This window comes from Roseospirillum parvum (assembly GCF_900100455.1).
GTDB classification, from domain to species: domain Bacteria; phylum Pseudomonadota; class Alphaproteobacteria; order Rhodospirillales; family Rhodospirillaceae; genus Roseospirillum; species Roseospirillum parvum.
Genome location: NZ_FNCV01000001.1, coordinates 55999 through 113669, shown reverse-complemented (window position 1 = coordinate 113669; position 57671 = coordinate 55999). Strand labels below are relative to the sequence as shown.

General features: G+C 69.0%; 48 protein-coding genes (2 of these 48 only partly in view). 20 read left to right on the top strand and 28 right to left on the bottom strand.

The annotated features are described in order from the left end of the window. Positions 1-2590: the 5' portion of a DNA polymerase I gene (polA, locus tag BLR95_RS00480; protein WP_092613975.1), read on the bottom strand. It extends 194 nt beyond the left edge of the window; the window shows 2590 of its 2784 coding nt (coding positions 1-2590); it begins with the start codon at positions 2588-2590; its stop codon lies off the left edge, out of view. Beyond that, positions 2590-2805 (bottom strand): zinc-finger domain-containing protein, encoded by a 216-nt coding sequence (locus tag BLR95_RS00475; RefSeq protein ID WP_218119445.1) that lies wholly within the window; start codon positions 2803-2805, stop codon positions 2590-2592. The genes polA and BLR95_RS00475 overlap by 1 nt, the downstream gene beginning before the upstream one ends. Before the next feature lie 140 nt (positions 2806-2945). On the opposite strand from BLR95_RS00475, the gene BLR95_RS00470 reads away from it, so the two are divergent. After that, a complete protein-coding gene (locus tag BLR95_RS00470) occupies positions 2946-3932 on the top strand; it encodes an ABC transporter ATP-binding protein (RefSeq protein WP_092613974.1) in 987 nt (328 codons plus the stop codon). Next, a complete protein-coding gene (locus BLR95_RS00465) occupies positions 3929-4900 on the top strand; it encodes an alpha/beta hydrolase (RefSeq protein ID WP_092613973.1) in 972 nt (323 codons plus the stop codon). Before BLR95_RS00470 ends, BLR95_RS00465 begins: the two co-directional genes overlap by 4 nt. Positions 4901-5105: 205 nt before the next feature. Here BLR95_RS00465 and BLR95_RS00460 read toward each other — a convergent pair whose 3' ends face one another. The 6 genes from BLR95_RS00460 to BLR95_RS00435 all read right to left on the bottom strand — a co-directional run bounded on the left by BLR95_RS00460 (position 5106) and on the right by BLR95_RS00435 (position 10358). Continuing rightward, complete coding sequence (locus BLR95_RS00460; protein ID WP_092613972.1) at positions 5106-6119, bottom strand: glucosaminidase domain-containing protein; 1014 nt, start codon at positions 6117-6119, stop codon at positions 5106-5108. 349 nt (positions 6120-6468) lie between these two features. Beyond that, positions 6469-7020, bottom strand: a complete 552-nt coding sequence (locus BLR95_RS00455; protein ID WP_092613971.1) for a NifU family protein — start codon at positions 7018-7020, stop codon at positions 6469-6471. Between the two features lie 88 nt (positions 7021-7108). Then, positions 7109-7591, bottom strand: coding sequence for a universal stress protein (locus BLR95_RS00450; protein WP_092613970.1), 483 nt, complete (start codon positions 7589-7591; stop codon positions 7109-7111). A gap of 48 nt (positions 7592-7639) precedes the next feature. After that, positions 7640-8407 carry a TIGR02186 family protein gene (locus BLR95_RS00445; RefSeq protein ID WP_092613969.1) on the bottom strand — a complete coding sequence of 256 codons (768 nt, stop codon included), beginning with the start codon at positions 8405-8407 and terminating at the stop codon, positions 7640-7642. Next, positions 8407-9336 carry a sulfite exporter TauE/SafE family protein gene (locus tag BLR95_RS00440; protein WP_092613968.1) on the bottom strand — a complete coding sequence of 310 codons (930 nt, stop codon included), beginning with the start codon at positions 9334-9336 and terminating at the stop codon, positions 8407-8409. Before BLR95_RS00440 ends, BLR95_RS00445 begins: the two co-directional genes overlap by 1 nt. A 101-nt stretch (positions 9337-9437) precedes the next feature. Further along, entirely contained in the window at positions 9438-10358 is a 921-nt protein-coding gene (locus tag BLR95_RS00435; RefSeq protein WP_092613967.1) for a sulfite exporter TauE/SafE family protein, read from the bottom strand. A 239-nt stretch (positions 10359-10597) separates the two neighbouring features. Between BLR95_RS00435 and BLR95_RS00430 the strand changes: the two genes are divergently transcribed. From BLR95_RS00430 to BLR95_RS00420, 3 genes are all read left to right on the top strand, one after another. Beyond that, positions 10598-11716 (top strand): toxic anion resistance protein, encoded by a 1119-nt coding sequence (locus BLR95_RS00430; protein ID WP_092613966.1) that lies wholly within the window; start codon positions 10598-10600, stop codon positions 11714-11716. A gap of 25 nt (positions 11717-11741) precedes the next feature. After that, complete coding sequence (locus BLR95_RS00425) at positions 11742-13169, top strand: NAD-dependent succinate-semialdehyde dehydrogenase (protein ID WP_092613965.1); 1428 nt, start codon at positions 11742-11744, stop codon at positions 13167-13169. A gap of 351 nt (positions 13170-13520) precedes the next feature. After that, positions 13521-13838 (top strand): helix-turn-helix domain-containing protein, encoded by a 318-nt coding sequence (locus BLR95_RS00420; RefSeq protein WP_425438427.1) that lies wholly within the window; start codon positions 13521-13523, stop codon positions 13836-13838. 56 nt (positions 13839-13894) lie between these two features. On the opposite strand, the gene BLR95_RS15410 is transcribed toward BLR95_RS00420, so the two are convergent. Further along, on the bottom strand, positions 13895-16027 hold the full coding sequence (locus tag BLR95_RS15410; RefSeq protein ID WP_143130897.1) for a hypothetical protein: 2133 nt from the start codon (positions 16025-16027) through the stop codon (positions 13895-13897). 520 nt (positions 16028-16547) lie between these two features. Between BLR95_RS15410 and BLR95_RS00415 the strand changes: the two genes are divergently transcribed. Beyond that, entirely contained in the window at positions 16548-18395 is a 1848-nt protein-coding gene (locus tag BLR95_RS00415) for an extracellular solute-binding protein (RefSeq protein WP_245689155.1), read from the top strand. Between the two features lie 148 nt (positions 18396-18543). Here BLR95_RS00415 and BLR95_RS00410 read toward each other — a convergent pair whose 3' ends face one another. From BLR95_RS00410 to arfB, 6 genes are all read right to left on the bottom strand, one after another. Continuing rightward, a complete protein-coding gene (locus BLR95_RS00410) occupies positions 18544-19476 on the bottom strand; it encodes a ribose-phosphate pyrophosphokinase (protein WP_092613964.1) in 933 nt (310 codons plus the stop codon). Between the two features lie 251 nt (positions 19477-19727). Beyond that, entirely contained in the window at positions 19728-20495 is a 768-nt protein-coding gene (gene pgeF / locus BLR95_RS00405; protein ID WP_092613963.1) for a peptidoglycan editing factor PgeF, read from the bottom strand. A gap of 148 nt (positions 20496-20643) precedes the next feature. Continuing rightward, on the bottom strand, positions 20644-21552 hold the full coding sequence (gene sseA / locus BLR95_RS00400; RefSeq protein WP_092613962.1) for a 3-mercaptopyruvate sulfurtransferase: 909 nt from the start codon (positions 21550-21552) through the stop codon (positions 20644-20646). A gap of 148 nt (positions 21553-21700) precedes the next feature. After that, positions 21701-22681, bottom strand: coding sequence for a cysteine synthase A (locus BLR95_RS00395; protein WP_092613961.1), 981 nt, complete (start codon positions 22679-22681; stop codon positions 21701-21703). A 75-nt stretch (positions 22682-22756) separates the two neighbouring features. After that, positions 22757-23389 (bottom strand): DNA-3-methyladenine glycosylase family protein, encoded by a 633-nt coding sequence (locus tag BLR95_RS00390; RefSeq protein WP_092613960.1) that lies wholly within the window; start codon positions 23387-23389, stop codon positions 22757-22759. Positions 23390-23401: 12 nt separating this feature from the next. After that, positions 23402-23833, bottom strand: a complete 432-nt coding sequence (arfB, locus tag BLR95_RS00385) for an alternative ribosome rescue aminoacyl-tRNA hydrolase ArfB (protein WP_092613959.1) — start codon at positions 23831-23833, stop codon at positions 23402-23404. A 654-nt stretch (positions 23834-24487) separates the two neighbouring features. On the opposite strand from arfB, the gene BLR95_RS00380 reads away from it, so the two are divergent. The 5 genes from BLR95_RS00380 (at position 24488) to BLR95_RS16180 (ending at position 31590) form a co-directional block, all read left to right on the top strand. After that, positions 24488-25216 (top strand): gamma-glutamyl-gamma-aminobutyrate hydrolase family protein, encoded by a 729-nt coding sequence (locus tag BLR95_RS00380; RefSeq protein WP_092613958.1) that lies wholly within the window; start codon positions 24488-24490, stop codon positions 25214-25216. A gap of 135 nt (positions 25217-25351) precedes the next feature. Beyond that, positions 25352-26908 (top strand): 2,3-bisphosphoglycerate-independent phosphoglycerate mutase, encoded by a 1557-nt coding sequence (gpmI, locus tag BLR95_RS00375; protein ID WP_092613957.1) that lies wholly within the window; start codon positions 25352-25354, stop codon positions 26906-26908. Then, complete coding sequence (locus BLR95_RS00370; RefSeq protein ID WP_092613956.1) at positions 26905-28200, top strand: murein hydrolase activator EnvC family protein; 1296 nt, start codon at positions 26905-26907, stop codon at positions 28198-28200. Before gpmI ends, BLR95_RS00370 begins: the two co-directional genes overlap by 4 nt. An 84-nt stretch (positions 28201-28284) precedes the next feature. Beyond that, positions 28285-29601, top strand: coding sequence for a S41 family peptidase (locus BLR95_RS00365; RefSeq protein WP_092613955.1), 1317 nt, complete (start codon positions 28285-28287; stop codon positions 29599-29601). A gap of 72 nt (positions 29602-29673) precedes the next feature. Next, positions 29674-31590 (top strand): divergent polysaccharide deacetylase family protein, encoded by a 1917-nt coding sequence (locus BLR95_RS16180; protein WP_092613954.1) that lies wholly within the window; start codon positions 29674-29676, stop codon positions 31588-31590. Positions 31591-31597: 7 nt separating this feature from the next. Here the strand turns inward: BLR95_RS16180 and BLR95_RS00355 are convergent, their stop codons facing one another. Together BLR95_RS00355 and BLR95_RS00350 are read right to left on the bottom strand one after the other, a co-directional pair. Continuing rightward, positions 31598-32446, bottom strand: a complete 849-nt coding sequence (locus BLR95_RS00355) for a 2-hydroxyacid dehydrogenase (protein ID WP_245689154.1) — start codon at positions 32444-32446, stop codon at positions 31598-31600. A gap of 410 nt (positions 32447-32856) precedes the next feature. Continuing rightward, positions 32857-34836 carry an acetoacetate--CoA ligase gene (locus BLR95_RS00350; RefSeq protein WP_092613952.1) on the bottom strand — a complete coding sequence of 660 codons (1980 nt, stop codon included), beginning with the start codon at positions 34834-34836 and terminating at the stop codon, positions 32857-32859. A gap of 169 nt (positions 34837-35005) precedes the next feature. Between BLR95_RS00350 and BLR95_RS00345 the strand changes: the two genes are divergently transcribed. The 3 genes from BLR95_RS00345 (at position 35006) to cysQ (ending at position 38051) form a co-directional block, all read left to right on the top strand. Next, positions 35006-36454 carry a TrkH family potassium uptake protein gene (locus BLR95_RS00345; protein ID WP_245689153.1) on the top strand — a complete coding sequence of 483 codons (1449 nt, stop codon included), beginning with the start codon at positions 35006-35008 and terminating at the stop codon, positions 36452-36454. A gap of 30 nt (positions 36455-36484) precedes the next feature. Continuing rightward, complete coding sequence (locus tag BLR95_RS00340) at positions 36485-37138, top strand: glutathione S-transferase family protein (RefSeq protein ID WP_092613951.1); 654 nt, start codon at positions 36485-36487, stop codon at positions 37136-37138. Between the two features lie 79 nt (positions 37139-37217). Continuing rightward, complete coding sequence (gene cysQ, locus BLR95_RS00335; RefSeq protein WP_092613950.1) at positions 37218-38051, top strand: 3'(2'),5'-bisphosphate nucleotidase CysQ; 834 nt, start codon at positions 37218-37220, stop codon at positions 38049-38051. A 388-nt stretch (positions 38052-38439) separates the two neighbouring features. On the opposite strand, the gene rpoH is transcribed toward cysQ, so the two are convergent. The 3 genes from rpoH to BLR95_RS00320 form a co-directional block, all read right to left on the bottom strand. Beyond that, positions 38440-39336 carry an RNA polymerase sigma factor RpoH gene (rpoH, locus tag BLR95_RS00330; protein WP_092613949.1) on the bottom strand — a complete coding sequence of 299 codons (897 nt, stop codon included), beginning with the start codon at positions 39334-39336 and terminating at the stop codon, positions 38440-38442. Between the two features lie 143 nt (positions 39337-39479). After that, positions 39480-39956 carry an Hsp20 family protein gene (locus BLR95_RS00325; RefSeq protein WP_092613948.1) on the bottom strand — a complete coding sequence of 159 codons (477 nt, stop codon included), beginning with the start codon at positions 39954-39956 and terminating at the stop codon, positions 39480-39482. Between the two features lie 492 nt (positions 39957-40448). After that, positions 40449-41999 carry a hypothetical protein gene (locus BLR95_RS00320; RefSeq protein ID WP_092613947.1) on the bottom strand — a complete coding sequence of 517 codons (1551 nt, stop codon included), beginning with the start codon at positions 41997-41999 and terminating at the stop codon, positions 40449-40451. Positions 42000-42299: 300 nt separating this feature from the next. Here BLR95_RS00320 and BLR95_RS00315 point away from each other — a divergent pair, with 300 nt between their 5' ends. The 6 genes from BLR95_RS00315 to BLR95_RS00290 all read left to right on the top strand — a co-directional run bounded on the left by BLR95_RS00315 (position 42300) and on the right by BLR95_RS00290 (position 48980). Next, positions 42300-43085: a DeoR/GlpR family DNA-binding transcription regulator gene (locus tag BLR95_RS00315; protein ID WP_092613946.1), complete on the top strand. Its 786-nt coding sequence runs from the start codon at positions 42300-42302 to the stop codon at positions 43083-43085. Further along, positions 43082-44218 carry an ABC transporter ATP-binding protein gene (locus BLR95_RS00310; protein ID WP_092613945.1) on the top strand — a complete coding sequence of 379 codons (1137 nt, stop codon included), beginning with the start codon at positions 43082-43084 and terminating at the stop codon, positions 44216-44218. The genes BLR95_RS00315 and BLR95_RS00310 overlap by 4 nt, the downstream gene beginning before the upstream one ends. A gap of 102 nt (positions 44219-44320) precedes the next feature. Further along, entirely contained in the window at positions 44321-45592 is a 1272-nt protein-coding gene (locus BLR95_RS00305) for an ABC transporter substrate-binding protein (protein WP_092613944.1), read from the top strand. Positions 45593-45662: 70 nt separating this feature from the next. Next, positions 45663-46541 carry a carbohydrate ABC transporter permease gene (locus tag BLR95_RS00300; RefSeq protein ID WP_092613943.1) on the top strand — a complete coding sequence of 293 codons (879 nt, stop codon included), beginning with the start codon at positions 45663-45665 and terminating at the stop codon, positions 46539-46541. Next, the gene (locus BLR95_RS00295; protein WP_092613942.1) at positions 46538-47344 is read left to right on the top strand and encodes a carbohydrate ABC transporter permease; all 807 of its coding nucleotides are present in this window, start codon (positions 46538-46540) and stop codon (positions 47342-47344) included. Before BLR95_RS00300 ends, BLR95_RS00295 begins: the two co-directional genes overlap by 4 nt. Positions 47345-47531: 187 nt before the next feature. After that, positions 47532-48980 carry an aldehyde dehydrogenase family protein gene (locus tag BLR95_RS00290; protein ID WP_092613941.1) on the top strand — a complete coding sequence of 483 codons (1449 nt, stop codon included), beginning with the start codon at positions 47532-47534 and terminating at the stop codon, positions 48978-48980. Positions 48981-49519: 539 nt separating this feature from the next. Here BLR95_RS00290 and BLR95_RS00285 read toward each other — a convergent pair. The 8 genes from BLR95_RS00285 to BLR95_RS00250 all read right to left on the bottom strand — a co-directional run. Beyond that, entirely contained in the window at positions 49520-50884 is a 1365-nt protein-coding gene (locus BLR95_RS00285) for a cryptochrome/photolyase family protein (RefSeq protein WP_092613940.1), read from the bottom strand. Next, positions 50881-51483 carry a hypothetical protein gene (locus BLR95_RS00280; protein ID WP_092613939.1) on the bottom strand — a complete coding sequence of 201 codons (603 nt, stop codon included), beginning with the start codon at positions 51481-51483 and terminating at the stop codon, positions 50881-50883. The genes BLR95_RS00285 and BLR95_RS00280 overlap by 4 nt, the downstream gene beginning before the upstream one ends. Further along, positions 51480-52517: a histone deacetylase family protein gene (locus BLR95_RS00275; protein WP_092613938.1), complete on the bottom strand. Its 1038-nt coding sequence runs from the start codon at positions 52515-52517 to the stop codon at positions 51480-51482. Before BLR95_RS00275 ends, BLR95_RS00280 begins: the two co-directional genes overlap by 4 nt. A gap of 291 nt (positions 52518-52808) precedes the next feature. Next, the gene (locus BLR95_RS00270; RefSeq protein ID WP_092613937.1) at positions 52809-53738 is read right to left on the bottom strand and encodes a nitrilase-related carbon-nitrogen hydrolase; all 930 of its coding nucleotides are present in this window, start codon (positions 53736-53738) and stop codon (positions 52809-52811) included. Between the two features lie 191 nt (positions 53739-53929). Beyond that, the gene (locus BLR95_RS00265; protein WP_092613936.1) at positions 53930-54979 is read right to left on the bottom strand and encodes an extracellular solute-binding protein; all 1050 of its coding nucleotides are present in this window, start codon (positions 54977-54979) and stop codon (positions 53930-53932) included. 72 nt (positions 54980-55051) lie between these two features. Beyond that, a complete protein-coding gene (locus BLR95_RS00260; RefSeq protein WP_092613935.1) occupies positions 55052-55831 on the bottom strand; it encodes an ABC transporter permease in 780 nt (259 codons plus the stop codon). A 15-nt stretch (positions 55832-55846) separates the two neighbouring features. Continuing rightward, complete coding sequence (locus BLR95_RS00255) at positions 55847-56749, bottom strand: ABC transporter permease (protein ID WP_092613934.1); 903 nt, start codon at positions 56747-56749, stop codon at positions 55847-55849. A gap of 8 nt (positions 56750-56757) precedes the next feature. Next, a protein-coding gene (locus tag BLR95_RS00250) for an ABC transporter ATP-binding protein (protein ID WP_092613933.1) crosses the window boundary here: on the bottom strand, positions 56758-57671 show its 3' portion. The gene runs 196 nt beyond the window's last position; the window shows 914 of its 1110 coding nt (coding positions 197-1110); its start codon lies beyond the right edge, outside the window; its stop codon occupies positions 56758-56760.

The window sequence follows — 57671 nt, the reverse complement described above, 5'->3', positions numbered from 1 at the left end:
CGGGCAGGGCGATCATGGCCCGCTTGATGATGTCGGCGGCGCCGCCCTGGATCGGGGCGTTGATTGCCGCGCGCTCGGCAAAGCCGCGCAGGTTGGGGTTCTTTTCCGAGATGCCGGGGGTCATGCACTTGCGCCCGAAGGGGGTGCGCACGTAGCCGCGTTTCCGGGCGAAGGCCTTGGTGGTTTCCATGTAGGCCAGGATTTCGGGGAAGGCCTCGAAATAGTCGTCGATGAAGCGCTTGGCGGCGCCCCGGTCGATGCCCAACTGGGCGGCCAGCCCGAAGGCCGAGATGCCGTAGATGATGCCGAAGTTGATCGCCTTGGCCTGACGCCTCAGGCCGCTGTCCACCTCGTCGGGCTGCTTGCCGAACACCTTGGCGGCGGTGATGGCGTGGATGTCGCGCATGTCGGCGAAGGCCTGCTTGAGGCCTTCCACCTGGGCCACGTGGGCCAGGATGCGCAACTCGATCTGGCTGTAGTCGGCGCTGATCAGGCGGTGCCCCGGGCTGGCCACGAAGGCTTGGCGGATCTTGCGCCCTTCCTCGGTGCGGATGGGGATGTTCTGCAGGTTGGGATCGCTCGACGACAGCCGCCCGGTGGAGGTGACGGTCATCGAAAAGGTGGTGTGGACGCGCCCGGTGCCGGGGTCGATGGCGGCGGCCAGGGCGTCGGTATAGGTGCTCTTGAGCTTGGCCAACTGGCGCCAGTCGAGCACCCGGGCGGGCAGGTCGTGGCCCTCGGCGGCCAGCGTTTCCAGCACCTCGGCGCCGGTGCCCCAGGCCCCGGTCTTGCTGCTTTTCTTGCCGCCCTTAAGGCCCATCTCGTCGAACAGCACCTCGCCCAGTTGCTTGGGCGAGGCGAGGTTGAATTCCCGCCCGGCCAGCTCGTGGATGTGGCTTTCCAGATCGGCCATGCGGCGGGCGAAATCGCCGGAGAGGTCCTTCAGCACCGCCGCGTCGACCCGGATGCCGGCGGCTTCCATCTCGGTCAGCACGCCGACCAGGGGGCGGTCCAGGGTCTCGTGGACGGCGGTCATCTTCTCGGCGCGCAGACGGCCCCGCAGCAGTTGATACAGGCGCAGGGTGATATCGGCGTCCTCGGCGGCATACGCGGTGGCCTGATCGAGCGGCACCTCGGCGAAGCTGATCTGGCTCTTGCCCTTGCCGCAGACCTGGCTGAAGGGAATGGTCTTGTGGGCCAGATGGAGCTCGGCCAACTCGTCCATGCCGTGGCCATGGGCGGTGCCGTCCAGCACGTAGGACAGCACCATGGTGTCGTCCAGCGGGCTGACGGTCAGCGGCCCGTCGTCGGTCAGGCGCCGGCCGGCCCCGGCCAGCACATGCAGGTCGTACTTGATGTTGTGGCCCACCTTGAGCACCCCGGGATCGGCCAGCAGGGGGCGCAGGCGGGCCAGCGCCTGGGCCGGGTCGAGCTGGCCGGGCAGGCGCTCGGCGGCGGCCTCGGCGGGGCCATCGAACAGGGCGCCCTGCTGCTTGCCGGCCGGGGCGCGGTGGGCCAGCGGGATGTAGCAGGCCCGCCCCGGCGCGGTGGCCAGCGAGACGCCGACCAGCCCGGCGCCGCGGGCATCCAGGCGGTCGGTTTCGGTATCGACGGCGACCACGCCGGCCTCCTCGGCCTCGGCGATCCAGCGGTCCAGGGTGTCGAGGTCGGCCACCGTCTGGTAGGCCGCCTCGACCGGCGCGCGCGCCGCCTGGGGGCTGTCGGCGTCGAGGCGGGCGGTGATCTTGGCGAGCAGGCTGGAGAAGGCCTGCGCCTCGAGGAAGCCCAGCACGGTCTCGCGCTCGGGCTTTTGCACCGCGAAGTCGGTCAGCGGGATGGGCACCGCCACGTCATCGCGCAGGGTGACCAGTTGCCTGGAAACGCGGGCCTGCTCGGCGAACTCGATCAGCGACTGGCGGCGCTTGGGCTGCTTGATCTCGTGGGCCCGCTCAAGCAGGGTTTCCAGGTCGCCGTATTCCTCGATCAGTTTGGCCGCCGTCTTGATGCCAATGCCCGGCACCCCGGGCACGTTGTCCACCGAATCGCCGGCCAGGGCCTGGACGTCGATCACCCGGTCGGGCGGCACGCCGAACTTCTCGACCACGGCGGCGGCGTCGATCGACCTGTTCTTCATCATGTCGACCATGCCCACCTTGTCCGAGACCAGTTGCATCAGGTCCTTGTCGGAACTGACGATGGTCACCTCGGCGCCGGCCTCGGTGGCCTGGCGGGCGTAGGTGGCGATCAGGTCGTCGGCCTCGAAGCCCTCCATCTCCACGCAGGCCACGTTGAAGGCGCGCACCGCCTCGCGGATCAGCGGGAACTGGGGCACCAGGTCTTCCGGCGCGTCGGGGCGCTGGGCCTTGTAGTCGGGGTAGATGTCGTTGCGGAAGCTGCGCCGCCCCTTGTCGAAGATCACCGCCACGTGGTCGGCGCCGGTCTCCTCGATCAGCTTGATGAGCATCGAGGTGAAACCATAGACCGCGTTGGTCGGCGTACCGTCGGCCCGGTTCATGGGCGGCAGGGCATGGTAGGCCCGGAAGATGAACCCCGAGCCGTCGATCAGGTAGACATGACGCGGCGCGGCCATCAGGCGGCCCGGTCGCCACGGTCCAGCACGAAGCGCCGCGAGCAGTAAGGGCAGATTTCCTCGCCCACGTCGGGGCGGATGGACAGATAGACCGCCGGGTGGCCCAGCGGCCCCTCGCCGCCGTCGCACATGACGCGGGTTTCCCTGGTCATCACCGTGCGCTCGGCGGGATCAACCTGATTGGCCTGGGCCGGGGTGTCGGGCAGCGTGGTCATTGGGTCCGTCAAGCCTCCTGGTCGTTCGGGGGCGGGGTTTCGGCGCCGCCCGGGGTGCTTTATATGAAAGGCACTCCTTCCCTGTCGGCCCTTAGATTCGTCATTCGGCCGCCGCCCCGCAAGCCGCAAAGTGTTCGTTGATGTCGATCCCCCCGCTTCCCGACAACGCCATCTCGCTCCGCCAGTTGACCAAGACCTACAAGGGCGAGAAGGGCCGCCCCGGCCGCCGGGCCCTGGACGCGGTCGATCTGGACGTGCCCCGGGGCGCCTTTTTCGGCCTGCTCGGGCCCAACGGGGCGGGCAAGAGCACGCTGATCAACATCCTGGCCGGGCTGGTCCGCAAGACCGCCGGCGAGGCCCGCATCTGGGACCGCGACATCGTCAGGGAGGAGCGCGCCGCCCGCTGTGCCATCGGCATCGTGCCCCAGGAGTTGAACCTCGACCCCTTCTTCACCCCGCGCGAGTTGCTGGAGATGCAGGCCGGCCTGTACGGCGTGCCGCCAAGGGAGCGCCGCACCGAGGAGATTCTCGACGCCGTCGGCCTGGGCGACAAGGCCGATGCCTACGCCCGCACCCTGTCGGGCGGCATGCGGCGCCGCCTGCTGGTCGCCAAGGCGATGGTGCACAGCCCGCCGGTGCTGATTCTCGACGAGCCGACCGCCGGCGTCGACATCGAGCTCAGGCGCCAGTTGTGGGACCATGTGCGCGAGCTGAACCGCCAGGGCACCACCATCCTTCTGACCACCCACTACCTGGAAGAGGCCGAGGAGCTGTGCGACCGCATCGCCATCATCAACCATGGCCGCGTGGTCGCCTGTGATTCCACCCCGGCCCTGTTGCGCCGCTTCGACAACAAGACCATGACCCTGACCCTGAAGCAGCCCCTCGACGCCCTGCCGGCGCCGCTGGCCGCCCTGGGCGCCGAGTTGCGCGAGGGCGGCAGCCAGATCCATCTGGCCTACCGGGCGGCCAGCCAGCCGGTGGACCAGATCCTGGAGGCGGTGCGCCAGTCGGGCCTGTCCATCCACGACCTGTCGACCGAGGAAGCCGACCTGGAGGACATCTTCCTGCAGGTCACCCGGGCCGACAACGCCGCCACCAACGGACAGGGGAGCGCCGCCGCGTGAGGCGGGCGCGCCGGATCGCCGCCGGGCTGCTCTGTCTGCTCGCCGGCGCCTGCGCCCCGCGCCTGATGCCGCCCGGCCCGGGTGCTCCGCCCGACACCCCGGCCCCGGCACTTCAGCGCAACGTCTTCCGCACCGCCGACGGGATCCCCCTGTTCCTGCGCCACTGGCAAGCCCAGGGCGAGGAAAAGGCGGTCGTCCTGGCCCTGCACGGCTTCAACGACCATTCCGGCGCCTTCGCCGGCGGCCCCGAGGTGATCGGCGTCGGCCCTTTCCTGGCAGACCGCGGGATCACCGTCTACGCCCCCGACCTGCGCGGCTTCGGGACCAGCCCGAACGCCGGTCTGTGGCCCGGGGTCGAGGCCCTGACCCGCGACCTCGCGGACCTTTCCTGGCTGATCGCCGCCCGCCACCCACAAAGCCCGCTGGTGCTGCTCGGCACCAGCATGGGCGGCGCCACCGTGCTGGCCGCGCTGGCCGACCCCCACCCGCCGCCGGCCGACAAGGTGGTGCTGATCGCGCCGGCCCTGCGCGCCCGCAGCACCCTGCCGCCGGGGCTGGCCATCGGGCTGTTCCTGGTCGCCCACAGCGTGCCCTGGTACAGCGCCACCGGCGAGGGATTGGACATCCGCCCGTCCGACAACCTGCCCATGCTGCGCGCCATGGGGCGCGACCCGCTGGTCCTGAAGGAAACCCGCATGGATGCCCTGTGGGGGCTGGTCAACCTGATGGACGCCGCCTTCAAAAGCCCGCCCCACCTCAAGGGCCTGCCGCTGCTGATCGCCTACGGCAGCCACGACGACCTGGTGCCCGAACAGCCCCTCAGACTGTTCGCCAGCCGCCTGCCCGACCCCGACATCCAGACCGTGCGCACCTACCCCGGCGGCTGGCACATGCTGCTGCGCGACCTGAACGCCGAGATCCCCCTCGCCGACATCGCCACCTGGATCACCGCCGGCGAGGTGCCGTGAGCGGCGGCAAAGGGGCGCTGCCCCTTTGATCCCCGCTGGGGAGGCCGGGAGGCCTCCCCAGACCCCACCCTGAATCAAAACCCCACCCAGGGGGGCTTGCCCCCCTGGGTGGGGTTTTAAGTCACGGCGGGGGTCCGGGGGGGCCCCTGGTCCCCCCGGCGGGGGTCAAGGGGGCGGCGCCCCCTTGCCATCGCCCACCGCAGCCCTACAGGCGGGCGGCGAGTTGGTCGGTGACTTCGCCCAGCCAGGCGTGGTCGAGGGTCTTGAGTTCGTTGGCCGAGATGATGGTGCGCAGGGTCTCGACGTATTCCTGGCCGCGTTCGGAGTAGCTGGTCAGGGTGCCGGCCAACTGGTAGCCGTCCAGCCGGCTGGCGGTTTCGCGCAGCACCGCCCGGCGGTCGCGGAAGCCGCGATAAGCGGCGTGGGTGTTGAGGTTGCGCATGTAGGCCTCGACCCCGTGCAGCAGCGACGGGAAGGCGCGCACGGCGTGGCTGGCCCCGTCCGGGCGGTCGGCCGGGACCAGACCGGCTTCCTCGTCCATCGTCCACTGGCCGAACAGGGCGTTGCCCTGGCGGGCGAAGCGCGAGGTTCCCCAACCGCTTTCCTCGGCCGCCTGGGCCAGGGCCAGCGAGGGGGGAATGCCGTCGACCCGCTTCTTGAGCTCGGCCATGTCGATCTTGCCGCCCTCGGCCTTCAGGCCGTACTTGCCGGCCAGCCGTTTGAGCCAGACGCGGTCGGCCGCCGCCAGTTCGCCGCCCTGATCGAGGCGCTGGGCCAGATCGAGCAGACGACCGCGCTCGACCGCGATCTCCTCGTTGACGCGCAGCACCAGGGGCAGGGTCAGGCGGAAGAACAGCGACTTGCGCAACTGGATGTCATTCATGCCCTTGAGGTCGGGCGGCACCTGATCGACGAACAGGCGCGGCACGTCACCACTGCCCTGGCGCACCTCGTTCAGGGTGTAGCCGACGGCCAGGAAGTGACGCCGCAGTTCGGCGGCGGTGATGCGGCCATCCATGACCAGGGGCTTGGCCGGCGGCGGCGCGGCGATGTCGGGGTGGGCCGCAAGGTCGAGGGCCACCGGGCGCTGAGCACCGGCCCCCATCTTGGCCAGATGACCGGGCAGGGCGCTGGCGTACAGCCCCAGCACGGCGACGGCCAACAGGCCAAGGGCCGCCGATTCGAATCGGCGGGGAGCAGGACGGGTGAAGGCGCTCATTCCAAGAACCTCTTTATCGAAGGGGCCGCGTTCAATCCGAATGGGCCACTTTTCAAAACGGGGCCGTCTGGAACTCGGGTGCTCGTGACCTTGTAAGGACGCCCGCCGGTTGAACCGGAGAGGCGTCGCGCCGCTTTCCGCCCTTTGATAGGACGCTCCAGCCGGCCGTTTCCAGGTCGGGTCCAGGTCGGGCGGAGCCGTGATGCCAGCCAACGGTGGCGGTTTTGAGGCGACCGGCGGACTATGCCGGCGGGGGCGGAATCGGTCAACCCACCGAAAATCCTTTGATTTTCGGGCCGTCTCGAGAAGCCGTTGAAAATTTTATGAAACCCGGGCGGCCCGGCGGGGCTCAATTGACCGCCTGAACCCCCTTCACCTGGGGGATGAAGTGGCGCAGAAGGTTCTCGATGCCGTGCTTCAAGGTGGCGGTGGAACTGGGACAGCCGGCGCACGAGCCACGCATGTGCAAAAATACCACACCTTCGCGAAAATCGCGGAAGACGATGTCGCCGCCATCCTGGGCGACCACCGGCCGCACCCGGCTTTCGAGCAATTCGACGATCTGAGCAACCACAGGGTCGCTTTGGTCGCCCCCTGATTCGGCCCCGGCGGCGCCTTCCTCGACCACCGGCAGGCCGGCGGTGAAGTGATGCATCACCGCCCCCAGGACGAGCGGCTTGAGGCTCGACCAGTCGGCCGCCGGCTGCTTGGTCACGGTGATGAAGTCGTCGCCCAGGAACACCCCGGCCACGCCCTCGACCTCGAACAGGGCGCGGGCCAGCGGCGAGGCCGCCGCCGCCGCGGGTTCGGCGAAGTCCAACGCCCCGCCGGGCAGCACCGGGCGGTGGGGCAGGAACTTCAGGCTGGCCGGATTGGGGGTGGTCTCGGTCTCGATGAACATCGGCGGGTTCCCAACTAATTCAGACAAGCACGGTCGGATATATGCGCTTCCCGGCCGGGTGGGTCAAGCTCCGTCAGGTCAACCAGCCTTACGCCAGACGGTCAATCTCGGCGTCCGCGAGATCGCCGGGCACGATGGTGACGGGAATGTGCAGGCGGCCGCTCAGCCGTCCGGCCAGGGCCGAGACCAACGGCCCCGGCCCCTTGCTGCTGGTGCTGGCGGCCAGCACCAGGATGGAGATCGTGGGCTCCTCCTCGATCAGGGCGAGCAGTTCCTCTTCCGGCTTGCCCTCGCGCAGGAAGAGGACCGGCATCTGGCCACTCATCTGGTGGACCTCGGCGGCCAGACGGTTCAGGCGGTGTTCGGCTTCCTCGCGCGCCTCTTCGTTCATCAGGTTGCCGATGGCCGAGAAGTGGTGGAACTCGGCCTGGCCGATGACCGTCAGCAGCGCCACCCGGCCGCCGGTGCGCCGGGCCCGGCGGCAGGCGAACGAAAGGGCGGCGCGCATCTCGTCGCTGTCATCGACCACCACCAGAAAGGTCCGCGGTGCGGGTTTGTCATCGACGCTCATCGGGCGGCACCTCGAAAAAAGGCCGTGGCGGAAGGCATTGATATGGGATCAGGACTTGCGGAAGGCGACCCCGGCCAGCCAGCCGGCGGCCACCGCGACGATGATCGCGGCGATGCCGTAGAGGGCCGGCTGGTTGTGGGCGAAGTCGTAGATGTCGGCCCCGACACCGACCTTGGAGATGATCAGCGGGGTGATCTCGGCGCTCACCACCTCGCCCTCGCGGATCAGGTAGACCTCGACCATGTAGGTGCCGACCGGCACGTTGGAGGGGAAATGCAACTCGGCCCGGAACAGCCGGTTGGCCAGTTGGCGCACCACCCCCTGCTCCTCGCCATAGAGGCCCTCGGCGGTCTTCAGGCGGACCAGGGCGCGGGCGAAGTCGGTTCGGGTCTGGGGCGGGATCTCGGCGAAGTCGGCCACCGGCAGGCGCAGGTTGCCGGTGCCGATCTGGTGGCGCTCGAGCACCGCCGGGTTGGCGAACTCGTCCAGCGGCCGGCTGGTGGCCAGCCAGTAGAAGGCGGGCACGTCCTCGAAATCGACGCTGTCGGCGTTGACCCAGATGATGCCGGCCCGGTCCTTGCGCCGCACCACCTCGCGCCCGGGTGGCCCGCGCACCACCAGCACGATGTCGCCGGGCCCGTCGGTGGCCCCGAAGAGCAGCACGTCGGTACCGGAAAAGCCGGTGGTGATGGCCACCAGATGCTTCGACAGATCAGCCACCAGGGGCTGGGTCTGGGCCCGCGCCGGCGCGGCCAGCAGGGCCAGCAGCAGCAGCGCGCCGAGGGCGGCCCGGGCAACGGCGGCACGCCACACCATCAATGCCCTCCTCCCCGCGCCAGCCCGAACAGGTCGTCGGGCCTGAGAACCAGATCCAGGCCCAGCTTGGCGCACACGGCGAGCACCATCAAGGCCAGCAGGATGCGCAGCTGCTCGCCCTTCAGCCGGGCCCCCGCCTTGGCCCCCACCTGGGCCCCGATCACCGCCCCGGTGAGCAGCAGCAGCGACAGCACCACGTCCACCGTCTGGTTCAGGAAGGCCTGCAGGAAGGTGGTGTTGGCGGTGACGAAAATGATCTGGAACAGCGAGGTGCCGACCACCACCTGGGTCGGCATCCCCAGCAGGTAGATCATCGCCGGCACCATCACGAAACCGCCGCCGACACCCATGATGGCGGCCAGCACGCCGACCAGCAGGCCCACCGCGAAGGGCAGGATGGCGCTGATGTACAGCTTGGATTTGCGGAACCGCATCTTGAACGGCAGGCCGTGAATCCAGTTGTGGCGGCCCCCTGAGCCCTTGGCCTTGGCGCTTTTGCGCGGCCGTCGGCTGCGGAACAGGGTGTTCAGGCTTTCGACGAACATCAGCCCGCCGATGATGCCCAGAAAGACCACGTAGGACAGCGAAATGGCCAGATCGATCTGGCCCAGCCCACGCAGGAAGCGGAACAGCACCACGCCCAGCCCCGAGCCGACCAGACCGCCGAGCAGCAGCACCGTGCCCATCTTCAGGTCGACGTTGCCGCGCCGCCAGTGGGCCAGCACCCCCGACACCGAGGAGGCGACGATCTGGTTGGCCTCGGTGCCCACCGCCACCGCCGGCGGCACGCCGATGAAGATGAGCAGCGGCGTCATCAGAAAACCGCCGCCCACCCCGAACAATCCGGACAGGAACCCCACGCCACCGCCCATGCCGAGGATCAGCAGGACATTGACCGACATTTCGGCGATGGGAAGGTAGATCTGCATGAAGGGGGATGATCCCGGGCCAGCCTGCCATACGTTGTATATTCGACTCAATGAATATGCAAGACTCGGCTGGCGAGTGGGGAGGGCCGGACGGGCCGGAATCAGTCGGCGCGCAGGCGGGTCACGCTGTACAGGTCGTCGGGCTCAAGCATCAAATCAAGGCCCAGCTTGAAGCACACCACCAGCACCATGAGGGCCAGCAGCACCCGCAACTGCTCGCCCTTCAGCTTGGCCCCCGCCTTGGCTCCCACCTGGGCGCCGATCACCGCCCCGACCAGCAGCAGCAGGGCCAGCACCACGTCCACCGTCTGGTTCATCAGCGATTGCAGGAAGGTGGTGTTGGCGGTGACGAAGATGATCTGGAACAGCGAGGTGCCGACCACCACCTGGGTCGGCATGCCGAGCAGGTAGATCATCGCCGGCACCATCACGAAGCCGCCGCCGACGCCCATGATGGCCGACAGCACCCCGACCAGCAGCCCCACCCCGAAGGGCAGCAGGGCGCTGATGTAAAGCTTCGACTTGCGGAAGCGCATCTTGAAGGGCAGGGCGTGGATCCAGCCCCGCCGGTGGCTCTCCGGCTGCGGCTTGCGCGGCCGGCGGCTTTTCAGCAGGGCATTCAGGCTTTCGACGAACATCAGCCCGCCGATGATGCCGAGGAACACCACGTAGCACAGCGAAATGGCCAGATCGATCTGGCCCAGTCCGCGCAGGAAGCGGAACAGCAGCACCCCGAAGCCGGAGCCGACCAGCCCGCCGAGCAGCAGCACCACGCCCATCTTCAGATCGACGTTGCCGCGCCGCCAGTGGGCCAGCACCCCCGACACCGATGAGGCGACGATCTGGTTGGCCCCGGTGCCCACCGCCACCGCCGGCGGAATGCCGATGAACATCAAAAGCGGCGTCATCAGGAAACCGCCGCCCACCCCGAACAGCCCGGAGAGCAGCCCGATGGCGCCGCCCATGCCCAGAACGAGCAGGACGTTCACCGACATCTCGGCGATGGGAAGATAGCTTTGCATCGGTCGCGATCCTGCCCGGGTGGACCTCCGTTTTATATTTCATAGTATTAATATGCAAGCCGCGACCCCTGACATGCCACGTCCGGGTGGTCCGGCGCGGCTTGATGCCGAACCCCACCTTGCCTAATTTGGTCCGGGCCTAACTTGGTCCGGGCCTAACTTGGTCCGGGCCTAACTTGGTCCGGGCCTAACTTGGTCCGGCCCTTCTCTCCCCCCGCCCTTCTGGCCCCGGAGGCGTCATGTCCCTCGATCCCGCGCATCCCCCCGCCTCCGCTGTCGAGCGGGCGATCACCTCGCTGGAAGGCCGTCCCAACACCCCGGACGACGCCGAGCGGGCCCGCATCGAGGAAATCAAGGCCGGCATCGACCTGACCTCGGCCAACAGCGTGCTCGACTTCGGCTCGGCCAGCGAGCAGCGGGTCGGCGCCTTCGCCGATTCGGTGCTCGATCAGGTGCTGGGCCGCGACCTGGGGCCGATGCACGACAAGCTCTCCGAATTGCGTCAGGTGGCCGGCGGCCTCGATCCGGAGCGCCTGAAGGGCGGCGGGCTGCTCAACCGCCTGTTCTTCGACGCCCGGCGCGAGGTGGGCCGCTTCGCCGACAGCTTCCGCTCGGCCCGCCAGCGCATCGACGCCATCGCCGGCGAGTTGGAGGACCGGGTCGACGAGGTGGGCCTGGGCATCGCCCTGCTCGACCGCCTGTTCGAGGAAAACCTGGAAACCTTCCGCGAATTGTCCCTGCACATCGCCGCCGGCCACGAGCTGTTGGCCTATTACACCGACGAGGTGATCCCCGCCGCCGAGGCCGAGGCCCGGGCCAGGGCCGACCAGCCGGACGCCGAGTTGGCCGCCCAAAGGGTGCGCGACCTCAAGGCCGCCGTTGACCGCCTGGACCGCAAGGTGATGAACCTCGAAAAGTCCAAGGCCATCGCCCACGCCGCCATGCCGACCATCCGGCAGGTCCAGCAGACCGGCATCACCCTGATCGAGGAATTGCGCATGGCCATCGCCCATGCCATCCCGGCCTGGAAGTCGACCATGCTGATCCATGTCGAGCAGATGCGCCAGAAGGTGGGGCTGGCGGCGCTCGACGCCATGACCGAGTTCACCAACGCCCAGCTCAAGACCATGGCCCAGCAGCTCGATGCCAATGTCGAGGCGGCCCACCGGCAGTCGCGCCGGGGCATCGCCGACGTGGCGGCGATCACCGAGACCATCGACAGTCTGGTCGGCACCCTGGACCGCATCGACCGCCTGGACGCCGAGGCCCGCAGCGCCCGCGCCGAGGGCCGAAAAGCCCTGGCCGAGGCGGAAGGCGCGCTGCGCCAGCGCCAGATCCAGGGCCCCGAAGCTTCCTGATTCCCCCTCAAGCGAGAACCTTTCCATGTACATCAACGGAGCCTTCACGGCGGCCGCCTCGGGTCGCACCTTCGCGGTCACCAACCCGGCCGACGGCAGCCTGATCGAGGACGTCCCCGATGGCGCGGCCGAGGACGCCCGGGCCGCCGTCGACGCCGCCGCCGCCGCCCTGCCCGCCTGGGCGGCGACCACCGCCCATCACCGGGCCGGGGTGCTGGCCCGCGCCCACGCCCTGATGATGGAACGCCGCGACGCCCTGGCCGAGCTGATGAGCCGCGAGCAGGGCAAGCCCCTGAAAGCGGCCTGGACCGAGGTCGGCTACGGGGCCGACTTCCTCTCCTGGTTCGCCGAGGAGGCCAAGCGGGTCTACGGCGAGACCATCCCCAGCGCCCGCGCCGACCAGCGCTTCATGGTGCTGAAGCAGCCGGTCGGGGTGGTGGCGGCGATCACCCCGTGGAACTATCCCATCTCGATGATCACCCGAAAGGTCGGCCCGGCCCTGGCCGCCGGCTGCACGGTGGTCCTGAAACCGGCCGAGGCGACCCCGCTGACCGCCATCGCCATGATGCGCCTTTTCGAGGAAGCCGGGGTGCCGCCGGGGGTGGTCAACCTGGTCACCGCCGCCGACCCCAGGCCGGTGGGCGAGGTTCTGCTGACCGACAAGCGGGTGCGCAAGATCACCTTCACCGGCTCGACCGCGGTCGGCAAGATGATCGCCGAGCAGGCGGCGCGGCAGATGAAGCGGGTTTCCATGGAGCTGGGCGGGCACGCCCCGTTCATCGTCTTCGCCGACGCCGACCCGGCCCACGCCGCCAAGGGCGCCACCCTGGTCAAGTTCCTCAACACCGGGCAGGCCTGCATCTCGCCCAACCGCATCTATGTGCAGCGCCCGGGCTATCAGGCGTTCCTCGACACCATGACCGCCCGGGTGGCCAAGATGAAGGCCGGCAGCGGACTGACCGAGGGGGTACAGATCGGCCCCCTGGTCAACCAGCGGGCGCTCGAGAAGGTGGCCGCCCAGGTCGACGACGCCCGCGCCAAGGGGGCGCGGGTGCTGACCGGCGGCCATCGGCTGACCGAGGGCGGGCTCGACAAGGGGCACTTCTACGCCCCCACGGTGCTCGCCGACGTCACCCCCGAGATGCTGATCCACCGCGAGGAAACCTTCGGCCCGGTGGCCGCCGTGATGCCCTTCGACGACGAGGCGGACATCCTGGAGAAGGCCAACGACACCGACTATGGGCTGGCTTCCTACGTCTACACCAACGACCTGAAGCGGGCCTGGCGGATGATGGAGGGGTTGGCCTTCGGCATTGTCGGCATCAACGACATCAACCCCACCGCCGCCGCCGCCCCTTTCGGCGGCATCAAGGAAAGCGGCCTGGGCCGCGAAGGCGCCCGCGCCGGCATCGAGGAATACCTCGACACCAAGCTGGTCGGCCTGTCGGTGTAGGGGGGCGGGGCTTTCGGCCTCCCTCGGGGTGGGCCCCGGGGGGAGGGCACGGCATCGGCATGTCCCGCGCCGAAGCCACCGTCACCCTGGCCAACATGGCCTGCAACATGAAGCGATGGTGCAGGCCGACAGACGGCGTGTGCCCACATAGCGGAAAAGCGGACGAAACCGGCCATCCGAAGCTCAGTACACGCCGCAAGCTCCCGCCAAGTGGCCCCTGGCGGCCTGCAAAGGGGCGTTACAGGCGCTGTCCAAGTTCAAAAAACTCTGAACCATTGAATGGCTGGCAGCGCCGGTCAAATGTCCACTTAACCTTCTTTCCATGCTATTTTTGGAAAGGAGGATTTTACGATGGGACATTCACCGATATCGAAGAAGGGCTCGTCGCGTGACGCGGCGAGCAAAATTGCCCGGCAACGCATGAGCGTTCTGGAACTGGCCCAGGAGCTCGGCAATGTCGCCGAGGCTTGCCGACAGCGCGGCATGGACCGGACGAGCTTTTACGAGTGGAAGCGGCGGTTCCAGACACAGGGCCTCGATGGCCTGAAGGACCTGCCACGGATCCACAAGTCGCATCCCCAGACGACGCCACCGGAGATCGTTGAGAAGATCAAGGCCCTGGCGAATGATGAGACCGGCAACGCACACATTACGCCATCTGGCCGATAAGGAGAAGATCAGCAGTCCCTAGCTCGCCCGCCTGCCTCTGCTGGCCCCCAATATCATCAAGGCCACTCTCCACGGCGGGGCGCCGGAGGGAATGTCGCTGGCCGATCTAAAGGGGCCGTTCCCGATGGGATGGGATTAGCAACGAGTGAGGTTCCGGTCCCATTCAAAATCGAGCGAATGAAATCGACGGTTTTTCTGCTGTACTGCCTCCGCACGCAGTCGTGATACGATGCGCCAACCTTATCTGTTAAGACGCCAGGATCCAGAAAATACATTGGGCCTTCCAAGTAAAGGACACCATTTTCGACGAGAGAATCCAGGACGGATTGCCCAACCCCCTTTGTCATCCGCGCATGTTCGATCTTGTCCTTGAAGCGGGCGAGTGAGCCCTTACTGTGGGACCGGAACGAGATAATGAATTTTCGGAAGCGCCTGAGTGCTTCCTGTTCGCGTGGGTCGGTAACCGGTGTCGGTCCAGAGGCGAATGCAGTCCAAGGATGGGCCCGAGATCCTGGCCATGAAACCGAAAGGTGAACATCTCCACGCACGGTCGGCACCGCAACGATCCGGTCGCCTACGAATTGCTCCGCCTCAAGAAAAACGCTGGAATCCTTGCTCCCAACGGGGCTTTCAGCAATGACGCGATCAGAGGTAATCTGAAGCTTCGCACATTGGATCATTACTGGCGAAACAAAGGTTGCCTCCACACCGGATCCAATGTCCACTGTTGCATATGGCGTTGATATCTCAACATTTTCCACATGCGGCCCAAGCAGGATATTGCTTGTCTGATCCGTATCAAAGTTCCATACGCGTGGGTTTTCTTCACCGCGACGCGCCAATGTGATCTCGATTTCGGCGCGGAGAGCATTTTCGTCCGCAGCATCTTCATCGACGTCAATGGTCAAGCCGGCGGTATCGCCGAGCGAGAGCCTTGCACGGAGAGAGTTATAGAAAACGCCAACATGAGCCGTCGGGAAATCTTCGTCACTCTCAGGCTGATAAAATTCCGAGAAAAACGGATTGGCAGCAGCCCCTCGCCCAAGTTCCCGGTGCAGAACCTTCTCTGAAAGGAGCGTGTCACCATTCTTCATAGCCCAGGCGCTGATAATTGCGTCGAAGACGGCCGATGATGGCCGAGCGGAGCCATCAAGGAACGGATGCTCATTAACCCATGCTTTCAACGCTGTGTCATAGATCTCTGCATCCTTCGGAGCCATTGTTAGCGCCTCGGGCGGTGCCACCCCATATATCCTTGCCGCCAAGCGATGAATCTGCTCATCTTTACGATAAAGCTTGTCAGCAACGGACGAATCACCGAAGGGAAGGCCGTTTAGTTTGCTGTGCTCGCGATCCAATATTGCTGAGGTTATCCCTTCAAGACTGACTGGGATAGCGCCTTTCTCAATTTCTGAAACAAGCACCTGTGGGTTTGAAGCCTGCCCGACGCGATCAGCGACGGCCTGAAGGACTGGGGCATACCCTGCAAATCGATTGCCATCGGCATTCGTCTGTTCACTCAGGCCCTTGATAAGCCCTGAGACAGCTTTGCGTTCAGTATCCTCACTCGCACGATCTGGCTTTACCGCGCGGATACGAGCCATTGAAAATTCCACTGCCGGTTCGTGATCGTAATAGCCAATTTCCAGTATCGGCACCTCCACGTTGCGTAAGGCGAACACGAGAAAGGCGTCCTGCACAGCACCTGTTCGACCGAAAAGAACGGTGGGAACAGCGCGGCTTATGGCCAAGTCAGCAACATCGCCCAGAAACGCCTCATATGCTTCCTGGGTTACTCGCAGCCGAGCTTCGTCAAGGCCGTCAATCAATATCGCGGCATTGCCGTTTTGCCAGTTTTCGGACAGGCCGCACTTGAAAATTCCGCCACTAATAGTGTTCCCGCCAACCGGATCCGCCGCAGCCAAATCCAAGTAAACAGCGCCACAAATAGATGAAATCTGCTTGGCTAGAGTTGACTTCCCGACAGCTCCAGGCGCTGAAACCAATATCAGTGCGCTATCATTGGCGGATGCAGAAAATTCTACTTCGTCACTTATTTTAAGCGGCGCCTCAACAAATGTCGCGAGCCCTTGCTCAATGTGGCTCCACCCGCGAATTAAACTTTGCGACACCCGTGAAATGCCTAAAAAGCGGGGCTTCCAAAAGTCTTCGATTGTGAATTCGTCCATAGGCCACCATCGATAATAGCGCTCGGGGTCAGATAACCCTACTTGCGCAGGTCCATCGGTGAAATTTCACCGACCGCCGAAATCCTAACCGAAAAAATTTTAAAACCAAAGCGGGACCCGCAGAAAACTGACATTCCATGCTTTTTCCGTCCCGCCTGCCCTAAGCGGGCCACCAAATCCAACCTCCGGAAACGGCCCTTTGCAGGCCGATGGGTTGGTCTGAAGGGGCCTTTTAGGGCCGCCACGGCCCATTGACCGGCATTTAAGGCGTGCTCTGAGCGTGGGGCGGTCGGTTTTTCCACGTTCGCTATGCCGGCACACCTCGGCTGTCGAGCCCGCCCCCCCTTCATGTTGCAAGCATGTCGGCCAGGCCGTTGTCCTTCTCATAGGCGCGCCGGGCCTTGCCCTCCTTCTGGCCCCAGCATCCGCCCCCACTTCCCCTCCCCGCCCCCTTTGACATCCGTCGCCGGGCGGGGGATCGTGGGGCCGGGTCAACCGTTATTTAAGGAAGGGGTCCGCCATGGCCGTCTGGGTGCGTTGCTGTCTGTTGCTGCTTGGGGTGATGGGGGTCATCGCCCCGGAGCCCGCCCGCGCCGGGGACGCGCCGACACCCGCCGACATCCCGGCGGTCCACGCCCTGGCCATGCACGGCGCGCCGCGCTACGGACCCGACTTCACCCATTTCGACTACGTGGTGCCCACGGCCCCCAAGGGCGGCGAGGCGCGCCTTTCGGCCATCGGCACCTTCGACACGCTGAACCCCTTCACCCTCAAGGGCGTGCCGGCGGCCGGCCTGGGTGGCACCTTCGACACCCTGCTGGAACGCTCCGACGACGAGCCGTTCACCATGTACGGGCTGCTCGCCGAAAGCATCCGCCTGCCCGAAGACCGCGCCTGGGTCGAGTTCACCCTGCGCCCCGAGGCTCGCTGGCACGACGGCCAGCCGGTCACCGCCGAGGACGTGGCCTGGACCTTCAAGACGTTGACCAGCGAGGGCAGCCCCTTCTACGCCGCCTACTACGCCGACGTCACCGAGGTCAGCGCGCCGGCCCCCAACACCGTGCGCTTCACCTTCACTCCGGGCCAGATCAACCCCGAGCTGCCGCTGATCATCGGCCAGTTGCCGGTCCTGCCGCGCCACGCCTGGGAGGGCCGCGACTTCGCCCAAACCACGCTGGAGCCGCTGCTCGGCTCGGGCCCCTACAAGGTGGCCGAGGTCGACCCGGGGCGGGCCATCACCTACCAAAGGGTGGCCGACTACTGGGCCGCCGGCCTGCCGTTGAAACGCGGCCGGCACAACTTCGACCGCCTGCGCTACGACTATTACCGCGACGCCGCCGTGGCGCTCGAGGCCTTCAAGGCCGGCGCCTACGACTTCCGCCAGGAGAACACCGCCAAGGTGTGGGCCACCGGCTACGACTTCCCGGCCCGCGACCAGGGGCTGGTCAAGCTGGAGGCCATCGAGCACAGCCTGCCCACCGGCATGCAGGGCTTCTTCTACAACACCCGCCGCGCCGTGTTCGCCGACCCCCGGGTGCGCCGGGCGCTGGCCTATGCGTTTGATTTCGAGTGGACCAACGCCAACCTGTTCCACGGCCAGTACACCCGCACCCACTCGTACTTTTCCAACTCCGAGCTGGCGGCGCAGGGCGCGCCCCAGGGCCGCGAACTGGAAATCCTGGAAAGCTTCCGCGGCCGGGTGCCCGACAGCGTTTTCGGCCCCGCCCTCAAGGCCCCGGACACCGACGGCCCGGGCGGCCTGCGCGACAACCTGAAGCAGGCGGTGGACCTTCTGAAGGAGGCCGGCTGGGCCATCGGCAAGGACCGCAAGCTGCGCGCCGAGGGCGGCCAGGGCGCCCCCTTGAGCTTCGAGATCCTGCTCTACAACCCGGCCTTCGAGCGCATCTCCGAGCCCTTTGCCCGCAACCTGGAGCGCCTGGGCATCGAGGCCCGGCTGCGCGTCGTCGACACCGCCCAGTATCAGGCCCGGGTCAACGACTACGACTTCGACATGATCGTCTACAGCGCCGGGCAGAGCAACTCACCGGGCAACGAGCAGCGCGACTACTGGAGCTCGGCGGCGGCCGGCAAGCCGGGCAGCCGCAACGTCGCCGGGCTGGCCGATCCGGCGGTCGACGGGCTGATCGATCTGGTCATCACCGCCCCCGACCGGGCCGAGCTGGTGGCCCGCACCCGGGCGCTGGACCGGGTGCTGCGGGCGCACTACCTGTGCATCCCGCACTGGCACTCGACCCAGTTCCGCGTCGCCTACTGGGACAAGTTCGGCCACCCGGACAACCCGCCGCCCTACGCCCTGCCCATCGATACCTGGTGGATCGACCCCGACAAGGCGGCCCGGCTGAAGTAGGGGCGGCATCCGACCCGACGCACCACGGCGCCGGCAGCCGCCGGACCGGGTCCGGCGGCGAGACGGAAAGGGGAATGGGGAAAGAGGGCGGCCTTCCGCCCTCGGCCCGGCAAGCCGGCGCGCGTGACCGCGACCGCGCCGCCGCTGCTCAGTCGAACAGGCTGGAGACCGACTGTTCGTCGCTGATGCGCTGGATCGCCTCGGCCAGCAGGGGGGCCACCGACAGGGGGCGGATGTTGGCCGCCAGACGCACCGCCTCGGTGGCCTGGATGCTGTCGGTGATGACCATCTCCTGGATCGGCGAGCTGGCCACCCGGGCCACCGCGCCGCCCGACAGCACGCCGTGGGTGACATAGGCCGAGACCGAGCTGGCCCCGGCGTTGATCAGCGCCGTGGCGGCGTTGCACAGGGTGCCGGCGGAATCGACGATGTCGTCGATCAGGATGCAGTCGCGGCCCTTCACGTCGCCGATGATGTTCATCACCTCGGAGACGCCGGCCCGCTCGCGCCGCTTGTCGATGATGGCCAGGTCGGCGTCGATGCGCTTGGCGATGATGCGGGCCCGCACCACGCCGCCGACGTCCGGGCTGACCACCATGGTGCGGCCGTTCTCGAAGCGCCCCTGGATGTCCTTCGAGAACACCGGCGCCGAGTAGAGGTTGTCCAGCGGGATGTCGAAGAAGCCCTGGATCTGGCCGGAGTGCAGGTCCAGCGTGACCACCCGGTCGGCCCCCGCCGAGGTGATCAGGTTGGCCACCAGCTTGGCCGAGATGGGCGTTCTGGGGCCGGTCTTGCGGTCCTGGCGGGCGTAGCCGAAGTAGGGCACCACCGCCGTGATGCGCCGCGCCGAGCCGCGCTTCAGGGCATCCAGGGTGACCAGCAGCTCCATCAGGTTGTCGTTGGCCGGGTAGGACGTGGGCTGGACCACGAAGACGTCCTCGCCGCGCACGTTCTCGTGGATCTCGACGAACACCTCCATGTCGGCGAAGCGCCGGATGGAGGCGTTGGTCAGCTCCAACTTGAGATAGGCGGCAATGGCCTCGGCCAGGGGTCGGTTGGCATTACAGGAGAGGACTTTCACCGCCTTCGATACTCCGCCAGCAGGGAACCGGATCGTCCCCGCCAAACCACGGACCCCGCCTCCGGGCAGAACCGGAGCGGGTGGCGCGTCAGGCGCTTCGATAAGCGGCGCATCGACATGGAACCGAGGTCAGGACGGCGGACGCCAGGGGGGCGCCCGAGCCGGGGGCCGGGGACGGGGCGGACTTTATCAACCCGCCTTTTTTCTGTAAACCGCGTTGCCGCCGCCCGGCGGGGGCAAAAACGCCGTCCTCAGCGCTCCAGGAACACCACCGAGAGCATCCGCCCGTAGTCCGCTTCCTGGTTGTGGGTGGCCCGGCGGTAGCTGAAGAAGCGGTTGGCCTCGCGGTAGGTGTCGCACGGCGTCGGCATGACCTCGGTCACCCCATGGCGCGACAGCCGGCGGGCAACGTAGCCGGGCAGGTCGAACAGGGCATGGCCGTCGCGCCGGCTGGGGGCGAAGTAGTCGTCCGAGGCGGGATCCTCGGCCTTGAAGCGCGCGATCAGGTCCGGCCCCACCTCGTAGGAGCGCAGGGCGATGCACGGCCCGATGCCGGCGATGATGCGCTCCTTCTTCGCGCCCTGGGCCAGCATGGCGTCGACCGTCGCCTCCAGCACGCCGGACAGGGCCCCCTTCCAGCCGGCGTGGGCGGCGGCCACCACCTGGGCCTCGCCATCGGCCAGCAGCACCGGGGCGCAGTCGGCGGTCAGGATGCCCAGGGCCAGCCCCGGCTGGCGGGTGACCATGGCGTCGGCGTGCGGGCGCTCGGCCTCGGGCCAGGGCGCCTCGACGGTCACCACCTCGGTGCCGTGTTCCTGGAACAGGGTGACCAGCCGATCCGGCTTCAGGCCCACCCGCGACAACGCCCGGGTCCGGTTCTCGGCCACCCGGCGCGGCTCGTCGTCCGAGCCCGGGCCGCAGTTGAGCGAGGCGTACACCCCTTCCGAAACCCCGCCGTCGCGGGTGAAAAAGGCGTGGCGAACGCCGCTGATGCCGTTGAGGGCGGATACCGTGATCATGCGTGTCTCGGGCTCTTCTCGGGGGCGACCGACACGGCGGCGCGTCGGGGCAGCGAATACGGAACATGCCCCCAACGGAAAGCGGGGCTCCCCTGACTTAGGGGCGCCCGGTGGCCGGCGCAATCGGCCGACACGATTCGTTCATGGTTCAACCCTCCGGCCCGACGATGGGCAGATCGGCGCGGTCGCCCCACTCTGCCCACGAGCCGTCGTAGACGCTGACCGTGTCGTGCCCCAGAAGATGCGCCCCCACCGCCAGCACGCAGGCGGTCACCCCGGAGCCGCAGGCGGCGACCAGCGGCTGGGCCGGATCAACCCCGGCCCGCTCAAAGGCGGCGGCCAGATCGGCCGATGGGCGGAAGGTCATCTCGCGCGGGTCGAGCAGGTCGAGAAAGGGCAGGTTCAGGCTGCCCGGCACGTGGCCGGCGCGCGCCGTCGGCCGGGGTTCGGGCTCGACCCCCTGGAAGCGCCCGGCGCCCCGGGCGTCGACCAGCGGCGGCCCGCCACCGTCCAGGGCGGCCAGCACCTGGTCCACCGCCACCACCCCGCGCGCCGGGCCGCTGGCCGAGAAGGTGCGCGGCACCGGCGGCACCGGCGGCCCCTCCTCGGTCGGCAGGCCGCGCCGCAGCCACGCCGGCAGGCCACCATCGAGCACCGACACCCGGCCATGCCCGAAGGCCCGGAACATCCACCACACCCGGCAGGCGGCGGTGGCCACGCCCATGGCGTCGTAGGCCACCACGTGATCGGTGTTGGCGATGCCCAGCTCCCCCACCCGGGCCGCGAACAGCTCGGCCGAGGGCATCATGTGGGGCAGGTTAGTATGCGGATCGGCGATGGCGTCGATGTCGAAAAAGACCGCCCCGGGCAACCGGCACTCGGTGTGCTCCTCGGCCGCGTCGCGCTGCTGGGTGGGCAGGAAGAAGGTGGCATCGACGATGCGCACCTGGGGATCATCGAGCCGCCCGGCCAGCCAGTCGACATCGACCAGGGCCGGCGGGGCCTCGGGAAAATGGGGGGGAAAATGGGGCGGAGGGGCGGAAACGGACGGATTCATGGTGTCTGCCGAAGACTCCCTGCCATCTGGGGTCGGGGTCCCGGAACGCCGTTCGGCCAGCCCGGGAACACGAAGCCGGGGCTTCTGCCGGCCCCGGTCACGACTTTCTTATACTTGCCGCGACTCTACCCGTTTCGCCCCCCGGCGGCTACAGCCAGTCGGGCACCGGCAGGTCGCGGGCCTTGAGAAACTCGGGATTGTAGAGCTTGCTCTGGTAGCGCGCCCCCCCGTCGCACAGCACCGTGACCACGGTGTGCCCGGGCCCCAGATCGCGCGCCACCCGCATGGCGGCGGCCACGTTGATCCCGCTCGAGCCGCCCAGCACCAGACCGTCGTGACGGATCAGGTCGAACAGGACGCGAAGGGCCTCGGCATCATCGATGCGCACCGCGCCGTCGATGGGGGCGCCCTCCAGGTTGGCGGTGATGCGCCCCTGGCCGATCCCCTCGGTGATCGACGAACCCTCGCTTTTCAGCTCCCCGGTGGTGTGCCAGGCATACAGGGCCGAGCCCATGGGATCGGCCAGCACCACCCGGATGTCCGGATCATGGGCCTTCAGCGCCAGCCCCACCCCGGCCAGGGTGCCGCCGGTGCCCACGGCACAGGTGAAGGCGTCCAGCCGGCCGCCGCTTTGGCGCAGGATCTCGGCCCCGGTGGTGTCGCGGTGGCCGTCGCGGTTGGCCGTGTTGTCGAACTGGTTGACCCACAGCCCGCCCTCCGCCTCGGCCAGCCGGCGGGCCACGTGCACATAGTTGCCGGGGTCGCGGTAGGGCACCGCCTTGACCAGCCGCAGATCGGCCCCGCACAGCCGCAAGGCGTCCTGCTTCTCGCGGCTCTGCGTCTCCGGCATGACGATGCGCACCGGATAACCCAGCGCGTTGCCGAGCAGGGCCAGCCCGATGCCGGTGTTGCCGGCCGTGCCCTCGACGATCGGCGTGCCCGGGGGCAGCGTGCCGGCCGCCTGGGCGGCGCGGATCATGGCCAGCGCCGCGCGGTCCTTGATCGAGCCGCCGGGGTTGAGGAACTCGGCCTTGCCCAGGATGGCGCAGCCGGTGGCCTTCGAGGGGCCCTCCAGGCGGATCAGCGGGGTGTGGCCGATGGCCTCGACCAGGCCGTTGCGGACATGCATCAGGCGCCCTCCGATGGCCGGGTGGCCGGGACCCCAAACGGGACAACAAGAGTGTGACCCGATGGCGCGGGCCGATCAACCGTCCGTCGCGCCCACCCCGTGGGTGCGGATGTGCCACATCATCAGGCAGGCGACCGAGCGCCAGGGGCGGAACGGTTCGCCCAGGGCGCGCATCTCGGCCCGCCCGGGGCGCGCCGGCAGGTCGTAGAGCAGGCGCGCCCCCTCGCACACCGCCAGATCGTCGATCGCCCACACGTCGGGCCGGCCCAGGGCGAACAGCAGGTACATCTCGGCCGACCAGTTGCCAAAACCCTTGAGCGCCGTCAGACGGGCCAGAACCTCCTCGTCGGGCAGGGCGGGCAGAGCCTCGAGGTCCAGATCGCCATCCAGGATGGCCCGCGACAGGCCCCGGGCATAGGCCATCTTGGGGCGGCTCAGGCCGGCCCCGCGCAGGGTGGCATCGTCGGCCGCCGCCAGGGTTTCCGGCCCCAGCGGCGCCAGGGCCGCCTCCAGCCGCCCGAAGATGGCCGCCCCGGCGGCGCGGGACACCTGCTGGTCGACAATGATCCTAAGCAGCGTCGGAAACCCGGCCGGCCAGTGACGCGGCGCCGGCGCCCCGACCCGCTCGATGGCCCCGGCCATGCGCGGACAGGCCGCCGCCAAGTGGGCCAGCCCGCTGTCCAGGGAGTCCGCCAGATGGTCGCTCATAACGCCGCCTCCTCAGTCATCGCGCCCTGGGGCCCGCCGCGCCGCCTTGATCTGGCCGCGCTGCTTCTTGGCCGTCACCCGGCGCTGCCGGGCCGCCCGGCTCGGCTTGGTCGGGCGACGCGGCGGCGGTGGCGGCGCCAGCGCCCGACGCACCAGCTCGACCAGCCGGGCCCGCGCCTCGGCCCGGTTGCGCTCCTGGCTGCGGAACTCCTCGGCCACGATCACAACCTCGCCGGCCGCCGTCCAGCGATGCCCGGCCAGACGCTTCAGCCGATGCCGCGCCGCGCCCGACAGGTCCGGGCACAGCGCCGGTATAAACCGCAACTGAACCGCCGACTCGGTGGTGTTCACATGCTGTCCGCCCGGCCCCCGGGCCCGCACGAAGGACTCACTCAAGGACTCGGACGGCAACACCACCTCCGCCGTCACCCGCACTGGCTCCATCTCACACACCCCCACCGAAACACGCCCGCATGCTGCCAGCCCACCGGGCACAGGGCAAGTCGGGGGCGGGGCGACGACGGCGGCGCCTCGAACAGTCAGGGGCGCCGCCCCCGAACCCCCGCCGGGGACCCTGGGGGTCCCCGGACCCCGCCAGGACATTGATCGAGGCGTAATCGCCAGTCGTGCCCCGGACCGAGGGATGGTTGTTTCGCAGGCCGGCCTTGCCGGCCTGCAACCAAACACCCTCGCGGCCAGGAACTCGGCGTGTCCTGCCCCCCAACGAAAGGAGGGGTCCGGGGAAGCCCAGCTTCCCCGGCGGGGGGTGGGGGACAGAGCCCCCCTTTCGAAAAATCGGGGGCGCCGCCCCCGAACCCCCGCCGGGGACCCTGGGGGTCCCCGGACCCCGCCAGGACATTGATCGGGGCGTAATCATCAGTCGTGCCCCAAACCGAGGAATGGTTGTTTCGCAGGCCGGCCTTGCCGGCCTGCAACCAAACACCCTCGCGGCCAGGCTCCTTGCCGTGTTCCGCCCTCCAACGAAAGGAGGGGTCCGGGGAAGCCCAGCTTCCCCGGCGGGGGTAGGGGGGCAGAGCCCCCCTTGTCTCCGCCTTCGACCGGCCCGATGATGGCCTCGGCAACCATGGGAGTCCCGACATGTCACCGCCGCGCATTGGCTTGTTGTTGGATCATCAGGAGTCGGGGAGTTTTTCCCGGCGCCCGCATCATGCCCTGCGGGTGGCCTATTTCGAGGCCATCTGGGCGGCCGGGGGGTTGCCGGTGGCCATTCCCTATGTGGCCGAGGCGTGGCCGGCCTATCTGGAGCTGTGCCAGGGCTTCGTGACGCCGGGCGGCGACTATCCCTTCCCGGCCGAGTGGTATGTCAGCGCGCCAACCGAGGTGGTTGGCGCGCCGCCGCATCCGCGGTTCCGCTTCGAGGCCCAGGTGACCCGTGACCTGCTGGCCCAGGATCGGCCGCTGCTTGGCATCTGCGCCGGGATGCAGGTGCTGGCCGGGGTGATGGGGGCGCGATTTTATCGCGACCTGCACACCGTGATCGACACCGACATCGACCATCTGGACCAGTGCCCGGCCGAGGAACGGGCGCATGACGTGACCATCACCGAGGGCAGTCTTCTGCATCGGCTGGTCGGTCAGACCCGGATGGCGGTCAACACGGCGCACCGCGAGGCGGCGGCCGAGGCGCCCGAGGGGCTGCTGGTCTCGGCCCGCGCCGAGGACGGGGTGATCGAGGCGGTGGAGGTGCCGGGCAAGCGCTTTGCCCTGGGCGTGCAGTGGCACCCGGAGTTCTTCCCCGAACCGGGCAGCCCGGACCGGCGGATCATCGAGGGGCTGGTGGCGGCGGCGGCGCAAACGCAGACCTGAGATGCCGACGCGGGGCAAACCCAATCTTACAAACCCAATCGTACAAACCCAATCGTAACAGCGGTCATGTTCCCCCGCCGGCCCGGCTGGCCTATATAGGGGGCAGTCATTCCATCAATCAGCGGGGACGACCCAATGACCGCCAAACCCGTCGTGCTGTGCATTCTCGACGGCTGGGGCCACCGCGAGGCCACCGAGCACAACGCCATCGCCCTGGCCGACACCCCCACCTGGGACCGCTGGCAGGCCGAGCTGCCCCATGCCCTGGTCGAGACCAGCGGCGCCGATGTGGGCCTGCCGCCCGGCCAGATGGGCAACAGCGAGGTCGGCCACATGAACATCGGGGCCGGCCGCGTGGTGATGCAGGAGCTGGGCCGCATCGAAACCGCCATCGCCGAGGGGCGCCTCGCCGAGCGGGAGGCGATGGCCGACTTCATCGCCAAACTGAAGAAAAGCGGCGGCACCTGCCATCTGATGGGGCTGCTCAGCCCGGGTGGGGTGCATTCGCATCAGGACCACGGCGCGGCCCTGGTCCGCCTGCTGGCCGAGGCCGGGGTGCCGGTGGCGGTGCACGCCTTCATGGACGGCCGCGACACCCCGCCGCGCTCCGGCAAGGGGTTCCTGGAGAAGTTCCTGGGCGACGTGGGCGACCTGCTGGAAAGCGGCAAGGTGCGGCTGGCCACGGTCAGCGGCCGCTACTACGCCATGGACCGCGACAAGCGCTGGGACCGGGTGGAAAAGGCCTGGCGGGCCATGGTCCTGGCCGAGGGCGAGACGGCGCCCGATGGTCCGGCCGCCATGCAGGCCTCATATGACGCCGACACCGGTGATGAGTTCGTGCTGCCGACGGTGATCGACGGCCACCGGGGCATGGACAGCGGCGACGGCGTGTTCATGCTGAACTTCCGGGCCGACCGGGCGCGGGAAATCCTGGCCGCCCTGCTCGACCCCGCCTTCGACGGCTTCCTGCGCCCGCACCTGCCGCGCTTTGCCGCCGCCCTGGGCATGACCGAGGTTTCCACCGCCCACAACGCCTGGATGGGCACCCTGTTCCCGCCGCAGACCCTGACCCACATCCTGGGCCAGGTGGTGGCCGAGGCCGGCAAGACCCAGTTGCGCCTGGCCGAAACCGAGAAGTACGCCCACGTCACCTTCTTCCTGAACGGTGGCGAGGAGACGGTCTACCCCGGCGAGGAACGCATCCTGGTGCCCAGCCCCAAGGTGGCGACCTACGACTTGAAGCCGGAGATGTCCGCCCCCGAGGTCTGCGACCGGCTGGTCGAGGCCATTTCGGGCCAGGCCTTCGACCTGATCGTGGTCAACTTCGCCAACGGCGACATGGTCGGCCACACCGGCATCGAGGCCGCCGCGATCAGCGCCGTGGAGACCCTGGACCACTGTCTGGCCCGCATCGAGGCGGCGCTGTCCGAGTGCGGCGGCGTCGCCCTGGTCACCGCCGACCACGGCAACTGCGAGATGATGATCGACCCCGAGAGCGGCCAGCCGCACACCCAGCACACCGTGGGCAAGGTTCCCCTGGTGCTGCTCAACGGCCCGGCCGGGATGGGGCTCGAGGACGGCCGGCTGGCCGATCTGGCGCCCAGCCTGCTGACCCTGATGGGGCTGCCCGTGCCGGCCGAGATGACCGGCCGCCCGCTGCTCCACCCGGGCGCCGCGCGGGCCACCGCGTGACCGGGCGGGCCCCGTCGGGCGGCGGGCGCGCCCTGTTCGCGCTGCCGTTGGCGGCGCTGCTGCTGGCCGCCCCGCTGGCGGCGCAGGAGGCGCCGCCGGTCGATACCATCGAGCCGCCCGACCAGGCGCTGGAAAGCCTGGAGCGCTCGATCGCCGAGGAAAAGGCCCGTCAGGCCGAGGCCGAGAAAAGGGCCCGCGCCCTGAAGGCGGAGATCGACGCGGTGCGCCGCGAGCTGGTCGCCGCCGCCGACCGGGTGCAGGACCGCGAGGCCGCCCTCACCTACATGGAAAACGAGCTGTCGCGGCTGACCCGCGAGGCCCGCCAGATGAGCGACACCCTGGACCGCCGGCAGGCCCAGCGGGCCCAGGTGCTGGCCGCCCTGGAGCGTCTGGCCCTGCGCCCCGGCAGTGCCCTCTTGGTGCAGCCCGGCGACCCCGCCGACGCGGTGCGCTCGGCCCTGTTGCTGCGCGCCGCGGTGCCGGCCATCGAGGCCTCGGCGCGCGAGCTGGCCGGCGAGATCGCGCGTCTGGCCGAGGTCCGCGCCGCCCTCAGGCAGCAGCGCGACCGGGTGGCCAGCGCCTCCGACGCCCTGGCCGCCGAGCACCAGCGCCTCAATCACCTGTTCGCCCGCAAGCGCGAGTTGCTGGCCAAGGCCGAGGAAACCAGCGCCGAGGTGGAAGCGCATCTGGCCCAGTTGGCCAACGAGGCGGCCGACCTGCACGACCTGATCGACAAACTGAACGCCGAACGCCTGGCCCTGGCCGCCCGCGCCCTGGCTCCCCGGCCGACCCCGCCCCCGGCCCCCGAGCCGGCCCCGGTCGAGACCGCGGCAGCGTCCCCGAAAAATCCCCCCACCAGCCCCCGGGCCGACCAGTTGGCCGCCCTCTCCGGCCTGTCGCCGGGCGAGGCCAAGGGGCGCATGCCGCTGCCCGCCACCGGCCGGGTGATCCGCCGCTACGGCGCCACCGACCCGGACGGCGGGCCGGCCAGCAAGGGCCTGACCCTGGCCACCCGGCCGGGCGCCCAGGTGATCGCCCCGTTCGATGGCGTGGTCGCCTACGCCGGGCCGTTCCGGGGCTATGGGCGGATCGTCATCATCGACCACGGCGACAGCTACCACACCCTGCTCGCCGGGCTGGGCCGCATCGACATCGCCGTCGGCCAACGCCTGCTGGCCGGCGAGCCGGTGGGCGCCACCCCGGCCGAGGAGGACTCAAACCTCTATCTGGAACTGCGCCGGCAGGGCCAGCCGATCAACCCGCTGCCCTGGATGATGGCCCGCGATGGCTGACCGCTTGACGCGGCGCCGGCTTCCGGCGACCCTTGGCCGGCATCTTATTCGGTACCTTCTTGACCCCTGACTGGTGAGTGGAACATGGCGCGCAAGGTCCTTATCCCGTCGTTGATCGTCCTTCTGGTGGCGGTGGCGGCGCCCTTCACGATTGATCTGGTGCGGCCCCTGACCGCCCGCGCCGACAGCAGCAACGAGCGCACCTTCGAGGCGCTGGAGCTGTTCGGCGACGTGTTCAGCCGGGTCAAGGCCGACTATGTGGAGGAATTGACCGACGAGGAGTTGGTCAAGGCGGCGGTCAACGGCATGTTGACCACCCTTGACCCGCACTCGGCCTACATGCCGCCCACCTCGTATGCCGACATGCAGGTGCAGACCAAGGGCGAGTTCGGCGGCCTGGGCATCGAGGTGACCATGGACGGCGGCTGGGTCAAGGTGGTCTCGCCGCTCGACGACACCCCGGCCGCCGAGGCCGGCATCGAACCCGGCGACTACATCACCCACATCGACGGCGAGTCGGTGCGCGGCCTGTCGCTGGCCGAGGCGGTCGACCGCATGCGCGGCAAGGTCGGCACCGACATCACCATCACCGTGCAGCGGCCCGACACCGACCCCTTCGAGGTCACCCTGACCCGCGCCGTGATCCGCATCAACTCGGTGCGCTGGCGGACCGAGGGCAACGTCGGCTACGTGCGCATCACCACCTTCAACGAGCAGACCGAGGACGGCCTCAAGGAGGCCATCGACGAGCTTGAGGACGAGCTGGGCGACGACATGCAGGGCTTGGTGCTCGATCTGCGCAACAACCCGGGCGGCCTGTTGGATCAGGCGATCCGGGTTTCCGATGCCTTCCTCAAGCGCGGCGAGATCGTCTCCACCCGCTCGCGCCACGACGAGGACACCGAGCGCTTCAACGCCGGCGGCGGCGACCTGATCGACGGCAAGCCGATGGTGGTGCTGATCAACGACGGCTCGGCCTCGGCCTCGGAAATCGTCGCCGGCGCCCTGCAGGACCACCGCCGGGCGGTCATCCTGGGCACCCGCAGCTTCGGCAAGGGCTCGGTGCAGACCATCATGCCGCTGCCCGACGACGGCGGCGCCATCCGCCTGACCACGGCGCGCTACTACACGCCCTCCGGGCGCTCCATCCAGGCCGAGGGCATCGCCCCCGACATCGTCGTCGAACCGGCCCGGGTGGAAGCCCTCAAGGATCACCGCCGGCGCAGCGAGGCCGACTTCGTCAACGCCCTGGACAAGGGCGACGACAGCGCCCCCACCCCGCCCGACGCCGCGCCGGCCGAGGACGCCGCCCCGGGCAAGAAGGCGGCGCAGGATGACTACCAGTTGGCCCGGGCGCTCGACCTGTTGCGCGGCCTGGCCATCTATTCGGCCCAGCACTGAGCCGATCCCCATGACCGGGCGGGCCCCCTCATCGGGCGCCCGCCCCGGTCGCCCGATGAGGGAGGGCACGTCATGGCCCTGTCCTTGAAGTCCCTGCTGCCCAAGGGCCGGCGCGGCAAGAAGCCCGCGCCGGCGGCGGCGGACGACGACCTGCTGGACGACCCTCTGGATGACCCCTTGGGCGCCCCCCTGGATGACCCCTTGGGCGAGCCGGGCGAGGACGGCTTCGGCGGCGATCCCGGCGACGCCTTCGCCGGCGACGACTTTCCCGGCGATGATCTTTCCGGAGACGCCTTCGCCCCCCGCCCGCCCGACGAAACCCGGCGCCTGGGCCGGCGCAAGCAGATCATTGCCGGCAGCGCCGCCGGGGTGGCCCTGATCGGACTGCTCGGCGGCTACTTCATGCTCGGCGGGTCGTCGCCGGAAGCGCCCGACCCGGCCACCCCCGCCGCCGTGGACAGCCACCAGCAGGACGCCGGGGAGGACGCCCACGCGGCCGGCAAGCGGCTGGTCGTCGCCCTGCCGCCACCCTCGCAGCGCACCCCCCGGCCGGCCGAACCGCCCCAACCGCTGAGCGACCCGGTCAGCGAAAGCGCCCAGTCCCCGGACCGCCGGCCCTGGCTGGCCCCTCCAGAGGACAGCGGCGCCCCCGCCCCAACCGACCCCGCCCCAATCGACCACGGCGGGCACGACGCCGCCGCGAACCATGGCGAGACGCCGGCCACGACCGAGGCCCCACAGGACCACGGTGCCCCGCCCGCCGCCGACCATGCCGCCGACCACGGCAACACCAAGGATGGAACCGATCACCCGCCCGGCCCGGCCACCGGCGACCACGGCACCCCGCCCGAGGCGCACGCCGAGGCGACCCACGGCACCGGCCACGACAGCGCCGCGCCCCAAGCCGCCGACACCCACGCCCCCGACACCCACGCAGCCGATACTGATGCGGGCGACACCCACGCCAACTCCGCCCACGACACGGCACCAGACACCGGCCACGGCAGCGCCCCCGCCGATCACGCCCCCTCTCCGCCGGCCGCCGAACCGGCCCTGCGCATCGCCGAGTTGCCCCAGGTGCCCGCGCGCCCCCTGCCCGACCAACCGGTGCCGGCCTACGACGCCCTGCCCGAACCGCCGCCCAACCAGGCCAGCCTGGCCGAGATCCCGGCCGACGGCCTGCACCGCCCGACCAACCTGGGCCAACTGCCGGTGATCGCCGAGGACGGCCGGCAGGCGTGGCAGGTCTACGCCCGCCCGCTGGCCGAAAGCGACCGGGGCAAGCCGCGCGTCGCCGTCATCGTCGGCGGCCTGGGCCAGCGCGAGGACCCGACCGCCGCCGCCCTCAGCCACAGCCACCCGGCCATCACCCTGGCCTTCGATCCCTACGGGGCCCGCCTCGACGCCTGGATCCGTGGGGCCCGCACCGCCGGCCACGAAGTGCTGCTGGAACTGCCGGCCCAGGACGCCGACTTCCCGCACCGCGACCCCGGGCCGCTCGGCCTGCTCACCGGCCTGCCCGAGGCGGCCAACATCGGCCGTCTGGAACGGGTGCTGGCCGACCGCATCGGCATCGTCGGCGTGCTCGGCCGGCCGCTGGCCCATGAAACGCCGCTGGCCAGCGATCCCGAGGCCTTCATCAACCAGCCGAGCCACCTCACGCCGGTGCTCGCCGCCCTGGCCGGGCGCGGCCTGATGTACGTCCACGGCGGCGGCCAAGCCGCCCTCGCCGAGGCCAACAAAACCGCCGGCGCCCCGGCCGTGCGCATTGATCTGATGATTGACGCCGATCCCTTCGCCGAAGCCATCGACGCCCGCCTGCGCCACCTGGAAAAGCTGGCCCGCGACAACGGTCACGCCCTGGGGCTAGCCGACGCCAGCCCGCTGACCCTGGAACGCCTCGCCGTGTGGAGCAGCACCCTGCCCGCCAAGGGCATCGCCCTGGTCCCCACCTCGGGGCTGATCGACCTGCCCGCCCCCAACGGCTGAGAAAAGCTCAGCAGCCCTGTTCGGGATCGACCAGACCGACCGGCGTCTGGCCAGCCTCCAGCCGCCGGATGTTGTCGGCGATCTGCGCAACGGCCGGGCCGACCAGGGTCTGGGCGGCGATGTGCGGGGTGGCGACAATGCGCGGATGGCGCCACAGGGGATGATCGACCGGCAGCGGCTCGACGTCGAACACATCCAGCAGGGCCCCGCGCAGATGACCGGAATCGAGCCCGGCGATCAGATCATCGGTGACCACATGCGCCCCCCGGGCGGCGTTGATCAGGCACGCCCCGGCCGGCAGCATCCCCAGACGCTCGCGGTTCAGCAGCCCCCGGGTGTCGTCGGTCAGCGGCAGCAGGTTGACCAGAATGTCGCAGCCCGACAGGAACGGCGCCAGCGCCTCGGGGCCGTGGAAGGTCTCCACCCCCGCCACCGGCGCCCCGCCGCGCCGCCAGCCGCGCACCGGAAATCCCAGCCCGGCCGCCGCCGCCGCCACCTGCCGGCCCAGCGCCCCAAGCCCCAACACGCCGACCCGGCGCCGCGCCGTCTCCGGGGCCGGCAGCTCCTGCCAACTGCCCCGGACCTGGGCCCGGCGGTAGTCGTCCATGCGGCGGTGGAAATGGAGAATGCCATACAGGCAATACTCCACCATCTGGGCCCCCATGCCGGCATCGAGAAGCCGCAACACCGGCACCCCCGAGGGCAGATCGGGGCGCGCCATCAGCGCATCCACCCCGGCCCCCAGGTTGTGGATGCCAAGCAACCCCGACAGACCCCGGAAAAACCCCGCCGGCGGCTGCCACACCACGGCATGGCGCACCGCCCCGGGATCGAACCCGTCGCCCGCCAGAACCACCCGATGATCCGGCAAGGCCGCCGCCAGACCCTCACACCACGGCGCCGGATCTTCCCCGGCGGAATGCAATAGAATCGTCATGGCTCCACCCTACCCCGGTCCGCCGACACCAACAATGGCGGCGTGACAGGGAGGCAATGGGGCGCATCGGACGGGGGCCTTGCCCCCGAACCCCCACCGGGGGACCGAAGGCGGTCCCTAAGGCCCCCCTCCAGTCGTTGGAGCGGAACGGGGACGTCGAGAACAGGTTAAGGGGTTGATTGCAGGCCAGCTTCGCTGGCCCGCGGAACCGACAAACCGACCATGGACAAATCATGCGCGGAATTGATCCGCGAGTCGTGCCCTGGGGACCGCCTCGGTCTTCCGGTCGGGGCGCGGGGGCAACGCCACCGCACCCGCCGGAGCCCGGCTCAGGTGCCCAGTTCGGGGCGGTTGGCGTAGTCGTCGAGAGCCTCCGGGTTGGCCAGGGCTTCCTTGTTTTTCACCGGCCGGCCATGGATCACCTCGCGCACCGCCAGCTCGACGATCTTGCCCGACTTGGTGCGCGGGATGTCAGAGACCGACAGGATGACGGCCGGCACGTGGCGCGGCGTGCAGTTGGCGCGGATCTGGTCCTTGATCCGCTTGGCCAACGCCTCGTCCAGTTCCACCCCGTCCTTCAGGCGCACGAACAGCACCACCCGGGTATCGTTGTCCCAGTCCTGGCCGACCACGATGCCTTCCATCACCTCGTCCAGCTTTTCCACCTGGCGGTAGATCTCGGCGGTGCCGATGCGCACCCCGCCGGGGTTGAGGGTGGCGTCGGAGCGGCCGAAGACCGTCATCCCGCCGGTGGTCGAGGACAGCGAGACCCAGTCGCCGTGGGTCCACACCCCGGGGAAGCGGTCGAAGTAGGCGGCGTGGAACTTGACCCCGTCGGGATCGTTCCAGAAGCCCACCGGCACGCTGGGGAAGGCCCGGGTGCAGACCAGCTCGCCCTTGTCGTCGCGCACCGGGCGGCCCTCGTCGTCGAACACATCGACCGCCATGCCCAGGCCGCGGGCCTGGATCTCGCCCCGGTACACCGGACCGATGGCGTTGGCCCCCATGAAGCACGACAGGATATCGGTGCCGCCGGAGATGGAGGCCAACTGGACGTCCGGCTTGATCGCCTCGTAGACGTAGTCGAAGCTTTCCGGGACCAGCGGCGAGCCGGTCGAGGCGATGGTGTGCACGCTGGCCAGGCTGTGGGTGTCGCGCGGCCTCAAGCCCATTTTCTTGATGGCGTCGATCCACTTGGCCGAGGTGCCGAAGAAGGTCATCCCCTCGGCGTCGGCGTAGTCGAACAGCACGTTGCCGTCGGGCGCCGTGGGGGCGCCGTCGTAGAGCAGCAGGGTGGCCCGGCTGGCCAGCCCGGTGACCAGCCAGTTCCACATCATCCAGCCGCAGGTGGTGAAATAGAACACCTTGTCGTCCGGCTTGATGTCGGCCTGGAGCTGGTGCTCCTTCAGGTGCTGGAGCAGGGTGCCGCCGTGGCCGTGGACGATGCACTTGGGCACCCCGGTGGTGCCCGAGCTGTACATGATGAACAGCGGATGCTCGGCGGCGACGCGGGTAAACTTCACCTCGGCCGGCGGGAAGTCGGCGATCAGGTCGTCCCACAGCTCGGCCTTGGGGATGTCGGCCAGGGCGTCGCGCACCTCGCCCATGGGCCGGGTCAGGGCGACCACCACCACCTTCTCGACGCTCGGCAGGTTGGCGGCCACCTGGGCCACCTTTTCCAGGCAGTCGTGGGCCTTGCCGTTGTAGAAATAGCCGTCCACCGCGACCAGCACCTTGGGCTCGATCTGCCCGAAGCGGTCGAGCACCCCCTGCACCCCGAAATCGGGCGAGGCGGAGGAGAAGATCGCCCCGCCGGCGCTGGCCGCCAGCATCGAGATCACCGTTTCCGGCATGTTGGGCAGGTAGGCCGCCACCCGGTCGCCCTTGGCCACCCCAAGCCGCGCCAGGGCCTGCTGGAAGCGCGACACCAGGGCGCACAGCTCGCTGTAGGAAAGGCGGCGGGTGACCTTGTCCTCGGCCTTGAAGACGATGGCCGGGCAGTCGGCCTCGCGCGGGCGCAGCAGGTTCTCGGCGTAGTTGAGCGCCCCGCCGACGAACCACTTGGCGCCGGGCAGGCGATCAGGATCGTCGACCACCTTCTCGCCGGGCCGGCCGATGACCCCGCAGAAATCCCACACCGCCTTCCAGAACTCGGGAATGGCGCCGACCGACCACTGCCACAGGTCGTCGTAGCCGCCCAGCGACAGCCCATGGCGCCGGTTCAACAGGTTGATGAAGGCGCTGAGATTGGCCCCGCGCACCCGATCGGGCGAGGGCTCCCACAACAGGCGATGGCTGGTCGGCTCCACGGCGGCTTCTCCCCGGTCAACGAATGGCTCAGGGCTGGCAGTCTGACGCTTTGGCGGCGCCTGTCAACGTGTCGGGTGGTCTCGGCCGAGCGGCTGCCAACCCCATGGACAGCGGGGCCTCTTTGGCCGACACTTCGCGGCCCTGAATGAACCAGCGGCGAGGCAGCGGGTGATCAACCTTCGGCCGGTCTTCCAGATTCTCGGAGTTCTGCTGAGCATCCTCTCGGCGGGCATGCTGATTCCCGCCCTGGTCGATCTGGCGGCGGGCAATCCGGACTGGATCAGCTTCACCGGCGGCGGCGCCCTGGGGCTGTTCGTCGGCATCGCGCTGATGCTGTCGTGCTGGAGCGGGCCGAGCCGCATCACCATCCGCCAGGCCTTCCTGTTGACCAACCTGACGTGGCTGGTGCTGCCCGCCTTCGCCGCCGTGCCGTTCATGTTCTCCATCCTCGAGATGTCCTTCACCGACGCCTTTTTCGAGGCCATGAGCGGCATCACCACCACCGGCTCGACGGTGATCAGCGGGCTGGACAACGCGCCGCCCGGCCTGCTGCTGTGGCGCGCCATCCTGCAATGGCTGGGCGGCATCGGGATCATCATCATGGCGCTCACCGTGCTGCCCATGCTGCGGGTCGGCGGCATGCAGATCTTCAAGGTGGAAGCCTTCGAGGCCCAGGAGAAGGTGATGCCCCGGGCCACCCAGTTGGCCAGCGGGCTGACCATGGTCTATGTGCTGCTGACCGCCATCTGGACGGTGATGTACACCCTGGCCGGGATGAGCCTGCTCGACGGCGTGGCCCACGCCATGACCACCATCGCCACCGGCGGCTACTCCACCCACGACCTGTCGCTGGCCTATTTCGACTCGGCGCGCATCGACGCCATCGCCACCGTCGGCATGGTGGTCGGCTCGATCCCCTTCATCCTTTACCTCCAGGCGGTGCGCGGCAACCCCGGGCGCCTGTTCACCGACACCCAGGTGCGCTGGTTCCTGGCCATCGTGGTGGCCTCGGTGGCCGCCGTGGTGCTGTATCTGTGGCAGCGCCTGGACATGCCGCTGCCCGAGGCGCTGCGCCATGGCAGCTTCAACCTGATCTCGGTGATGACCGGCACCGGCTATGCCACCACCGACTTCTGGCAGTGGGGCGGCCTGCCGGTGATGCTGATGTTCGGCCTGATGTTCGTCGGCGGCTGCGCCGGCTCGACCACCTGCGGCATCAAGATCTTCCGCTTCCAGGTGCTCTACGCGGTGGCCAAGACCCAGGTCCAGCGGCTGCTCCAGCCGTCCGGGGTGTTCATTCCCTATTTCAACAGGAAGCCCCTGCTGGCCGGCGTCGGCGAGGCGGTGATGGGCTTCTTCTTCCTGTACGGGGTGAGCGTCGGCGTGCTGACCATCGTGCTGGGGGCCTTCGGGCTGGACTATGTCACCGCCCTGTCCGGCGCCGCGACGGCGATTTCCAACGTCGGCCCGGGGCTGGGCGAGACCATCGGCCCGGCCGGCAACTTCGCCAGCCTGCCCGACGGCGCCAAGTGGGCCCTGAGCTTCGGCATGATGCTGGGGCGGCTTGAGCTGTTCACCGTCCTGGTCCTGCTGATGCCCCGCTTCTGGCGCGGCTGAGGGCCGTTTTCCGACCCAAGGAACCTGCCCATGTATCGCCTTTACCACCACCCCGGAAAAGCCAGTCTGGTGCCCCATCTGGTGCTCGAGGAGCTGGGCCAGCCCTTCGAGCTGATCTCCCTGGACACCGACCGGGGAGAGCATCACACCCCGGCCTTCCGCGCCCTCAACCCGCGCGGGCTGATCCCGGTGCTGATCGACGACGGGCAGGACCTGGTGCTGCCGGAAACCGCCGCCATCGTGCTGCATCTGGTCGACCGCCACCCGGAAGCCGGCCTCGCCCCGCCCCCGGGCAGCCGCGAGCGGGCCATCTTCTATCGCTGGCTGGTCTTCCTGACCAACACCGTGCAGGCCGAGGTGCTGGCCATGGCCTATCCCGACCGCCACACCACCCAGCAGGACGAGGCCGCCAGCGCCGCCATCCGGGCCGCCGCCCAGGTCCGCCTGGGCGAGTTCCTGGACATCCTGGAAGGCGCCCTGGCCGAGTCCGGCGGGCCCTACCTGCTGGGCGGCCTGTTCAGCGCCGTCGATCTTTATCTGCTGGTGATGGCCCGCTGGACCCGGGGCATCCCGCGCCCACCGCGCGACCGGCCGCGTCTGGCCGACCTGCTCGACACCCTGACCGACCGGGCGGCGGTGCGCCGGGTGGCCGAGCGCGAGGGGCTGGACCCCCGTCTGGCCTGATCTTCTCCCCCTTGGCCGGCCTTCCCCGCAGGCGGTATGGTGCGCCGGCGTGAATGCCCCCGCACCGGAAAGGACCCCCATGCCCTCCCCCCTTCCCGTCGCCGACGCCGATCTGGCCCAGGCCCTGATCCCGCTGGCCCGCCGCGCCGGCGACGCCATCCTCGACATCTACCGCGGCGACTTCGAGGTGCTGGAGAAGGCGGACACCTCGCCGGTCACCGCCGCCGACCACGCCGCCGAGGCGATCATTCTCGAGGGCCTGAAGGGGCTGACCCCGGACATCCCCATCGTCGCCGAGGAGGAAATGGCGGCCGGGCGCCTGCCCGAGCTGGGCGAAGGGGCGTTCTGGCTGGTCGATCCGCTGGACGGCACCAAGGAATTCATCAAGCGGCGCGACAGCTTCACGGTCAACATCGGGCTGGTCGATGCCACCCCGGCGGGCCATCTGCCGCGCCTCGGGGTGGTGCTGGCCCCGGCGCTCGACCTGCTCTACGTGGGCCATGGCCCGGGCACGGCGCGCCTGATCAGCGGCGGCGCGGAGCGCCCCATCGCCTGCCGCCAACCGCCGGCCGAGGGGCTGACCGTGCTGGCCAGCCGCAGCCACGGCGACCCCACCGAACTGGACCGTTTCCTGGCCCCCTACAAGGTGGCCGAGATCATCAACGCCGGCAGCTCGCTGAAGTTCTGCCGGCTGGCCGAAGGGGTGGGCGATCTCTACCCGCGCCTGGGCCCGACCTCGGAGTGGGACACCGCGGCCGCCCACGCCGTGCTGATGGCGGCCGGCGGCAGCGTCACCACCCTGGACGGCAAACCCTTCACCTACGGCAAGGGGCCGACCTTCCTCAACCCGCCGTTTGTCGCCAAGGCGTATTACCAACCGACGATGAGAGGAACTCATCGCCGGTTGGTATGAAAGGGGCTTCGCCCCTTTAAAACCCACCGGGGGAGCCAGGGGCTCCCCCGGACCCCCTCCATTCATTGATCTCCGACCGCGCGGCCACTCCCTGGTTGTTTTCGAAAGGCCAGCGAAGCTGGCCTGCAACCAAAAACCCCGCGCGTTCCGCTCGGAGGTAGCGTTTGTTCACCAACGAATGGAGGGGTCCGGGGAAGCCCTGCTTCCCCGGTGGGGGTTTGGGGGCAAAGCCCCCAACTTGAAGCCCGGATCCCCAAGGGCTTGACCGAACCGCGATGAGTCCTCCTCATCGCTGGTTGGTATAAGGCCGGGGCCACGAAAAAGCCGCCCGGGCCGGGGGCTCGGGCGGCGAACAGGATGTGCGTGGGCGCGCGGCGCCCTGCGGCGCTCAGCCGGCGAGGCCGGGCTGCCAGTCCGGGTGATTCTGGTCGACCTGCTGGCGGATGGCCCGCTCCAGCTTCTTCATGGCCCGGTTTTCCAACTGGCGCACCCGCTCGCGGCTGACCCCGAAGCGGCCGCCCAGGTCCTCCAGGGTGACCGGGTCCTCGGACAGCCGGCGGGCCTGGATGATCTGGCGTTCGCGCGGGTCCAGCACCTGAAGGGCGCTGCCCACCAGACTGCCGGCCAGACCGCGATCCTCCTCGGCGATGTAGCGGTCTTCCTGGCTCGGCCCGTCATCGACCAGAAGGTCGAGGCGCTCGATGTCGCCGTCCTCGCCGAGGCGGGCGTTGAGCGAGCTGTCACGGGCCGACAGGCGGCGGTCCATGGCCTTGACGTCGCTTTCGCTGACGTCCAGGTCACGGGCGATGATGCCCAGGTGCTCGCCCGAGAGGTCGCCGTCGTCGTAGGCGCCCAGGCGGGCCTTCATCTTGCGCAGGTTGTAGAACAGCCGCTTCTGGGTCGAGGCGGTGCCGATGCGGACCAGCGACCACGAGGCCAGCAGATACTCGTTGATCTGCGCCTTGATCCACCACATGGCGTAGGTGGCCAGCCGGAAGCCCTTCTCGGGGTCGAACTTCTTGACGGCCCGCATCAGGCCGACGGTGCCCTCGCCGATCAGGTCGGTCACCGGCACCCCATAATTGCGGTAGCCCATGGCGATCTTGGCGACCAGCCGCAGGTGGCTGGTGACCAGGGTGTGGGCCGCCTCGACGTCGCCATGGTCGCGCAGGCGGCGGGCGAGCATGTACTCCTGCTCCGGCGCCAGCAGCGGGAACTTGCGGATCTCGGCCAGATAACGGCTGAGACCGGCATCGCTGGTCAGGGCGGGCACGGCTGCGGTCATGGAGTCATCCTCTGGGTGGTTGATGGACGAACAGACCCGCTTCAGGGGCCGGCCCGGGCGCCCGGCCAGGGGGCGCCCGGACCTTCTCGATCATGCCCGACGAATGGGGCGGTGGTGAGGCACGATTAAGGCAGGTCCGCCGCTCAGGCGGCGCGCTCCTCAGCCTTGGTGCCTTCCAGGCTGGGCTGGCTGGGGGCGCCGCGCTGGATGGACACGGTGCGCGGCTTCATGGCCTCGGGCAGCTCGTGGACCAGCTCGATGTTGAGCATGCCGTTGTCCAGGTGGGCCCCCTCGACCCGCACGTGGTCGGCCAGATGGAACTTGCGGAAGAAGTCCCGGGTGGCGATGCCACGATACAGGTAGTTGGCGTCGTCGCGCTCGGCCTTCTTGCCGACCACGGTCAGCTCGCCGCCCTTGGCCTCGATGCTCAACTCGTCCTCGGTGAAGCCGGCCACGGCGATCGAGATGCGGTAGCCGTTCTCGCCGGTCTTCTCGATGTTGTAGGGCGGGTAGCCGCCGGCGGCGTTCTGGTCAACGCGCAGGGCCGACTCGGCGAGACGGGCCAGACGGTCGAAGCCGACGGTGGAGCGGAACAGGGGGGAGAAATCGTAGGCGTTCATCTCACATCCTCCTTCGAAGCGATGCTGCCTGCGTCGCCCGGCGCCGAATTGGCCGTCGGGGACAGGCGGTTGACACTGGGCCCGACCTTTCAGACGGCCGGAACCCGGTTTCAGGGACACTTCGGGAGGGGGAGGGGTGGTCGCGTGCCAGACCCTGGTGCCCGGGATAGCGCCGCTCAAGGTGGCGCGCTGGTCCAGGCGGCCCGGCCGGTGGGGTCGATCCCGGGTCCGAGGCGCCGGACCTGATCGGGGTTGCCCGCCCTTGGCGGCGCACCTCCCGGAGGTTCCGGACACCCGGCGGGGGACTCCCGGCGGGGCGTTTGTCTCCCGTTCCCGTCCATCTCCAACCCCTTCTTTGAGGGCATCGGCCGGCGGGCGGCGGGTGGTCTGGGCTCGGACCGTTCACGGCCCCGATCCCGAAGGCCGGGCCCGTTTTGGCGCCCGGCGAGGAAAAAGATAGGAACCCGCCCCCAGGTCGTCAAGTGGGGGGCATCAAGTGGAGGGCGGATCGTCCGACCGGGAGGACCCGGCCTCCTCGGTGATCACCCGGATGCGCCCGCGCGACACGAAGAAAGCCATGAAGAAGATGGTCAGATCGAAGAAGGCGTTGATCAGGAAGGGCAGGAAGGTGTTGAAGGTCTCGCGCTCCAGAAGGTTCACGCGGAACGACAAAAGGTCGACCACCACGTTGATGAAGCGGTTGAAGGCGAACTGCAGGACCTCCTTCTTGTCCTCGTAATTGACGATGAAGATGTCGGCGCTGTCCACCTTGCGCACCTGCCCGATGCTGTTGACCAGCCCCTGGAAGGTGCGCTTGATGTCGAGCGGGCAGAGCTCCTGGCCGGTGCCTTTCAGGTCCTTGTATTCCAGGGCGTCGGGGACGATGCCGCGCCCTTCCTCGACCAGCTCGGCGTAGACCTGCTTGAAGTTGTCGATGCTGATGGCGATGCGGTCGACGTGGCCGTTGAACTTGTCGGCGATCTGCATGGTGCGGAACTCGGCGCTGGCCGGGTTGCCGCTGACCGCCTCGTGGATACGCTGCTCGAACTCCTCGACCGGGGGGATGGTCTCGCGCAGGGCGCTCATCTCGCCATAAAGGCCGGCGAAGCTGTCGCGCGACTTGCGCAGATAGTCGTAGCGCAGCCCCTCGCCCTTGGGCACCCGGGGGTGGCACTGGCGGCCGACCTCGGCCTCGTCGCGGAAGGCCTTGTCGGAGCTTTCGTAGACCCGCCCGGCGATGGACACCGCGGCGTCGAGGTCGTCCAGGCTGTCGGCGATCACCGTGATCAGCCGCTGCTGGTTGTGCTCCACATTGCGGTAGAACTCGCTTTCCGCGAACAGGTTGTCGTACCAGTAGCCGTAGCCGAAACCCGAGCTGAACAGCAGAAGCAGCACGTAGGAGCAGAAGTAGACCAGCTTGGCGAAGGGGTTCACCGCCCGGTCGGAAACCCGGGCGATGACCGCGAAGATGAGGATCTGCACGGTGAACGACACCAGATAGGGCACGAAGGTGGGGATGTCCCCCATGCTGGCCCCTTCCGCCGTGCCCATCAGGATGACGATGCCGCTCGACGTGCTGACGAAGCTGACGATCGAAAAGCAGATGATGCCCAGATAGAACAGGATGTCGGTGCGCTGGTACTTGGCGTCTTCCAGAAGCTTGAGGAAGGTGCGCCGGGTTCGTCCCCCCATGCCGTTGTCATCGAACAGCGACACCGACAGGAAGACGTAGATCAGGACCACCGAAACCACCGCGACCAGCCGCACCCCCAGGTTCAGAAACCCGGAGAGGTCGGTGGAGAAGTCGCTGAGGCCGTCGTAGATCAGGTAGACGCCGAGGAAGAAGCACAGGCTGAAAAACACGAAGCGCTTGTGCTTGATCCCCCGGCTGGCCTGGTTGATGCCCTCGCCGACCCGGGCCAGGAAGGCGGCGATGGCGTCGCCGGCCCGCTCCGGCCAACTGCGCCACTCGGGCTCGAGCCCGTTCTGGGTCGAGTCGAACTGAAGCGGTTCCCACTCGTCGCGGGGATCGCGGTCGCTCATCGGCTTGGCCCCTCCTGGATCTCTGCGCCCGGCCGGCCCCCCGGGTGGATCGCCCACCCGCACCCACGCCGGCTCGGTGAAGGGAGGCTATTCCGCCCGCCGGGCCGGCGCAACCGCCAAGCGGCGGGGCCTGCCAAGCCCCTGGAAATGTTCGAATGAACAAAACGAACGTTCATTCGAAAAACACGGAAGCGTCATACGAACGTAACCGCCCCCGGCTAGGCTGGGTCAGGGTCGCCCCACGGGCGTCCGCCCGCCTCTTTCCGTTTGCCGGAATCTTGCCCCCCGGAATCTTGCCAGATGTCCCACATTCCTCCAGAGGAGCGCCGGGCCCGCATCGCCGAGGAGGTGCGCCGCCAGGGCGCCGCCACCATCGATGCCCTGGCCGGGCGCTTCGGCGTCACCGAGCAGACCATCCGCCGCGACGTCAACGCGCTGTGCGATGCCGGCCTGCTGCGCCGCCGCCACGGCGGGGTCGAACTGCCGGTGCAGCGCGAGAACCTGCCCTACGAAAGCCGCCAGGTGCTGCACCAGGCCGAGAAGCAGGCGATCGCCCGGGCGGTTGCCGGGTTGGTGCCCGATGGGGCCTCGGTCGCCCTGTCCATCGGCACCACGCCGGAGTTGATCGCCCGCGCCCTGGTCGAGCACCGCGACCTGAAGATCTACACCAACAACCTCAACGTCGCCCTGGCCCTGTGCGCCAACCCGGGGTTCGAGGTCACCCTGCCCGGCGGCCGGGTGCGCAACCGCTACCGCGATCTGGTCGGCGCCGCGCAGACCCGCTTCTTCGCCGGCTACAACGTGGATTTCGGCATCTTCGGGGTGGGCGGCATCGACGACGACGGCGAGCTGCTCGACTTCGCCGAGGAGGAGGTGGAGGCCCGCCAGGCCATCCTGGCCAACTGCCGGCGCGCCCTGCTGGTCGCCGACCACACCAAGTTCGGCCGCAACGCGGTGGTGCGCGGCGGTCATCTGGCCGAGGTCGACGTGCTGGTCACCGACCGGGCGCCGCCACCGGCCATGGCGGCGCGGCTCGACGCGGCCGGGGTGACGGTCCATCTGGCGCCCCGGGAGGCGCTGTCATGAGCCGCGTCGAGGTCCAGGGCCTTTGCAAGCAGTGGGGCCAGACAAAGGCCCTGAGCGAGGTCTCGTTCAGCGCCGAGGCGGGCAGCTTCGTGGTTCTGCTCGGCCCCTCGGGGTGCGGCAAGTCCACCCTGCTGCGCCTCGTCGCCGGGCTGGAAACGCCCAGCCAGGGGCGGGTGCTGATCGACGGGGCCGACGTCACCGGGCGCGACCCGGCGCGGCGCGGCGTTTCCATGGTCTTCCAGTCCTACGCCCTGTTCCCCCACCTGTCGGTGGCCGAGAACATCGTCTTCGGCCTCAAGGTGCGCCGCGTCCCGGCGCCCGAGCGGGCCCGCCGGCTGGCCCAGGCGGCCGAGCTGGTCGGCCTGGGCGACCTGCTGGCCCGCAAGCCGGCGGCGCTGTCGGGCGGCCAGCGCCAGCGCGTCGCCCTGGCCCGGGCGGTGGTCGCCGAGACCGCCGTCTGCCTGATGGACGAGCCGCTGTCCAACCTCGACGCCCGCCTGCGCCAGGAGATGCGCCTGGAGCTGAAGGCCCTGCAACGGCGCCTGGGCATGACCGTGCTCTACGTCACCCACGACCAGACCGAGGCCATGTCCATGGCCGACCATGTGGTGCTGCTGAACGGCGGCCGGCTGGTCCAGGAAGGCCCGCCGGAAGAGCTGTATGCCGCCCCGGAGACCCCCTTCGCCGCCCGCTTCATCGGCGTGCCGCCGATGAACCTGATGCCGCTCAGCGTGGAGGCGGACGGCCAGGTGTGCCTGGCCGGCGATGTCGAACGCCGCCCGCTGTTCGCCCATTCGCTGCCCGAGGGCTGCCGGCTCGGGGTGCGCCCGGAGCACCTGATGCTGGAGTCCGCCGACACCCCGGGCCAGGGCATCCTGGTGGTGGTCGACAGCGAGGACTACCACGGCGCCGACACCGTGGTCGGGGTGCGCCCCGGCCCTGACCTGCCCGATCCCCCGGGCCCCGACACCCCACCCCCGATCCAGGTCCGCCTGCCGGGGCGGGTCCGCCTGCGCCGGGGCGAGGCCCTGCGCCTTCGCTTCGCGCCGGCCGACCTGCACCTGTTCGGACCCGATGGACGGAGGCAGGACCCGCTGCCACGGATCCTGCCTCTTGCGACGCGCCCCGCCTGACGGGGGGCGCGCCGACCGCCGCAGCCGCGCCTGTCACCCTTGAACTCCCCGCTGGGGGAGGGCTGCACCAACCGCGACGATGAAAAGGAAAGGTATCACATCATGATGAAGGCCGTGAAAACCGCTGTTCTCGGCGCGGTCTGCGCCGGGGTGCTGGGGCTGACCGCGCCCGCCGAGGCCAAGACCGAGCTGACCATGTACTACCCGGTGGCGGTCGGCGGGCCGCTCACCGCCGTGGTCGATTCCATGATCGCCGACTTCGAGGCCGCCAACCCGGAGATCGACGTCAACGCCATCTACGCCGGCAACTACAACGATGCCCGCATCAAGGCCCTGGCCGCCCTCAACGCCGGCGAGCCGGCCCAGCTGTCGGTGATGTTCTCCATCGACATCTACGACCTGATCGAGCAGGACGCCATCGTCGCCTTCGACGACGTGGTGAAAACCGACGCCGACAAGGCCTGGCTGGAGAGCTTCTATCCGGCCCTGATGGAAAACGGCCGCACCCTGGGCAAGACCTGGGGCGTGCCTTTCCAGCGCTCGACCATCGTCATGTACTACAACAAGGATGCCTTCCGCGACGCCGGCCTCGACCCCGAGCACCCGCCCGCCACCTGGGACGAGCTGGCCGAGATGGGCAAAAAACTGACCACCGATGATCGCTGGGGGGTGATGATCCCCTCCACCGGCTATCCCTACTGGATGTTCGGCGCCCTGACCAAGCAGAACGGCCAGGTGCTGATGGATGCCGACGGCAAGGAAACCTACTTCGACGATCCGGCGGTGATCGCGGCGCTCGACTACTGGCGCGCCCTGGCCACCGAGCACAAGGCGATGCCCGAGGGGACCATCGAGTGGGGCACCCTGCGCCAGAACTTCCTGGAGGGCAAAACCGCCATCATGTGGCACTCCACCGGCAACCTGACCGCGGTCAAGAAGAACGCCGGGTTCGACTTCGGGGTGGCCATGCTGCCGGCCAGCGTGCAGCGCGGCACCCCCACCGGCGGCGGCAACTTCTATCTCTTCAAGCAGTCGACCGACGCCGAGAAGGCCGCCGCGCTGAAGCTGGTCAAGTTCATGACCAGCCCCGAGCGCTCCGCCCAGTGGTCGATGGAGACCGGCTACATCGGCATCTCGCCGGCCGCCTACCAGACCCAGGCGCTCAAGGACTACGTGGCCGACTTCCCGCCCGCCGCGGTGGCCCGCGACCAGCTTGAGTTCGCCACCGCCGAGCTGTCCACCTACCAGACCGGCCGCGTGCGCAAGCTGCTCGACGACGCCATCCAGGCCGCCCTGACCGGCGCCAAGAGCCCCGAGGCCGCCCTCACCGAGGCCCAGGCCGAGGCCGACCGCCTGCTCAAGCCCTACCGTTAAGATCCAAACCTCCGGCGCCGGGCTCCCTCCCGCGGGAGCCCGGCACCCCCACCCGGGATCGGACCCTCAGATGACCGCCCACCGCCGCACCCTCATCCATGGCTGGCTGCTGCTTCTGCCAGCGGCGGTGCTGCTGGTCGGCTTCACCCACTATCCGGCGGTCGCCACCTTCCTCGATTCCCTGTTCTCCACCGGCACGGTGATCCGCCCCAGCCGCTTTGTCGGGGCCGGCAACTACCGGCTTCTGCTCGACGATCCGGTGTTCGCCAAGGTGCTCCTCAACACCGTGCTGTTCGCCCTGGGCACGGTGCCCGCCGCCATCGCCCTGGCCCTTGTGATGGCCCTGTGGGTCAACCGCCGCCTGCCGGCCCGGGGATTGGTCCGGCTGGCCTACTTCACCCCGACCATCCTGCCGATGATCGCCGTGGCCAACATCTGGCTGTTCTTCTACACCCCGGGAATCGGCCTGCTCGACCAGATCGGTGCCCGCTTCGGCCTGCCCGGCCACAACTGGCTGGGCGACACCGACACCGTGCTCGGCTGCCTGATGGTGATGACGGTGTGGAAGGAGGCCGGGTTCTTCATGATCTTCTACCTCGCCGCCCTGCAGACCCTGCCCCCCGAGCTGTTCGAGGCGGCCCGCCTGGAAGGGGCCGGGCGCTGGGTGGTGTTCCGGCGCCTCACCTTCCCGCTGCTCATGCCGACCACCCTGTTCGTCTTGATCAACGCCGTGCTGAACAGCTTCAAGCTGGTCGACCACCTGTTCATCCTGACCAAGGGCGGGCCGGACAACGCCTCGAACCTTCTGCTCTACTACATCTACGAAACCGCCTTCTCGTTCTTCGACACCGCCTACGCCGCCACCCTGACCATGGTCCTGCTGGCCCTGTTGGCGGTGCTCGGGGTGGGCCAGTTCCTGTTGCTCGACAAGCGGGTGCACTACCGATGAGCCGCCCCGCCCCCCTGGAAACCGCCGCCGCCTGGCTGCTCGCCGTGCTCTGGATGGCGCCCCTGCTCTACGCCCTGTGGGCCGCCTTCCACCCGCCGGAGTTCGCCGTCACCTTCGACCCGCTGGCCCGGCTAACCCTGGACAACTTCGCCACCGCCTGGGAACGCGCCCCCTTCGCCCGCTACTTCCTCAACACCTTCCTTTTGGTCAGCCTGATCCTGCTCGGCCAACTGGTGCTGTGCACCCTGGCCGCCTATGCCTTCGCCCGCTTTGCCTTCCCGGGGCGCGAGGCGGTTTTCCTGCTGGTCCTGGTCCAGTTGATGATCGTGCCCGAAGTGCTGATCGTGAAGAACTACGCCACCCTCAGCCAGCTTGGCCTGATCGACACCATCCCCGGCGTCGCCCTGCCCTACATGGCCTCGGCCTTCGGCATCTTCCTTCTGCGCCAGGCCTTCAAGGGCGTGCCGGTCGAGCTGGAGGACGCCGCCCGGGTGGAGGGCGCCGGCACGCTGGGCATCCTGTGGCGGGTCTACATGCCGCTCGCCCGGCCGACCTATCTGGCCTACGCCCTGGTCTCGGTCAGCCACCACTGGAACAACTTCCTGTGGCCGCTGGTGGTCACCAACTCCACCGAAACCCGGCCGCTGACCGTCGGGCTGGCCATTTTCGGCGCCCCCGAATCGGGGGTCGACTGGTCGGTCATCTCGGCCGCCACCCTGCTCGCCGTGGCCCCCCTGGTGCTGGCCTTCCTTCTGTTCCAGAAGCAGTTCGTGCAATCCTTCCTGCGCGCCGGCATCAAGTAGGCCTCCGTGAGCAAATCGGCGTCGCGATCAGGAACGGGTGGCGACGACGATTTGCCGCAAGATCAAAAGCCTGGGGACTTCTGGCCCATCACCCATCACGCACACGCCCTTGACGGCGCTCCGACACGGGGCTACCGCTGTTCGGTATATTTGACACACAAGCTGACCCCTGCAACGGAGGTTCTCCATGGAACAGCGCACCACGTTCTTCATCGACGGCCAGTGGGTGGCCCCCCTGACGGCGCGGCCGTTCCCGGTCATCGACCCGGCCGACGAAACCCCCTACGCCGAAATCTCGCTGGGCTCGGCGGCCGACGTGGAACGGGCGGTGGCCGCCGCCCGCCGGGCCTTCGACAGCTTCAGCCTGACCAGCCGCGAGGAACGCCTCGACCTCTTGCGGCGCATCTCCAAGATCTATGAGCGCCGGACCAACGACATGGCCAAGGCCATCTCGCGCGAGATGGGCGCCCCCATGACCCTGGCCACCCGGGCCCAGGCAGCGGCCGGGCAGGAGCACATCGACGCCTTCATCCGGGTGCTGGAAGAGTTCACCTTCGAACACCCGCTGCGCGACGACGCCCGCGACGAGTACATCGTGCATGAGCCGATCGGCGTCTGCGGCCTGATCACGCCGTGGAACTGGCCCATGAACCAGGTCACCCTGAAGGTCATCCCGGCGCTGGCCGCCGGCTGCACGGTGGTCCTCAAGCCCTCGGAAATCGCCCCCATGTCGGCCCTGCTGTTCGCCGACATCCTGGAAGAGGCCGGGGTGCCGGCCGGCGTCTTCAATCTGGTCAACGGCGACGGCCCGGAAGTGGGCGCCGCCCTCTCCTGCCACCCCGGCATCGACATGGTCAGCTTCACCGGCTCCACCCGGGCCGGCATCGCGGTCAGCAAGGCCGCCGCCGACACCGTGAAGCGGGTCTCGCTGGAACTGGGCGGCAAGTCGCCCAACCTCGTCTTCGCCGACGTCCCCGACCTCGCCAAGGCGGTGAAGCGCGGCGTGCTCCACTGCCTCCAGAACACCGGCCAGTCGTGCAACGCCCCCACCCGCATGCTGGTCGAGCGCAGCGTCTACGATGACGCCGTTGGAATCGCCGCCGAAGTGGCCGCCAAGGCCAAGGTCGGCCCGCCGGCCGAGGAAGGCAACCACATCGGCCCGCTGGTCAGCCAGACCCAGTTCGACAAGGTGCAAACCCTGATCCAGGCCGGCATCGACGACGGCGCCCGCCTCGTCGCCGGCGGCCCGGGACGCCCCGAAGGCTTCAATCGCGGCTACTTCGTGCGCCCCACCGTGTTCGCCGACGTGACCAACGACATGACCATCGCCCGCGAGGAAATCTTCGGCCCGGTGCTCGCCATGATCCCCGTCGCCGACGAAAACGAAGCCATCGAAATCGCCAACGATACCCCCTACGGCCTCTCCGCCTACGTGCAGACCGGCGATCCCGAACGGGCCCGCCGGGTCTCCAAGCGACTGCGCGCCGGCATGGTCCAACTGAACGGCAGCGGCCGCGCCGCCGGCTCGCCCTTCGGCGGCTACAAACAATCCGGCAACGGACGCGAAGGCGGCCGATGGGGCCTGGAAGACTTCCTGGAAGTGAAAGCCGTCAGCGGCTGGCCGACGGTGGACTGAGGGCAACGAAGGGGGCGCCGCCCCCGCGCGCACCCCGAGCGAGGCTGAAAGCCGAGCGACGACGGTGCGCGCACGAGCAAGACTCAAAGGGGCTCCGCCCCCGCGCGCACCCCGAGTGAGGCTGAAAGCCGAGCGACGACGGTGCGCGCACGAGCAAGACTCAAAGGGGCTCCGCCCCTTTGAACCCCGCCGGGGGACCCTGGGGGTCCCCCGGACCCCCGCCATGGCTTTTTCGAGGTCGGGTCGTCGGCCGTGCCTGAGGTTGGGCGGGGGTTTTTTAAGGCAGGCCGGCCTTGCCGGCCCGCAACCAAAAACCGACCCATGGAGCACCTGCCGTTGTGCGGTCGGTTTGTCGGTTCCGCAGGCCAGCGAAGCTGGCCTGCACCCAAACACCATCTGCATTTGGCTTTACCCCTGCGTTCCGCTCCAACGAAAGGAGGGGGTCCGGGGGATCGCCTTCGATCCCCCGGTGGGGGTTTGGGGGCAAGGCCCCCGATCTGATGGTGTGGGGGTTCGGGGGCAAGGCCCCCGCGCCCCCGTCACGCCCCCTCGCCCATGTCCTTGTAGGCCGCCAGCGCCTCGGCGCGGGAGGTTTTCAGGTTGACGATGGGGGGTGGGCGTTGGCGGTTGCCCAGCCAGTGGCGACGGTAGGTGGCGGTGGGATCGAAGCGGCTGGCCTGGGTCTCCGGGTTGAAGACCCGGAAGAAGGGGGCGGCGTCGGCGCCGCATCCGGCGACCCATTGCCAGCCGGCGGGATTGTTGGCCGGGTCGGCGTCGACCAGGGTATCCCAGAACCAGGCTTCGCCCCATTGCCAGGGCAGGCGCAGGTTCTTGGTGAGCAGCGAGGCGGCGACCATGCGCACGCGGTTGTGCATCCAGCCGCTGTGCCACAGCTCGGCCATGCCGGCGTCGATCAGGTCGATCCCGGTCCGGCCGCGACTCCAGGCGCTGAACAGGGCGCGGGCGTGGTCGTCGTCGGGGCGCCAGGGGAAGCGGGCGAAGGCGGGTTTCAGGGGCTGGCTGGCCAGGGCCGGGAAGGCGTGGAGCTGGTGGCAGCTGAACTCGCGCCAGGCCAGTTGGCGGCGGAAGGCGGCGAGGGCGTCGGCCCGCTCGGGCTGGGCGCCGAGGGCGAGGCGCACCGCGTGGTCGGCCTGACGGGGGCTGATCTCGCCGAATCTCAGGTGGGGGGAGAGGCGCGAGGTGGCGGCCAGATCGGGCCGGTCGCGCTGTTCGGGATAGCCGGCGACGGTATCGAGAAAGGTGCCCAGGCGGTCGGCGGCGGCGGCCTCGCCGGGGGTCCAGGTGGCGCGCAGCCCGCCGGCCCAGTCGGGCGCGGTGGGGCGCAGGGCCCAGGCGTCCAGAGCCTCCGACGGCGGCCATTCGGCGGGCGCCTCGAGCCGCGCCGGGGCGGGCAGCGGGTCGGCCAGCTCCTGGCTCGCCAGCCAGCGCCAGAAGGGGGTGAACACCTTGTAGGGCTGGCCGTCACGCACTCGCCAGGGCTCGATCAGCAGGTTGGCCCGGTGGCTGACCGCCGCGAGGCCGTGGGCCGGCAGGGAGGCTTTCAGGTGGCGATCCACCGCCTGCCCGCCGGGTTCCAGGCGGCGGTTCCAGTGCACCGCCTGGGCGCCGCAGGCCGCCGCCAGCCGGGGGATGACCTCGGCCGCCGGGCCGCGGGCCAGGATCAGCCGGCTGCCGCGCGCCGCCAGTGCCTCGCCCAACGCGGCCAGCGACCCGTGCAGCCACCAGCGCGCCGCGCCGCCCAGGGGACGCGGGCCCTGGCCGTCGCCGTCCGGCTCTTCCAGGATGTACACCGGCACCACCGGCCCGGCCTGGGCGGCGGCGAGGAGGGCCGGGTTGTCGGCCAGCCTCAGATCGTCGCGCAGCCAGACCAGGGCGGTGGTCATTGGCCACCTCCGGGGGGCTCGGTCAGGTGCCACGACTCGAGCACCGCCTGGGCCAGCGGCCGGGTGGCGTCGAACAGTTCCACCGGGGCCGAGTAGATCCACAGGTGGACCACCGGGGCATCACGCCGGCCCACAGCCACCGCCCACTGGCGCACCCAGGCGCCGGCCCGGCGGAACTGGGTCACCGCCTGGGTGCCGCGCAGGAAGGGGCCGTCGCGGCGCAGCAGGAAGGGGGCCGTGGTCAGCACCTCGGCCTTGGTCGCCGCCGCCTGGATTTCGTTCAGGTAGCGGCGCAGCAGGCGCTCGGCGCTGGCTTCCGGGTCGTCGGGCCGTCCGGCCGGCTGGTTGACCACGCTGATGGTGGTGTGGAACTGGGCGCTGTCCAGCCGCCCGGACAGCACCAGGGTGAACGGCTCGGGCCGGGTGGCCGCCCAGTCGGCGGGGTAGGACAGGCGGTAGCCGTAGTCCGGCTCGGCGAACTGCTGGGTCAGCGCGGGCGCCTCACCGGGCGCTTCGGCCGACACCTCACCCGCCAACTCGGCCCGGGCTGGCCCGACCAGCGCCAGGCCGAGCAGGGCGGCCAGGGCGAGCCGCCTCATCCCACCACCTGTCTGAAGCCCTCGACAAAGCGCGCCGTGTTCAGGCCCAGGTCATCCACCGCGTAGCCGCCCTCCATGACCAGCAGGGTGGGACGGCCCAGCCCGGCGACCAGACCGCCCATCTCCGGGTAGCTCTCGGACTCCAGCTTGAACTGGCTGATCGGGTCGGCCTTGAAGGTGTCGAGGCCCAGCGACACCACCACCGCGTCGGGCGCGAAGTCGCGGATGCGGGCCAGACCATGCTCCAGCGCCGTCCGGTAGTCGGGCCAGCCGGTGCCGGCGGGCAGCGGCAGGTTCAGGTTGAACCCCTCGCCCGCCCCCTCGCCGGTCTCGTCGGCGTGGCCCAGGAAGAAGGGGAACTCGAACATCGGGTCGCCGTGCAGCGAGACGAACAGCACATCGTCGCGGCCGTAGAAAATCTCCTGGCTGCCGTTGCCGTGGTGATAGTCCACGTCGAGCAGGGCCACCCGCTCGGCCCCGGCGTCGCGCAGGGCCTGCACCGCCAGGGCGGCGTTGTTGAGGAAACAGTAGCCGCCGTAGAAGGCCGTCCCGGCATGGTGCCCCGGCGGCCGGCACAGGCTGAAGGCGACCGGCGCCCCGCCGGCGACCAGCCCCGCCCCGGTCAACGCCACGGCGGCCGAGCTGGTCACGGCAGCCCAGGTGCCGGCGGTGATCGGCGTGCCGGCATCGAAGGAATAGTGGCTGAGCTGACCGTCGATGGAATCGGGCGCGCGGTCGAACCGCATGCCCTTTGCCCGCCAGTTCAACGGCAAGGCATCCCAGGTCCGCCCCGCGGCCGACCAGCGATCCCAGGCCCCCTCCAGAAAGGCCAGGAAGGCCGGGTCGTGAATGCGCGCCAAGGCCCCCTCGGGCAACGGATCGGGGTCCCGGAAACGACCCAGATCATGCGACGCCAAAGCCGCCCGCACCATCTCGGCCCGAACCGGCGCCTCGAAACACGGCTTCAACTCACCGTTGACCAACTCCGCCCGCCCATCCTGCAACCCATGCTTCTCGCTGAACACAATATCCACGACCTGATCCTCCAATGACGCCCACACCAGGGCCCGGCGTGTGTTGAACCATACCAAGGGGGCGCCGCCCCCTTGAACCCCCGCTGGGGAGGCCGGGAGGCCTCCCCAGACCCCACCATGAGTCAAAGTCTGCCAGAGGGGGGTGGGGTGCGCGGGCGCACCCCACCCCCCTCTGGCAGACTTTAAGTCGCGGCGGGGGTCCGGGGGAGCCCCCTGGCTCCCCCGGCGGGGATCCAAAGGGGCAGCGCCCCTTTGCTATGGCTCAGCATACGTCGGGCCCTGGTGTGGGCGTCATTGGGGGTCCAGGGTGCGGATGGTGATGTGGTCGGCCGACCAGGGGCCTTGCCAGACGGCGGCGGTTCCCGACTGGCGCAGTCTGCTGGCGATGGTGGTGGGCAGGGGCGGGGTGATCAGGCAGGGGCCGTCATCGGGGTCGGTGGCGCGGGGTGGCAGGGCGGTGCCCCAACGGCCGGTATCGCCCAGGGTGGGTTCGCAGGGCACGAAGGCGGCGGCGCCGGAGATGTTGGTTTCGATGCCCGAGGAGAAGGCGGTGCAATCGCCCACCGTGCCGCAGGCGACGACGCAGGTCATCAGTTCCACGGCGCGGGCCTTGGCGCAATCGAAGACACGGTGGTAGCCGGCCAGGGTTTCGGTCATCGAGGGGACCAGCAGCACATCGACGCCCTGTTCCTGCAGGTGGCGCGCCAGATCGGGCTGTTCCACGTCCAGGCAGATGGTCACCGCCCAGGTCAGGCCACGCCAGCGGAACAGGTTCAGCTCGCGGCCCGGCTTCAGGTTCCACCCATCGACGTGCTGTTCATCCGGGGTCAGGGAAAGCTTGTCCTGGGCGATGGTGGCGCCGCCGGGGAGCAGCACGTGGGCCCGGTTGACGTAGCCGCCGTTTGGCGCGGCGACCGGCAGGGTGCCGGCCAGCAGGGCCACGTGGTGGCGCTCGACCAGGGGCTTAAGGGCGGCCAGGGCGGCATCGGCGCGCTCGGCCATCCAGGCGATTTCGGCGGCCATGGGCAGCGGTCGGCCGGGGGCGAAGGAGAGCCATTGGACGCTGGCGTATTCGGGCATGACCAGCATCCAGGCGCCGGCCTTGGCGGCCTGTTCCAGGCGCTCATCGACCAGGGCGGCCCAGGCTTCGAGGCTGTCCACCGGGCGGGCGATATTGGTCGCCCACAGGGCGAGCACCGGATCGGCAGGAGAATCGGTCATCGGGGGGCTTTCGGCTGGATGGAGCAAATCCCGCGTGATCCGGAACGGATCGCGACGACGATTTGCGGCAAGATCAAGAACCTGGATCAGGTTGCGTGGTTCACAAATCACGCAACCCAACTCCAGGGGAACGGGGGCCGGACATCTGGCGTTCCGGCCCCCGCGCGTGTCCTCAAGAAGGCTTTCGGGCCTTACTTCTTGAGCTTGGTCCACACCTTGTCGCGCAGGTCGATGGCCTTGGCCGAGCACGGGGTGTTGGCGCGCAGGCGATCCTGGTACTCAGGGGGCGTGTTGACCGCCGGATCGGCCTTCAGCGCCTCGTCCAGGAACTCGCCCGAGCCGTCGATGGCGTTCATGTAGCCGGTGTAGTTGGAAACCTCGGCGGCGTTCTGGGGCGCCATCATCCAGTTGATGAACACCTTGGCGTTGTCCGGGTTGCGGGCCCCGGTGGGGACGGCCAGGTTGTCGGCCCAGTAGGGCACGCCCTCGCGCGGGTAGACGAAGGTCACGCTGGGGCGCTCCATCTTGGTGCGGTGGGCGGCGCCGTTCCACTGCTGGTGCATGATGACCTCGCCGGCGATCATGCGCTCGATGGTGCCGTCGGACTGGTACATGGCGAGGTAAGGCTTCTGGGCCAGCAGCAGGTTGAGGATGTCCTGGGCCTCGGTGGCGCTTTCGGTGCAGCGCCCGTAGCCCAGATAGTAGGCGGCGGCGGTGTAGAGCTCGCTGACGTCATTGAGCGCCACCACCTGGCCCTTCAACTCCTCGGCCGGCTTGAAGAAGGGGCCCCAGGAGTCCTCGACCTCGCCGCCCGGCACCCGGTCGGCGTCGTAGCTGTAGCCGGTGGTGCCCCACATGTAGGGCGCGGTGTATTCCAGGTCGGGATCGTAGTAGGGGCTCTGGAAGGCCGGGCGGACGTTGCCGACGTTCTCCATGCTCTTGGTGTTGATGGCCTGGATGATGCCTTCCTCGATCAGGCGCGGCACGATGTAGTCGCTGGGCACGATGATGTCGTAGCCGGTCGCCCCGGCCTGCAGCTTGGCCAGCATGGTTTCGTTGGAATCGTAGACATCCAGGGTGACGTCGATGCCGGTCTCCGCCTCGAAGCGCTTCAGAAGGTCGGGCGGGATGTAGTTGGACCAGTTGTAGATGAACAGCTCGCCGTCGGCCTGGGCCGGGGCGGCGACGGCGACCAGGGCCAACGCGGCCAGGGTGGTCTTCAGCGTCTTCTTGATGGTCATCGGCTTGGCACTCCCTTGGGGATGGTGGGTGCGAAACGGTCCGGCGGGCGCGCATCGCCCGCCAGGGCACGGTCAACGGTTGGTCACCCGACCCAGGATATGGGACAGGGAGACGAAGAGGATCGAGATGAAGAGCATCAAGGCGGAGATGGCGTTGACCTCCGGGCTGATGCCCATGCGGATGGAACCGAAGATGTAGATCGGCAGCGTGGTCGCCCCAGGCCCGGCGACGAAGTAGGTGATGACGAAATCATCCAGCGAGATGATGAAGGCGAGGATCGCCCCGGACAGGATGCCCGGCCACAGCAGGGGCAGGGTGATCCGCCGGAAGGCCACCAGTTCGTTGGCGTAAAGGTCGGCCGCCGCCTCGCCCAGGCTGGGGTCCAGCCCCTCGATGCGGGCCCGGATGGGCAGGTAGGCGAAGGGGATGCAGAACACCGTGTGGGCGATGATGACGGTGACCAGGCTCAGCTTCAGGCCGACCAGGATGAAGAACAGCAGGGTCGCCACGGCGGTGACGATCTCCGGCACCACCAGCGGCAGGGCAAGCACGGCGGAGACCGCCGACTGGCCCTTGAAGCGCCGCCGCGCCATGCCCACCGCGCCCAGGGTGGCGAGCAGGGTGCTGGCCAGGGTGGCCGCGCCGGCGACGATCAGCGAGTTCTCGGCCGCCGAGAGGATGTCGTTGTTGCTCAGGACCGCCCGATACCAGTCGAGCGAGAAGCCGGTCCAGATGGTGGCCGTCCGGTTGGCGTTGAAGGACAGCACGATCAGGATGAGGATCGGCACATAAAGGTAGGCGAAAAACAGCCAGGCGATGGGCCGGGTGCCCGGGAAGCGACGGATGTCCATGCGCGATCTCCCTCCCTATTCCGGCAGTTTGCGGAAGCGGGTGAGGTAGAGCACCATGGCGATCAGCACCATGGCCAGCAGGGTGAAGGCCAGCGCGGCCCCGAACGGCCAGTTGCGCGAGGCGGCGAACTGAAGCTGGATCAGGTTGCCGATCATCAGGCCCTTGGAGCCCCCCAACAGCTCCGGCGTCACGTAGCTGCCGAGGCTGGGAATGAAGACCAGGATGGAGCCCGCCGCGATGCCGGGCAGGCTCAAGGGCACGATCACCCGGGCCAGGGCCTTGAGGCGGGTGGCGCCCAGGTCGTAGGCCGCCTCGACCAGCCGGAAGTCGAGCTTTTCCAGGCTGGCGTAGATGGGCAGCACCATGAAGGGCATGAAGCTGTAGGTCAGGCCGATGGTGATGGCCCACGGGGTGTAGAGGATGGAGACCGACTCCCCGGGCCCGATCAGGCCCAGGCCGGCCGCCCACTGGTCGATCAGCCCGTTGGTGCGCAACAGCAGGATCCAGGCGTAGTTGCGCACCAGAAGGTTGGTCCAGAAGGGCACCGTGACCAGGAACACCAAGAGGTTGCGCCACTTGGCCGGGGCCAGCGACATGTAAAGCGCCACCGGAAAGCCGACCAGAAGGGCGATCAGGGTGGTCGACAGCGAGAGCAGGAACGAGCGCAGGTAGATTTGCAGATAGTCGGTGTTGAAGGTCAGGCTGTCGTCCAGGTTGCGCTCGAAGAGAAACGAGGTGTAGGCCTCGACGGTGTGCTGGTCCCAGACCACGCCGCCGTAGGCACCGCGGTCGAGGAACGAGACATAGGCCATCAGGCCGAGCGGGATCAGCATGAACAGGCCGATCACGGCGATGCCGGGCCCGATCAGCAGAAGCCGGGCGACGGCCGGCGAGCGGCGCGGCAGGTCGAGCAGCATGGGCTTCCTCAGTCCTTCAGCACCTGGACGGCGTCGTCCGGGAAGGTGATGCGCACCTCGGCCCCTTCGTCGATGTCCGGGGCGTGGTTGTCGCGGTTCTGGATGCGCGCCGTCAGCGGCGCCTCGAGGCCATCGACCCTTACATGGTACAGGGTGTCGGTGCCGAAATAGACCACCGTCTCGACCCGCCCGCTCAGCCCCTCGCCGTGACCGGCGGGGTCCAGGAAGGTGCGCTCCGGGCGGACCGCCAGGGTGACCTGGCTGCCCTGGCGCTGGTCGAGCTGGGAGGCCTCGGCGCGCACCGTGAAGCCGCCGGCATTGCCCACGGTGAAAACCGCCGGGTGGCCCTCGGTGCTCAGGGTGGCGGGCAGGAAGTTGGTCTCGCCGATGAAGTCGGCCACGAAGCGTTCCACCGGATGGCGGTAGATCTCCTCTGGCGTTCCGATCTGCAACACCTTGCCGCTCTTCATCACGGCCACCCGGTCGCTCATGGTCAGCGCCTCTTCCTGGTCGTGGGTGACGAAGACGAAGGTGATGCCGGTTTCCTGCTGCAGGCGCTTCAGCTCGATCTGCATGCCCTTGCGCAGCTTGAAGTCGAGCGCCGACAGCGGCTCGTCCAGCAGCAGCACCTTGGGCGCCGGGGCCAGCGCCCGGGCCAGCGCCACGCGCTGCTGCTGGCCGCCGGAAAGCTGCCCCGTCTTGCGCCGCTCCATGCCGGTCAGGTGGACCAGTTCCAGCATCTCGGCGACCCGGCGCTCGGCGGCCGCCGGGTCCACCTTCTGCATTTCCAGGCCGAAGCGGACGTTCTCGGCCACCGTCATGTGGGGGAACAGGGCGTAGCTCTGGAACACCGTGTTGACCGGCCGGCGATAGGGCGCCTGATCGGTCACGTCCAGGTCGTCCAGCAGCACGCGGCCCTGGC

Excerpts from the sequence above, each read along its gene's own strand:
- BLR95_RS00475 (WP_218119445.1), bottom strand. The coding sequence starts at position 2,805 with ATGACCACGCTGCCCGACACCCCGGCCCAGGCCAATCAGGTTGATCCC.
- BLR95_RS00470 (WP_092613974.1), top strand. The coding sequence starts at position 2,946 with ATGTCGATCCCCCCGCTTCCCGACAACGCCATCTCGCTCCGCCAGTTG.
- BLR95_RS00460 (WP_092613972.1), bottom strand. The coding sequence starts at position 6,119 with ATGAGCGCCTTCACCCGTCCTGCTCCCCGCCGATTCGAATCGGCGGCC.
- BLR95_RS00455 (WP_092613971.1), bottom strand. The coding sequence starts at position 7,020 with ATGTTCATCGAGACCGAGACCACCCCCAATCCGGCCAGCCTGAAGTTC.
- BLR95_RS00450 (WP_092613970.1), bottom strand. The coding sequence starts at position 7,591 with ATGAGCGTCGATGACAAACCCGCACCGCGGACCTTTCTGGTGGTGGTC.
- BLR95_RS00445 (WP_092613969.1), bottom strand. The coding sequence starts at position 8,407 with ATGGTGTGGCGTGCCGCCGTTGCCCGGGCCGCCCTCGGCGCGCTGCTG.
- BLR95_RS00440 (WP_092613968.1), bottom strand. The coding sequence starts at position 9,336 with ATGCAGATCTACCTTCCCATCGCCGAAATGTCGGTCAATGTCCTGCTG.
- BLR95_RS00435 (WP_092613967.1), bottom strand. The coding sequence starts at position 10,358 with ATGCAAAGCTATCTTCCCATCGCCGAGATGTCGGTGAACGTCCTGCTC.
- BLR95_RS00430 (WP_092613966.1), top strand. The coding sequence starts at position 10,598 with ATGTCCCTCGATCCCGCGCATCCCCCCGCCTCCGCTGTCGAGCGGGCG.
- BLR95_RS00425 (WP_092613965.1), top strand. The coding sequence starts at position 11,742 with ATGTACATCAACGGAGCCTTCACGGCGGCCGCCTCGGGTCGCACCTTC.
- BLR95_RS00420 (WP_425438427.1), top strand. The coding sequence starts at position 13,521 with ATGGGACATTCACCGATATCGAAGAAGGGCTCGTCGCGTGACGCGGCG.
- BLR95_RS15410 (WP_143130897.1), bottom strand. The coding sequence starts at position 16,027 with ATGGACGAATTCACAATCGAAGACTTTTGGAAGCCCCGCTTTTTAGGC.
- BLR95_RS00415 (WP_245689155.1), top strand. The coding sequence starts at position 16,548 with ATGGCCGTCTGGGTGCGTTGCTGTCTGTTGCTGCTTGGGGTGATGGGG.
- pgeF (WP_092613963.1), bottom strand. The coding sequence starts at position 20,495 with ATGATCACGGTATCCGCCCTCAACGGCATCAGCGGCGTTCGCCACGCC.
- sseA (WP_092613962.1), bottom strand. The coding sequence starts at position 21,552 with ATGAATCCGTCCGTTTCCGCCCCTCCGCCCCATTTTCCCCCCCATTTT.
- BLR95_RS00395 (WP_092613961.1), bottom strand. The coding sequence starts at position 22,681 with ATGCATGTCCGCAACGGCCTGGTCGAGGCCATCGGCCACACCCCGCTG.
- BLR95_RS00390 (WP_092613960.1), bottom strand. The coding sequence starts at position 23,389 with ATGAGCGACCATCTGGCGGACTCCCTGGACAGCGGGCTGGCCCACTTG.
- arfB (WP_092613959.1), bottom strand. The coding sequence starts at position 23,833 with ATGGAGCCAGTGCGGGTGACGGCGGAGGTGGTGTTGCCGTCCGAGTCC.
- BLR95_RS00380 (WP_092613958.1), top strand. The coding sequence starts at position 24,488 with ATGTCACCGCCGCGCATTGGCTTGTTGTTGGATCATCAGGAGTCGGGG.
- gpmI (WP_092613957.1), top strand. The coding sequence starts at position 25,352 with ATGACCGCCAAACCCGTCGTGCTGTGCATTCTCGACGGCTGGGGCCAC.
- BLR95_RS00365 (WP_092613955.1), top strand. The coding sequence starts at position 28,285 with ATGGCGCGCAAGGTCCTTATCCCGTCGTTGATCGTCCTTCTGGTGGCG.
- BLR95_RS16180 (WP_092613954.1), top strand. The coding sequence starts at position 29,674 with ATGGCCCTGTCCTTGAAGTCCCTGCTGCCCAAGGGCCGGCGCGGCAAG.
- BLR95_RS00340 (WP_092613951.1), top strand. The coding sequence starts at position 36,485 with ATGTATCGCCTTTACCACCACCCCGGAAAAGCCAGTCTGGTGCCCCAT.
- cysQ (WP_092613950.1), top strand. The coding sequence starts at position 37,218 with ATGCCCTCCCCCCTTCCCGTCGCCGACGCCGATCTGGCCCAGGCCCTG.
- rpoH (WP_092613949.1), bottom strand. The coding sequence starts at position 39,336 with ATGACCGCAGCCGTGCCCGCCCTGACCAGCGATGCCGGTCTCAGCCGT.
- BLR95_RS00325 (WP_092613948.1), bottom strand. The coding sequence starts at position 39,956 with ATGAACGCCTACGATTTCTCCCCCCTGTTCCGCTCCACCGTCGGCTTC.
- BLR95_RS00320 (WP_092613947.1), bottom strand. The coding sequence starts at position 41,999 with ATGAGCGACCGCGATCCCCGCGACGAGTGGGAACCGCTTCAGTTCGAC.
- BLR95_RS00315 (WP_092613946.1), top strand. The coding sequence starts at position 42,300 with ATGTCCCACATTCCTCCAGAGGAGCGCCGGGCCCGCATCGCCGAGGAG.
- BLR95_RS00310 (WP_092613945.1), top strand. The coding sequence starts at position 43,082 with ATGAGCCGCGTCGAGGTCCAGGGCCTTTGCAAGCAGTGGGGCCAGACA.
- BLR95_RS00305 (WP_092613944.1), top strand. The coding sequence starts at position 44,321 with ATGATGAAGGCCGTGAAAACCGCTGTTCTCGGCGCGGTCTGCGCCGGG.
- BLR95_RS00300 (WP_092613943.1), top strand. The coding sequence starts at position 45,663 with ATGACCGCCCACCGCCGCACCCTCATCCATGGCTGGCTGCTGCTTCTG.
- BLR95_RS00295 (WP_092613942.1), top strand. The coding sequence starts at position 46,538 with ATGAGCCGCCCCGCCCCCCTGGAAACCGCCGCCGCCTGGCTGCTCGCC.
- BLR95_RS00290 (WP_092613941.1), top strand. The coding sequence starts at position 47,532 with ATGGAACAGCGCACCACGTTCTTCATCGACGGCCAGTGGGTGGCCCCC.
- BLR95_RS00285 (WP_092613940.1), bottom strand. The coding sequence starts at position 50,884 with ATGACCACCGCCCTGGTCTGGCTGCGCGACGATCTGAGGCTGGCCGAC.
- BLR95_RS00280 (WP_092613939.1), bottom strand. The coding sequence starts at position 51,483 with ATGAGGCGGCTCGCCCTGGCCGCCCTGCTCGGCCTGGCGCTGGTCGGG.
- BLR95_RS00270 (WP_092613937.1), bottom strand. The coding sequence starts at position 53,738 with ATGACCGATTCTCCTGCCGATCCGGTGCTCGCCCTGTGGGCGACCAAT.
- BLR95_RS00265 (WP_092613936.1), bottom strand. The coding sequence starts at position 54,979 with ATGACCATCAAGAAGACGCTGAAGACCACCCTGGCCGCGTTGGCCCTG.
- BLR95_RS00260 (WP_092613935.1), bottom strand. The coding sequence starts at position 55,831 with ATGGACATCCGTCGCTTCCCGGGCACCCGGCCCATCGCCTGGCTGTTT.
- BLR95_RS00255 (WP_092613934.1), bottom strand. The coding sequence starts at position 56,749 with ATGCTGCTCGACCTGCCGCGCCGCTCGCCGGCCGTCGCCCGGCTTCTG.